This window comes from Rhodococcus mengyinensis, assembly GCF_048381435.1.
Classification (GTDB): Bacteria; Actinomycetota; Actinomycetes; order Mycobacteriales; family Mycobacteriaceae; genus Rhodococcus_F; species Rhodococcus_F opacus_D.
Map to the genome: position 1 here is coordinate 1 of NZ_JBLWIT010000095.1, position 51,405 is coordinate 51,405.

Genomic DNA, 51,405 nt, shown 5'->3' on the forward strand with positions numbered 1-51,405 from the left:
CCGGACTTCCGCAGTTCGTAGGCATTTTCGTGCCTGCCGCGGAATGAAGGCGCAGGTCAGAGCGGTGCAGGGTGTCTGGAACGCGAAAATCTGTAGGCACACGACTTGCGGCGTGTCGGCTGGTGAAGCCGCATGCGATGTGGTGTTGTGTAGGTATGTACCTGCGGGAGACGCGGCGGAAGAACAAGGACGGCTCGGTGGTGTCGTATCTGCAGCTCGCGCACAACGAGCGGCACCCGGACACCGGCTCGCCGACCGCGAAGGTGATCCACAACTTCGGCCGCGCCGAGACCGTGGACCGGGACGGGTTGGCCCGGCTGGTGTCGTCGATCTCGCGGTTCCTCGCCCCCGACCAGTCCGCCGCGGCGTCGACCGCGGGCGGGGAGGTGGAGATCCTCGACTGCCGGCGCCTCGGCGGGGCGTGGACGCTGGACCGGCTCTGGGACCGGCTGGGGATCTCGGCGGCGATCCGCCGCGCCGCCGAGGGGCGGCGGCTCGCCGCCGACGCGGTGGAGCGGGTGATCTTCACCCTCGTCGCCCAGCGCGCGCTCGAACCCGGCTCGAAGCTCGCGGCGACCGGCTGGGTGACCGAACGCGTCGCCATCGAGCACATGACCGCGTTGTCCGACGATCAGGCCTACCGGGGCATGGACTTCCTCCTCGACGCCCTCGAGGAGATCGCCGCCGATGTGTTCAATTCCGTTGCGCACCTGTTAAACCTGGATTTGGACATCGTTTTCGTCGATACGACGAGCACCTACTTCGAGACCGAGGGCCCGGAGCGGGCCGATCCGCCCAGCGACGACGGGGCCGGTAACCCGGCCGAGTCCGGGGCGCGGGAGTTCGGCCACTCCAAGGACTTCCGCACCGACCTGCCGCAGGTGGTGATCGCGATGGCCGTCACCCGCGACGGGATCCCGGTGCGCTGCTGGACCTTCCCCGGCAACACCGCCGACACCGCGATCATCCGCACCGTCAAAGACGACCTGGACGGGTGGAACCTGCGCCGGTTGGTCTGGGTCGCCGACCGTGGTTTCGCCTCCGCCGCGAACCGAGCGTATTTGACCCGCGGCGGCGGGCATTACATCCACGCCGAGAAGCTGCGCCACACCAACACCGAGGCCGCCGCCGCGCTCGCCAGGCCGGGCCGCTACCACACCGTGGCCGGCAACCTGCGGGTCAAGGAGGTGCACGTCGCGCCCGGCGGTGACGGGGACGGCGACGGCGGCGCCCGGACCAGGCGATTCGTCGTCTGCCACAACCCGGACCAGGCGGACCGCGACGCGGCCGTACGGGAGAACCTCGTCGCGCACCTCGAAGAGCTGATCGACGGTTCCGACACCTGGACATCGCGCCGCCGCGACGAGCTGGTCGGCTCGCTCAAATCCAAGCCGGGACTGCGACGGTATCTGCGGCGCACCAACACCGGGCTGCTGCGCATCGACCACACGGCGATCAAGACCGAGGCCGGCCTGGACGGCAAGTGGCTGCTACGCACGTCCGACACCACCCTCACCCCGGAGGACCTGGCCGCCGCCTACAAGCAGCTGCTCGCCGTCGAAGCCGGGTGGCGCGACATGAAGGGCTCGCTCGGGCTGCGGCCGGTCTTCCACCACCGCGAGGACCGCATCCGCGCCCACGTCCAGTTGTGCTGGCTGGCGCTGCTGCTGATCCGGGTCGCCGAGACCGCCACCGGTGACACCTGGCGCAGCATCCGTCACGAGCTCGACCGGATGCACCTGGTCACCCTCGCCACCGACCACGGCCAGGTGGCGCAACGCTCCGCCGTCACCGCCGGGCAGCGAAAGATCCTTACCGCGCTCGAGCTGCCCGAACCGCCCCGGTTCTTCGACTTCGCCCCCACCGACGCGTAAGCGAGATCCCGCCAAAGCAAGGCCTGTAGTAACACGACCCCAACGCGGCCGCGCGGCGTCCCCGCACGTCAACACGCCTTTTCGCGGAATCGTGTGCCCATCAGCTGCGGAAGTCCGGTCAGAAGGCGGCGAACTCGCCGTGCTGGCCTATCAGGGACCCGAGCCCTCACCGACGACGTTCGCCCCGGGAAGGGGTTCGCAACCCGGGTATGCCGCTGCCAGCGGGTCGGTCATCGTGTGCGCCGATCGGGTCCACGAGACCCGATTCTCCACGGCCGGGATGACCGGGCGCGGGCTGCACAGCGGGGTGTGCGTTCCGATCGGCTCCGAAGCGGTGCGGGATGTGTTGACCGCGCACAGTCGTCGTCCTCGCGAATACACCGACCGTGACCTGACCTTTCTGCGCTCGGTGACGGCGGTGCTGTCCGCGGCGATCCGCCGCATCGAGGCCGAAGCCGCGTTGGTGCACCAGAGCTTGCACGATCCGCTGACCGGGTTACCGAACCGCGCGCCGGCCCGCCGTCAACTCGGCGAGGCCCTGGTCGCCGCGCCGCGCGGCGGCACGCGCGTTGCGCTGTTGTTGGTCGATCTAGACGACTTCAAGGTCGTCAACGACAGCCTCGGCCATGCCGGCGGCGACGACGCGCTGATCGTTCTGGCCAGGCATCTGCGGTCGGCGGTGCGCCCGGGCGATACCGTTGCCCCCCTCGGCGGTGACGAATTCGTGGTGGTGTGTGAGGACGTCACAGGTGCAACGGAGGGGGTGGCAATTGCCGCCCGGATCACCGGAAGCCTCGCCGACCTGACCCGGGCCGAATCTCCCGACTGGCCGATCAGTGCCAGTATCGGTGTCGCACTGTCCGATCCGGAGTGCACCCGCGAAGAACTCGTCCGCCGGGCGGACTAGGATGTATCGGGCGAAAGCTGCGGGGCCGGGCGGTTACGCGCTCTACGACGGCACCTTCTAGGGCGGCAGCAGAGCCCGATCGGTGCACTGCGGCCGACGTGGCAGGAAGTCGCGGCCGCCGATAGGCACCCTAGGGAGGGGAAATTGTCATCTTGACGCGGCTCCCGACCCGTCGAATACTTTCTGGACAGGGCGGATCCCGTCGACCTACGACGAAAAGACTCCGCGCTTCGCCCTTGTGACAGAAAGATATTCGCGTCGTCGACTCTCGTGAACGCATCGGCGTGTCAGGTCGACCTGCATCAGAGGTGAAAGCGATGAACACGAGTGTGCACGTCGGCACGAAGCCTGCCCAGCTCGGCGTGCGTCCCCGCGACGTCGTGGACGTCGGACGGAATTGAGGCGCCCGATGGCCGATTTCGACCCAGATGCGACCCAGGCGGCGTCGGTTCGTGCCGTCGGCCGCGGGATCGTGGCCGAATTGGACGCTGCCGGGTTCGCAGGTGCCGAGGAGGTCGGCCGGGGCGGGTTCGGTGTCGTGTACCGCTGCCTGCAGCGTTCGCTGGGGCGAATCGTGGCGATCAAGGTGCTGACATCGGACCTGGACCCCGAGAACCGCGAACGCTTCCTGCGGGAGGGGTACGCGATGGGTGGGCTCTCCGGTCACCCGAACATCGTCAACATACTGCAGGTCGGCGTGACCGACGCCGGTCGACCGTACATCGTCATGCACTATCACCCCCGCGATTCACTGGCGGTCCAGATACGCCGGGAAGGTCCGCTGCCCTGGCCGGAGGCGATCAGCATCGGGGTGAAGCTGGCGGGAGCCTTGGAGACGGCGCACCGCACCGGCACGCTGCATCGCGACATCAAACCCGCGAACATCCTTCTCACCGCCTACGGCGAGCCGCAGCTCACCGATTTCGGCATCGCGCACATCGCCGGCGGGTACGAAACGGCCACCGGCGGGTTTACCGGGTCACTGGCATTCACCGCACCAGAGGTGCTGAACGGGGAATCGCCGACCGCGAGGTCCGACGTCTACGGACTGGGCGCGACGATATTTTCACTGATCGCGGGGAGGGCGGCGTTCGAGCGGAAGACCGGTGAGGAACTCGTTGCGCAATTCGTGAGAATCAGCAGCCAACCGGTGCCGGACCTGCGCGCCCAGGGCATCCCGGACGGCGTGTGCGCCGTGATCGAGAGGGCGATGGCGACGAATCCCGCTGCTCGGCCGGGGTCCGCCGAGGAGTTCGGACACGAACTCCAAGCCGCGCAGCGACACATCGGACTGCGTTCGGACGCGATGGCGCTGGCACCCCGGGAGGCCCCGCAGGCGACCGAGGAGCGCCCGTCGGATTCTGGTGCCGATGGATACCGTCGAATCCGCTACGACGGTTCGGACAGCGGTCAGCGTCCGTGGGGCGAACCGACCCAGCAGCTCCAGCCGGATTCTCATCCGTCGGGACCGCCGTTCTGGCCGCCGAATGGCCCGCCGCCCTGGCCGCCGACCGGAGAATCGGGCAGCATCGGAGAGTCCCGCACAGGTCGGCGCGCGGTCCTGACCGTCCTGGCACTGGTCGTCGCGCTGGTGCTGGCCGGCGGCGGGTACCTCATGCTTCGAGAAACCACCGGCCCAGGCACCGCACGACCTACCGTCCAGGACGCCGGCGCTTCTCCTGCCGTCGACCCGACTGCGGCGTGGCGACCGGTCGAGGATGCCCGTGTTGCCCGCCAGCAGACGGCAACGACAGTCGCGGACGGGACGATCTGGGTCTTCGGAGGGTTGGACGACAACGGCGTCTCCGCCCAGCAGGAGGGCTATGACCCGGCCATCGACACCTGGAAGGCCGGCCCCGACCTTCCGGTCCCGCTCAACCATGCGATGGCTGTCACCTACAACGACGAACCCGTACTGATCGGCGGTTGGAAAGCGGAAGGTCAGAACCTGACCGCGGTCGACTCCGATCGGGTGATGGCCATGCGCGACGGCGGGTGGGTGGACCTGCCGCCGCTGAACGCGCCGCGGGCGGCTGGGGCCGCGGCCGTGGTCGGCGACAAGATCGTGGTCACCGGGGGACAGGCGAACGGTCAACTGGTGGCGACGACCGAGGTGTTCGACGGTACGAAGTGGATGACGGTCGCGCCTGTCCCCACGCCACGGGAGCATCTGGCCGGGGTGTCGGACGGGACGTACTTCTATGCAATCGGTGGGCGGGATCTGGCGTCGGATCAGAATACCGCCTCGGTGGAACGGTTCGATCCCGCCGCGGGAACGTGGACGACGTTGCCGGCCATGCCCACTCCTCGCGGCGGGCTCGGTGCGGTGTTCATCGACGGCCGCATCGTCACGGTCGGTGGCGAAGAACCGACTCGCGTGCTGTCGACGGTCGAGGCCTACGACGTGGTGGCCGGAACGTGGTCGCAATTGCCGGCCCTGCGCACACCGCGGCACGGGATGGCGGTCGGCGCGGTCGGCAACACGGTGTATGCCGTCGGCGGCGGTATCAAACCGACACACGCCGAATCGACTGCTGTGTCCGAGGCCCTCCAGCTCGCGCCACGCAAGACTCAGTGGGCGCCGGCGTGGCGTCCGCTGAAGGATGCACCGATCGCCCGTCAGCAGACGGCGACGGCCGTCGCGGACGGCACGATCTGGGTGCTCGGCGGACTCGACAATGCGGGGTCGACCCCGAAGGTCGAGGGGAACGACCCCGCCATCGACACCTGGAAGGCGGGCCCCGACCTTCCGGTTCCCCTCAATCACGCGATGGCCGTCGAGTACGGGGGCGAGTTGGTGGTCCTCGGAGGCTGGGTGCCGGAAGGTCCGAACCTCACCGGGATCACGTCGGACCGGGTGCTCGCGCTGCGGAACGGAAAGTGGGTGGATTTGGCGCCGATGAACGAGCCGCGGTCGGCTGGGGCCGCGGCCGTGGTCGGCGACAAGATCGTGGTCGCCGGGGGACAGGCGGACGGCGCGTTGGTGCCGACGACCGAGGTGTTCGACGGCACGAAGTGGACGACCGTCTCGGATATCCCGACCACTCGGGAGCATCTGGCCGGGGTGTCGGACGGGACGTACTTCTATGCGATCGGTGGGCGAGATCTGGCGTCGGACCAGAACACGGCGGCGGTGGAACGGTTCGATCCCGCCGCGGGAACGTGGACGACGTTGACCGCCATGCCCACTCCTCGCGGTGGGCTCGGTGCGGCGTTCATCGACGGCCGCATCGTCGCGGTCGGTGGTGAACAGCCGACCAAGGTGCTGTCGACCGTCGAGGCCTACGACGTCGACTCCGGCACCTGGTCACCGTTACCACCCATGCCCACGGGAGCTCACGGGATGTCCGTTGCGACGGTCGGTCACACCGTCTACGCCATCGGCGGTGCGTTGCGGCCCACCCATGCGGAGTCCACCGCGACTGCACAGGCACTGGATTTCTGGTGAGAGTGCCTGCGCGGACGGGTCGATCTTTACCGGTCACGCACGCTGAATGTCTTCTGTCCGTGTAGTTGTGCTCAGTAGAGGGGGACTAGACTTGTCGTGGGAGGGGCGAGTTTCGCAGGATGCGGGCCGGGTAGGAAGTGGTTCGTGATGAAGGTGACGGCGAAGGCCACCCGTTGTGGCGACTGGTGGGTGGTGGAGGTCCCGGGAGTCGAGGCCTCTCTCACCCAGGTGCGGCGGCTCGATCAGGTTTCTGCCATGGTGGCGGATGCTGTGCATCTGGTCGAGGATGTGCCGGCCGAGGACATCGAGGTGGTCCTCGACTACGAGATCGGGGATTCGGCGGCGCTCATGGAGGCCCGAGCGGCCCACTTGCAGGTCGAGTCCGCCGCCCACGCGCAGGAATGTGCAGCGCGGGCCTCGCGGGCCGCGGTGGTGCATCTGCGCCGATCGGGGCTTTCGGTGCGTGATATCGGCGTCATCCTCGAGCTGAGCCCTCAACGGGTCTCTCAGCTCGACCGCGCCGGCGCTCGTACCCGATGACAGTGCGAGCGACGGGTGCATGCTCTGGGCCGTGAAGTCGGTCTCCGAGTGGGGTCCCGGTACTCGTACTGTCGCTGAGGATTTCGATGTCCGACACCCTCACGATGTTCCTCGCCGGCGACGTGATGACCGGTAGGGGCGTCGACCAGATCCTCCCCTTTCCCGGCGACCCGGAGTTGAGGGAGCGTTGCGTCCGCGATGCCCGCGAGTACGTTGCGTTGGCGGAGAAGCGAAATGGTCGGATCCCCGGCCCCGTCGGGTTCGGGTGGCCGTGGGGTGAGGCGTTGCCGATCCTCGACGCGGCGGCACCCGACGCCCGCGTCGTCAATCTCGAAACGACCGTCACCACGTGTGCTCGATTCGCTTCCAAGGGAATCAACTACAGAATGCATCCGTCGAACCTGGGGGTGCTCACCGCTGCACGGATCGACGTCTGCGTACTGGCGAACAATCACCTACTCGACTTCGGCGCCGATGGTCTCGTGGAGACCCTCGACGTGCTGACCCACAACGGCGTGCGGACCGTCGGAGCGGGGCGCACCGTGGCGCAGGCGTGGTGTCCCGTGGTCGTGGGGGGCGGAACGGGTCGTCGGCTGTTGATCTGGGCGGCAGGTATGTCGTCGAGCGGGGTCTCGCCGCACGGGGCGGCCCGCCGGGACCGGCCGGGTGTCGCGTACCTTTCCGAACCCACCGCCGCCGAGGCAGACCGTGTCCTCGACCGGACGCGGCTGATACGGAAGAACACGGACGTGGTGGTGGTCTCTCTGCACTGGGGTTCGAACTGGGGATACGACGTGCCGGATGCGCATGTCGAATTCGCGCATCGGCTCGTCGACGGTGGTGTCGACGTGGTCTTCGGGCACTCGTCTCACCACCCGCGGCCGGTCGAGATCTACCGCGGCCACCCGATCCTGTACGGCTGCGGCGACCTGATCAACGACTACGAGGGTATCGGGGGGCACGAAGGCTACCGCGACGATCTGCGGCTGCTCTACCTGGTGACGCTGGACGCGCGCACGCACGAACTGCTCGAGCTACGAATGGTGCCGATGAGATCCCGGCGGATGCAACTGCAACGCGCGTCGACACGTGACACCGAATGGCTGCGGCGGGTCCTCGACGGGATCAGCCGCGGCTTCGGCACCGGCATCGATGCAGGCGACGACGTCCTCGTCGCCCGCGCGAGGCACGCGAAGTAGAGACCGTCGGGGTACCTTCCGCGGCGCCCGAGTCGAAATCGGACGCCGCCGAAGAGTGGAATCAGGTTACCGATCAGCGTCGACGCCGCCGCGAATCCAGTGCTGGATCCGCCAGATCACGTTGTACAGATTCCACGGTGCGACGTCGTAGGTGTCCCACGGCTGACCGACGTGTGCGGTCCATTCGGGAATCCGCCCACAACAGATCCGGTGATCGAACACGGAATAGAGTGCATTGCAGAATGCAGTACGCATCAGGCTTCTCCTGAGTCGGGGCGGTCCCGGACCGGGACTAGCCTAGGTGCGTTCTGCGCATACGAGCACACTACCGGGCTCCAACGAGAACCTATGGCCCCCACCGCCTAGAATTTCGGGTGCACGGACCCGCAGACGCGGCAATTTCGATCGGCGGAGAGTGGCAATGCAAGTTGGAGCGCTATTCGGGAGATACCGGCTGGACCGTTCGCTGACGGTGGATGTGAGCGGCGAGGTCTGGGCGGCGTTCGACACCGTCACGTCCCGGCAGGTCGTGGTGCGGGTGCTGCCGCCGGATGCTACCGAGGACGACGAATTCTGCGGACGATTCGAACGGGATGTCGGGATCGCGGCGCAGATCCGGAACCCGCACATAGTGCCGATCCACGATTTCGGGCAGATCGGAAACCGACTCTTTCTCGCAACGCCGACGACGCAGGGAACGAACCTGCGGACGATCCTCCAGACCACCGGGCCGATGGAGGTATCACGGGCGGTCGGCGTTGTCGAGCAACTGGCGTCGGCGCTGGAAGCCGTGGGCGCGGCCGGGTTGGTCGAGCAGGAAGTGTCGCCGGCGAATGTGATCGTGCAGGACGGCGGACTGATCCAGCTCACCGACGTAGGGCTCCCCACGATTCTCGGGGCCGCATCGGGCGTCTACGGCCTGACCTGTGTGTTATACGAGTGCCTCACCGGCGAGGCGTTCCCGACCTCGGCGGTCCCGACGCCGCCCGTCGGCATGGCCGCCGTGATCGCACGCGGGACGGCGGTCGACCCCGCGCGCCGCTATCGGTCGGCGGGCGAACTCGCCGCCGCCGCCCGCGTCGCGGCGCCACCGCAACAGCCTGCCGTCGAGCCCGCTCCCGCGACCCCTCCGATCGACCGGAACCGTCGCCTGATCGTCGCCGGACTTGCGCTCGCCGCGATCATCGCTGTCGCTATTGTCGGTGGCCTGATCATCGGGTCGGGAACATCATCCCCCCACGTTGCAGTGCCTACGCCGTCGTCGAGCGCGGCCGGGCCGGTATCGCCGTCGTCGTCACCGACCGCCATGGCGAACCCGACCGCTGCCGAGCAGGTGCCGCCGGTGCAAGCACCAGCACCGACGGAAACACCGGTCGCGGAGGCTCCCATTCAGGAGGAGGCCATACCGACACCGACACCGCAATCACCACCGGTGGTGCCGGCACCCGCACCCCCTCCGGGAGCGTCCGCTCCGCAGGTGCTGCCGTGCTACCCGGGTTACGAGCACACTCCGCCCCCGGACGGCCCGTGCCTCCCGCCCGGCTCGCCACCGGCGAATGCACCGGCACCCGTGCCTGCCCCTGCACCCGCGCCGGCCCCTGCCCCGCAGGTGCTGCCGTGCTACCCGGGATACGAGCACACCCCGCCCCCGGACGGGCCGTGCTGGGCTCCCGCGGGCCCGTGAAGTCTCACCGACGATTGTCGGTGGCGATCCAGGTGTCGTAGACCTCGCTGACCGCTGCGGCGATCGCCGGACCGTGCAGTGTCCGCGCGGCTCGTGATTGTTCGATTTGGATTCCGCCGGCAGCGTCGATGGTCAGGCGGTTGACGAGGTTGGATGGGGATTCACCGCTATGTCGTTCTCCGGGTTCGGCTACGCGAACACAGACACCGCTTCCGTCGAGTGCCTTCGCGATCGCGTTCCGGACGTCCGCCTTGAGCCGCGCGGGAGCGAGGCCGCCGATGAGGACGTCGTTTCCTCGGTAGCCGTGAAACGACAGCGCCCACCGGAATCGTCTCGCCGACAGGGAGCGTAGAAGCGGAAAGCTGTGCACGCTGAGATCAGTCGAGGAAATGTGCCATGCCCGGTAGGCATTGCCTACCGGTCGCCACCCTTTACACACCCACAGCGTCGAATCGCGTGATCCCAGCGAAGCGACGACCTGTTCAGCCTGCTGATCCGTTCGGGTTTCGATCGCGCCACCGTGCGGTGCCAGGACCACGAGACGGTGATGTCGCCCGTCGTCTTCGAGCCGCTCGATGAACTCACCCCCGATTTCGGCCTCTTCCTCGGTCATCGCGGAGGCGGTGCACCGACGGTCGAGAATCACCGTCTGTCCCGGCGCCGCGCCGAGCCGACGACAGCCACCCTCCGTTATCCCGATGGTGTCGATCTCTTCCACATCGGTATCCGGGATCAAAGTGAACAGTGCGGTCGTTTCCCCGTGGCTCACGCGAGCCTGTTGACGCGGCTCCGCTCCCATCCGAGTCAACATCCGCGGGTGAATCCCGATACGTTCGCCGGCGGATGCCCTGGTGGAGTGATCGTGACGGACTGCGAGGCGCAAAGGCATCGAAACCTGCTGAAACGAACGATGTTCGAACACCCTTTCAGGTTAGGCTCGAATCTGTTGTGGGTGCGGTCGAAACAACTGAACCGCCATCGATCTCGACGGGCGAATCCGGTGACTCGATGAAGCCCCCTTGTCGGCAGTCCTCGTGCGGCGAAGACTCGAATCCATGAGTAATAAAGCAGTGGTCAGTCTCACCACCGGTCTCGAGGACGCCGAGAAGGTGACGGTTGCGTTTCTGGTCGCGGTCGGCGCGGCAGAACAACAGCGCGAGACGCTGATGTTTCTCACGAAAGAAGCGGTACGGCTCGCGCTCGACGGCACGATTCAGGGCGTGGCCTGCGAAGGTTGTCCGCCGCTTCCCGATCTGGCGGCACGATTCGCGACCGCGGGCGGCATCTACATGGTGTGTCCGATCTGCTTCGAGGCCAAGCACCTCGACAAAGACGCGCTGGTATCCAATGCCGAACTCGCCGGGACGGTACCGATGTGGAAGTGGATCGGCGACGAAGGGGCGGTGACCTTCAGCTATTGACCGACGGAACGGGCGGGAGCCGGGTCCAGTTACACTGCGCGCGAGGGTGATCGAGTCGATTCGATCAGGGATCACGGGGGACAGGACCGGCAGTGACCGACCGTTACGTACTCGTCGACACCGACGCCGGCGTCGACGACGCGCTTGCATTGCTCACCATTGCACAGCACGCCGGAACCGAAATCGTCGGTGTCGGAACCGTGTTCGGGAACTGCACCGAAATGCAGTCCGCGCGGAACGCCCTCACCGTTCTGTCCGTCGCCGGCATGCGTGGCGTTCCGGTGTGCGTCGGACAACCACGCCCCGGGCCACCACCTGCCACCAGCTCCCCACACGGACTCGACGGACTCGGGGACCGTGGATATCGGCCACCACCGGGCGTGGGCCCGGCGTCCGAGTCCGCCGTCGACCAACTGCTCCGCGTCGCGCAGGACCGGCCCGGTGCGGTGGACCTGCTGTGCCTGGGTCCGCTGGCCAACATCGCCGCCGCTGTCACATGCGACCCACGGATCCTGACCCGCTTCCGTTCGGTCACCATCATGGGCGGCATGGGACCCGTCTCCCGTAGAGACGTCGTGGCCGCAGAACAACCACAATTCCTCGAAAAAGGCGACACCAATACCAACCACGATCCAGTCGCGGCCACAGTGGTTGCTGCAGCGCCTGGGCAGATTACGTGGGTGGGAATGAATGTCACCGGCCGACTCCGATTGGCCTGGGCGGATCTCGTCGCTCGTTCCGCGGTGGGAAAGACGGCGACGTTCGTCCGCGACATCACCGAGGACTATCACCGGTACTGCACGGGCACATATCGCTCCGAGGACCCGATCTACACCGCGCACGATTCCGTCGCGGCCGCCGTGATGCTCGACCCCACGGTGGTGCTGTCCGCCGTCGGCGCCCAACCCCAGGTGCTCCACGAGGACGGCCGGGCCGCGGTGTGGGGCATCGCTCCAGCGCAGGGCCCGGCACACCGATTCGTGACCGACCTCGATTTCCGTTCGATCGGTGAGCGGATCACCGCCGCGCTCGACGCAGATCTTCCCCAGCCGGGCACGACCGGCTAGCAGTGCCCGTGTTCGACGGCGTCGACGCCCTCATGCGGAGGCGTCGAGCAGATGCAGTTCCTCCGCCACGATCAGATCGACCTCCTCGCTGGTCGGTCCGGACAACAGATGTGCCGCCAACATCGCTCTCACCTCCTCATGTGCTCCTACTTATTCGTCGAATCGGCGATCGCGATATCGACAGTCGGGCAAATTTTCGGTAGGTGAATTTCGGCGTCGAACGCGGGAACCCGATCTCGACCGAAGTGGAGTGGGAACGTCTGCGGACGCGGCTACTCGCCGGCGACCGGAACGGCGTCCGCACCCGGTGCGGAGGGATCGAACGGTGGCGGATCGGCCGGGTCGAATCCACCCCGCACCGTCGAGCAGGTTGCCCCCGGTTCCGGGTAGGTGTTCGGATTCTGTCGCAACGCGGTGAGGAAGTCGGAGATCCGCGGATCGGTTACGTCGTCGAGTTTCAGTTGGTGACCCCACGACTGCAGGGACACCGCCGAGTCGAGACCGGGGTACGGCGACACCAGGGTGTACGGTTCGCCGTCGACGTTCGCTGCCAGAGCCGCGATGTCGTCGTCGTCCAGCCGGTCCGGATCATAGGTCACCCACACGGCGCCGTGCTCGAGGGAGTGCACGGCGTTCTCGCTGCGGATCGCTTCGGGATAGACAATGCCGGTGCAGGTTGCCCAGTACTGGTCGTGTGCACCGCCGAACGGGGGACTCTGGTCGTAGGCCACCCGCTGCGGTGCCTGCACATGGGCGGCGGGCGGATAGTCGACGGTGACGACCCCTTCGATTCCCAGTGACGGGTCAGGATTGTCCGCGCTCGGCGAGAAGTCGCGGGCTTCGTCGTCGGCTCCGGAAGTCAGCACGTAGGCGACGACGGCGACCGCTGCCACGACGACCACCACGACCGCCAGTAGCAGCCAGGGCAGGCGCCGCCGCCCTGCGGACGGTTGAGATTTCGGGTCCACACTGCGGTCGTTCGTCATTGCCGATCCTTCGTCTCACCGGGCGCCCTGACCGCGCATCCCCATCTGCGAAGCATGGTAGTAGACGGTGAGGCAACGCCCGGTTCCGCGATGACGCGGCGATCTACCGGCGGGCCATTGCTGCGATACGCAGATCGCGGGTCCGCGCCTGGTGGGCGATCATCAGGATCCGCGCCTTCTCGGCGTCGCCGCTCTGCACGGCGGTCAGGGTCTCGCGGTGTTCCGTTTCGATTTGCTGCAGATTGGAGGAGGCCTGGGCTTCCTCCGCGTCATAGACCCGCAACCGAGCAACGTCTCCGGTAGCGGTGTACGGGACCGTCCGAGTCCGCGCCGATGGTCTCCGGTGTAGACGTCGCGGAAGTGTCTCGGGCACAACGTATTCGGTGCGCCGGGACGATTCATCCGCGATGCCCGCGAGAACCACCTCGTTTCGGATTCGAGGACATCCGCGTGAAGCACATCGAGATTCACGGGGTGGAACAGCCGACGGCCGACTCATTGGCTGCGAAATTCGAGGCGTCCTGCCCGATCTACAACACCATCAGGCGGGGAAGTGGAATCGAGTTGACCGTCACTGCCCACTCCTAGCTGGAGTCCTTCGTTCGGACGTGGGTGCCGCAGGAGGTTCAGAGTGACGGGCGCGGGCGGGAGATCGCGGTGTCGATCACGGCGAAGATGTCGCGCTGTTGAACCGTGCCGCCTGCGCCGGCCGTCTGGGCCGCCTCGATCAGATCATCGATGAGGCTGTCGAACAGTAGCGCCGTACGAGGGTCGGTTCGGTGGCCGGGATCGTCGAAGGCATGCAGCGCATCGACCGCGTCGCGGTACCGGCCCAGCCCGTCGGGCGCCGCGCTCACCTGCATCGTTTGCACGTTCATCGTGCTCAGCTCCGAACCATGCTGTTGGACAGCCGGGCTTCGTTCACTGCTCGACTGGCGGGATCGCAGCGGTACTGACCGGTCGTGGTGTGCCGGTAGCCCGGGCCATCCTTGACGACGGCGTGCCCGCAGTAGCGGCATTCGTGACCGGACTGCCCGATGCGGATGGTTTCGATGGTTGGGTACGTGTTGGTGCTCATTGTTCTCGTTCGTCGGTGTGGTGGGTGGTCTGTGACAGTGGGGTTGAACGATTCGGGTGGACTTCGCGGCGCCACTGCCGTAGGCGGCCGCGTCATGCGTATTCGGCGAGGGGTGCGGCCGAACCGACGTGGGCGCGCTCCAGTGCCTCCCAGACGAGGTCGTAGCGCTTGAGGGTCATCTCGTCCGCGTTCGCCAGAAGGGCGTCGAGGAGGGAGTGTGGGTCGTCCTGCCAGGAGTTCAGCGCGGCCGCGACGGTTCTGTTGGTGAACAGACCCGATTGAGCAAGGGCGTGACTCCACTCGTCGAACAGACCGCTGTAGATGCGTTCGACGGCGTCGTGGTCGAATCCCTCGGCGACGAAATCACGCGCGAAGGTTGCCGTGACGTAATCACCGCAGGTAATCGGTTCTGCATTCATCGGTGCGAGCACCCTCCGTCAGTGGCGGCGTCGGACCAGCGGGCGACCCCGGTTTCGTGAGTATGAGACAGGTCACATCGTCGCGCACTGCAGGGAGATGGCGCATCGGCCGTTTCACCGGGGGGTATACCTATCTTCTGGTCCTCGCGGCCCTCGTCGGGCGGGGATACGGACCATTCTGCCTGGTCACGGCCTCTCGGCACCGTGCACCAGATCTCACCCCCGAGGCCATCGAGGGTGTTCCAGCCCGCTGGGGCACTCACCCAGGCGGCATGTATGCGCGGCTGCGGGCGCACGGTGCCACCCACGATCCGACCCTGGACCGCGCTTTTCGCCGGGTGACCGACGGGCCGGGGCGCTACGCCGTTCGTCCGCGGAGATTCAGCGACTCGCGGCGACTCTGGTCCGGTCGTCGTGCAACGCATCGGTGATCCTGCTGCACCCGCCCTCGCGCCTGAGCACCGTCCTGCCCAGCAGCACCAAACCCCACGGGCCTATCACCCATATCGGCCAGGGGTAGATCATCACGCCGGTAGCGAGCGAGACGACGCCCCAGATCGCGATGTTGATTCCTCCGGCGGCGAGCCAGGCGAGCCACTCGATCCGCTGGTGACCCGGGATGCGACGACGCGAGGGGTGGGCCGCCGGTGCCACGGGCCGCGCGAGGGCAACTGGCGGGGGTGCCGACGGAAGATCACGCAACACCTGATGCGCCTGCTGCTGGGTCGTCGACTGGTACACCTGTGCCACCCGCTGGTCGAACTCGCCGATGGTCAGTCGCCCCTCGGTGAGATGCCGCCCGAGCTCACCGACGACCTGCTCACGTTCGGAATCGGATATCCGGATGTTGTCCGCGTACTGCATCGGACCCTCCTCAGCGATGACATTCCACTGTGGAATGTCGCTTCTCACTATGATCGATATGCCACAGTGGAATGTCAACCCCCCGACTGCGCGAAGGACCGTGCCATGGCAGAACGTCCCCTCAACGCCACTGCGGCATCGCTCCTCGGGTTCCTGCACGAGGGATCGAAAACCGGGTGGGACCTGGTCGTCACCGCGCAGGAACGCATCGGCAAGTTCTGGTCGATCACGACCAGCCAGGTGTATCGGGAGCTCGCCGCGATGGAGCGTGCCGGGTTGATCGAGGCGGGGGAACGGGGCGCCCGCGAGCGCAAGCCCTACACGCTCACCGAGGACGGTCGCCGGGCGTTTTCGGAGTGGATCGAGCGCGACCCCGGCCCGGAGAACATCCGTTATCCGATGCTGCTCACCGTCGCGTTCGGCGCGCACCTTCCGCCCAAACGGTTGGCCGCGATGCTGGACTCGCACCGGGCAGCGCACGAGCGTCAGCTCGCCGAGTACGAGCGTGACGCCGCGGTCCACGGTTCCAACCGATTCGCCATGGCCACGCTCGACTTCGGCATCGTGTACGAACGTGCGGTACTCGAATGGTTCGATCGCGTCGGGAACCGTCTGGGCAAGGAAAGTCGCTGATAGCCGCGCTGCTCGCCAGTTGCGGGTCTCGGCAGTTCAGCCGATCACGCCGTCCTCGGTAACGACAGCAGTCGGCAGGTCCACCCGTTGCGGAACGCCGGCTTCGTCGCAGATCACGGTGACGAATGCCGGAAACACTATTCGCCACGAGCCGCCGACGGGCGACAACGCGCTCGCGGCGAATTCGGCCCACTCCTTCGGCAGCAACGTCACTTGTTCGTCCTGCAGCCATTGCGGCGTGGGAATCCGGCGGTTCTGCTCCTCGACGGGATCGACGACGAACCGCACGTCGGTGGCGGTCCCCGTTCCGACGTTGCGGAGCCGGAACCGGTCGACGGGGCCCCGAATGCGGTGGACTTCGAACTCGACGTGCTGCGGTTGTGGGAATGCTCGCTGCGCGGCGTCGGCGATCCGGGTCAACGCGGTGACCTGTTCGAGCGCCACGTCCAGTGCAGCCTCGGCCTCGCGCCTGGCCTGATCGGCGAGGGTTGCCTTCCGCCACGCTGCGGCAGCGGTGGCACCGAACAGCACCGCAGCCGCCGCGCCGACCCACGATGCGGTTTCCATGCGCGGAAACTTACCCGAACGCATTTCGGGGAGACTCGCTGGTGATGTCTCCACGAACGGTGAGGCGCAGGCCGACGGACCTTGCCAATCCCACGACTCCGCACAGCGCCAGCACCAGCAGCGCGAGGCTCACACCCGCCACCCTGCCCGTCGGCGGTGCCGCGTTCCGGTCCTCGACGCTCACAGGTTCGTCGGGGATGACGGGCAGGAAGAAGTGTCGATGCGGCCCGGTTTGGGTGAGGACGAACATCCCGTACAGAACCAGCGAGGCCACGGCCGCGAATATCAACTGAGCCGAGGAGAATTCGGGACCCGGCCGGCTCGTCGTGAAGGTCGGCAGCACCAGGCTCAGGGTAGCCAGTGACGCCACGGTCGCCAGTGCCGCGCCCGTACCCTCCGCATTGAACAGCGCGACCCCGTATCTTCGCGCGCCGACGAACAGAGACAACCCCATGATGCCGTTGACGGTGAGTATCACCGCCGCGAATACGGTGTCGCGGGCCAACGAGGCCGTCGCCGGACCACCCGAGATCATCAGTGTCACGATCAATCCGACCTCGATGACAGTGACGGCGACATTGAGAATCAGCGATCCGAACGGCTCGCCGACCTTGTGTGCAACCACCTCGGCGTGATGAACAGCGGCGAGCACTGCGCCGACCAGCACCACCGCCACGACGAGCACCAGCACCGTGCCGATGTCCCGGCCCCAGGTCACGCCCAACACCGCAACGGAGACCGGTGGAATCACCAGCGGCCACTCTGCAGTGACCGAACGCCACCCGAACGCCTGATTAGACCTTGCCAGCTCCATCCGCTCGGGTGGACCGCAATGCGGAACCCGCATCACCCATCCGCGGCGAGCCTGCGGTGAGTTGGGTCCGGGCCGACTGGGTTCGGGTGAGTGCGGCTCGCGTGGCGGCCTCAACCGTCATCACGATGAAATCGCGTCGGCGCGAGTCCCGGTCGCGGCCACGCGGAAGAGGTGTCGAAAACAGCCGGTCTGCGGTCTGGAGAGCTACCCAGCCGTCGACGAGGGTGATCACGGTGATGAGCAGTTCCTGGGCGTCGCTCTCGGAAAGTTCGGGGACAGCTTCCCGTGCGCTGGCGACTATCGCCTGAGCGTGCTTCTGTCGCGATGCTTCCGCGACAGGTGCCTCGAGTTCGAGTCCTTCCCAGAACAGCAGACGGGTGAAAGTGGGGTGCTCGCGTTGGTAGTCGAATCGGCGACCGGCGTAGTCGGCGATGGCGACGACCCCGTGACCGGACAGTTCGACAGCGGCCAGTGTGGTTGCGAGTTCATGTTCGAGGACCGCGCTGAAGAACGCTTCCTTCCTGCCGAAGTACTGGTAGATGCGCTCTTTGTTCACGCCTGCTTTCTCGGCGATCCGATCGACACGAGCACCGGCCAGACCGAACGAACTGAACTCTGCAACTCCGGCCTCGATGAGAAGTCTCTTGGTTCGTTCGGTATCCCATGCCACGGCTGCATCCTACGACAACTCCAACTGTCTGGTTGCAATCTGTAAGTCCAGCCCCTACGGTCGAAAGGCAACTGAATAGTTGGAGTTACGAGAAGGGCTACCTCAGGATGGAATCTCTTGCTCTCGCATCTACGGTGGTCGAACATTTCGCTCCGACGACCACGAAGCGCCGGCCTCCACGAACGGAACGTGCCGACGGGCATGCTCGGGATCTCGTGCCGGCGAGGGCCCCGTCCATCCACTTGCGGGTGGTCGTCACCTGGGTGTCCATCTTCCCGCTCGTCACGGTGGGCATGACCGTCATGACCCTGTCGGGCCCGATCACGGCCACCTGGCCGACCTGGTTGCGGGCTTTGTCGCTCACCGGTGTCGTCGTTCCCACGGCGGTGTATTTCGTCGTGCCACGTGTGCTTGCCCTGTCCGTCCGGTGGACGATCTGGCGGCGCCGGCGCTCTGCCGCCGCAGAGTCCTGTGAGAGCCTGCAGGCGGCACGCGCGAAGGGCTCGTACTCGCATCAGTAGTGAGCCGACCAGGTGGAGATTGTGCGGTGCACTTCCTGGGTCGAATATCTGGCAGGAGGCGATCGAGCGTGCGTCGCAAGGCCGCCGCCCTGAACGGGTGCCGATTGCGGGCCGGTCCCACTGCAATCAGTGGGGCGTGGCACGTCCCGGCGCATCTGCGTGAGCAGGTACGCGGCAGTCTGAACCCAAGCGTCGGACCGATGCGTTTGCCGGTATTTCCGCGTGCTGACCAGGAACGATCGCTACGATGAGGCAAGTACTTGCGTCGGAGAGGATGCCGAGTTGTAGTTTCACGGACGAGAGGCTCGTGTGAATGAACCGTCGTCGATGGTCTCTGCGTAGGGCCGTTCTCGTAGTGGGTCTCGCCGCAACTCCAGTGGTCTGGTGTCCTGGTGCGGCCACAGCGGCACCGGTGTCGACGCCTTTTCAGATACCCCGCGTGTGGGCTTCAGGGACTTTCGGCTATTGCTTCCCCGCCTGTATCGACGTCCCGTTTGCGGTTACGGGTGATGCGCCGGGGGTCGTGACGTTTCACGACCCCGCACTCATGGAAACCGTCGTGCTGTGGGTTGCCTGGACCAACCTGTCCAACGGAACATCTGGTGTTGCTTCCGTGGCCAAGGACAAGCCTGGGCTTGCCCACACCGGTACCGGGGTTGTTGCCGCCTCCGCCATGGGGAACCTGGTCGAGTACGTGGGAGCAAGAGGCATCTTCAACGTGCCGTAGGGGAGTTGACCAACTGCTTGTCCCTCCTTTCTCGCCGCGGCCGGCCACCACTGGAATTCATGTCGGAGGGGCGAGGTACGTTCTCGTTGCGACGAAAGAGGTCGCCACTCACACTCACGTATCCGAGGCAGTCCGGCTCGGGTGGATACGAGGTGCAACCGCGCCTCGTATCTCGAGGGAGTGGCGACCTCTCTCGGTTTCGCCACCAGCTGCTCGTGGCTCTGACGTGCCGAATCAGGCCGGCTCGGCGGCGATCCGCCCCGCTTTCACCGCGGCGACCAGTGTTGCGTGGTCGGCTTCGGTCTGATCGGCGTAGCTGACGGCATACCGCCCGATCACCTCGTCCAGTTCCGTGTCGCTGGCGAAGTAGCCGGCGAGAACCCGCGGATCGAGCGAGCGGGTATGTGCACGCGCGAGCAGGGCGCCGGCGAGCCGGCCGTAGTCGTCGAGATGGTCTTGCTCGAGACCGGTTGGATCGATGTCCCCTTTGAGGTTTCGGAACTGCCGCACGATGTAGGGGAGGCCGTCGATGGTCGTCCAGCCCAGCAGAATGTCCGATTCCGCCTGCACCAGCCGGGCGCCGTGCACTATCCGCTTGCCCTCGTGTTTCGGCTCGTCGACCGGTAGGTACGCCGACAGCGCGGACGGCCGGGCCTGTTTCAGTTGAAGTACGAGCACCTCGTCCCGATTACCGTGTAGCAGGGCGATATAGCTGCGCAGACCGACGCTGCCCGTTCCGACGATCCGGAACGCGACGTCGGACACGGCGAATCGGGTGATCAGGTTCCTGCGGGACTCGCGCAGTGAGTCGACATAAAGTTCCAGACCGTCGGTCACGGCATCGGCGGTTGCGCGATCGGCGTGGGTGAGTACCGGCGGATCGTCGATGAACCGTCGTCGGCGGATCCCGGTCTCGTGATCTTCGATGTGAGCGGTCCACTTCGCCGCCACCTTCTCGCTGGTATTGCGCCGCGCCTTCTGTGCGGCCTTGTCGAAGTCGTCGAGCAGAGCCTCGGCCTTGGCCCGCTCGAGCACCGACTTGTCCGGGAGCGCATTCCAGGACTGAAGGAATGGCAGTTCGGCGAGATCGCGAATGGTGCGCCGATACGATTTGACGGCGTCCTCGGCGGCCTCGATGCAGCCGTTCTCGGACACACCGCCTTCACGTCCGGCGAGGACCAGGCTCGCGGCGAGGCGTTTGAGATCCCACTCCCACGGACCAGGGAGGGTTTCGTCGAAATCGTTGATATCCATGACGATTTGACCGTCCGGTGTCCCGTACAGGCCGAAGTTGGCCGCATGCGCGTCACCACACAACTGCGCTGTCAATCCGGTAACCCGAGAGTCGGCGAGGTCGGCCGCCATCAGGCCCGCGGCGCCGCGGAAGAAAGCGAACGGGGAGGCGATCATCCGACCGATTCGCAGCGGGATCAGATTCGCCAGCCTTCCTCGATTGCTGGCCTCGACGAAATCGAGCACATCCGGCCGTCCCGCGCCGACCGCGGCGCTCCCGTGCGCACTCGACGGCACAGTGGCACGCAACGCGTCGCCCCGCGCGAAGACGTCGTCCGCCTCGATCTGGGTTCGCAGGTCGACGGCTCGCGCTCGATTCTTCGTCACCTCGGCGACACTATCCCAGGCCCAGTCACCGTGTACCTCGTCAGCATTCGCTCGTCGCCGTCTTCGCCACACGACATTGTGGTGAAAGAGTGGTTATGCTTCGGTTTCCGGTGGTCGGCAGCATCCGGCGCCGGAGACACGTTCCGGCGGCATGCCGTGCCGTCGGGCCTTCCTTAACGGAGGAACGTCATGTCCGCTGAATCCGTCGCCGCCACCCCCGAGCCCGCCGGTGGGCACATCCGGTTGACCTCACACAGCGGCGGTGTCGGCGCCCTGCCGATCCACTGGGGAGCACCCACGCCGTCCGAGCGCGGACCGGTGGTCGGTACCACCACCAACCGCGCCCACCGCAACGTGATCGGAACGCACAGCGGCTCGTACAGCATCTACCGGGCACTGGCGGTGGCGTCGGGCGCGCTGTCGCGCCATCACAAGGCCGACCTCACCGATACCGCGCCCACGAACATCATCGGCCCGTACCCGCAGTGGAGCGAGCCCGGCAAGATCGTGAGCCTGGACCCGTGGGGTGCCACGGTGGCCGAGGTCTTCGCCGCCGAGTTGGCGGCGGGTCACGACATCCGCCCGAGCATCGCTGTCACCAAGGCGCATGTGATCCTGCCGGAGGTCATGGAGGCCATCCAGAAAGGTCGCCTGCACCCGGACGGCCGCTTCCTGCTGCCCAGTGGTGCTGCGCTGGTAACCAAGGCGGCGATCGAGCCCGTCTGGCACCTGCCGGGTGTGGCGGAGCGCTTTCACTGCAGCGAGACGGACCTGCGCCGCGTGCTGTTCGAGGAGACCGGCGGCATGTACCCCGAGCTCGTGACGCGCTCGGACCTCGAGGTGTTCCTGCCCCCGATCGGGGGTCAGACCGTGTACATCTTCGGCGATGCTCGTGACCTGGCCGATCCCGGGGTGGAGCTGACCGCACGCGTACACGACGAGTGCAACGGCTCGGACGTATTCGGTTCCGACATCTGTACCTGCCGCCCGTACCTCACGCATGCGATCGAGGAGTGCATCCAGGGTGCGCAGCGCGGTGGCGTGGGCCTGGTGGCGTACTCCCGCAAGGAGGGCCGGGCGCTCGGCGAGGTGACCAAGTTCCTGGTCTACAACGCGCGCAAGCGCCAGGTGGGCGGCGACACGGCCGACCAGTACTTCGCCCGCACCGAATGCGTGGCCGGCGTGCAGGACATGCGCTTCCAGGAGATGATGCCCGACGTGCTGCACTGGCTGGGCGTCAGAAAGATCCACCGCCTGGTCTCCATGAGCAACATGAAATACGACGCCATCACCGGCTCGGGTATCGAGGTCGCGGAGCGGGTGGACCTTCCCGCGGACCTGATCCCGGCCGACGCGCGCGTGGAGATCGACGCCAAGATGGCGGCCGGCTACTTCACGCCCGGCGCTGTGCCGGACGCTGACGAATTGGCGAAGGTCAAGGGCCGGGAGTTGGACGGATGAGCGTGACCGGCGTCGGTCCCGTCCTGGACACCGGGCGGGCCGAGGGTGCGGCCGCCGCTCTACGTACCACGTCGGCGGTACGGGAGCGAGCGCGACAACTGCTGTCCCGTGCGCGCGAGGGCGATTCACTCTGGTTCGGCGTCGACGACGACGCATTGGAGGCGGCCGCGGCGGAGGTCGCCGCCGTCACGCGTGCCCGCTATCCAGACCTGACAATTCCGTACCACAGCCGCTGGCGCCATTTCGAAGCCGGCGGCGTGGACCGCAAGACCGAGCTGGATGCACGACTGACCGCGCTGGACGCGCCGGGCCGCGCCCGCGCCATGATCGACCTGGCGGTGGTCAGCGTCCTGCTCGACGCAGGAGCCGGTCCCGACTGGCACTACCACGAGGTGGACGGCGGGCAGCGCTTCGCGCGTTCCGAGGGACTGGGCGTCGCGAGCTGGCACGCATTCCTCGGTGGCCTGTTTTCGAGCGACGCGGCGCACCCGCTGCAGGTCGATGCGGCCGGACTACGCGGGCTGGATACCGACCGGCTGGCCGAGGTGTTCCAGGCCGGCCCGTCCAATCCGTTGGTGGGTCTCGAAGGTCGCGTGCTGCTGCTGCGACGGCTGGGCGAGGCGCTCGCCGCGCAGCCCGAAGTGTTCGGCCCGCACGGCCGGCCGGGTGGCCTGTTCGATGTGCTGGTCGCCCCACAGGGTGCCGCCGCGGCGACGGTCGCCGCCCACGACATCCTGTCGCAGCTTCTGACGTCGCTCTCGGGCATCTGGCCTACGGGCAACGCCATCGGCGCCGAACCGTTGGGCGACGTCTGGCGCCACGACGCGGTGGCCGGTCCGGGCTTGACCCGGGGCTGGATGCCGTTTCACAAACTGTCGCAATGGCTGAGCTATTCGTTGCTGGAGCCCTTCCAATGGGCGGGGGTTCGGGTGGTCGGGTTGGACGAGCTGACCGGCCTACCCGAATACCGCAACGGCGGTCTGCTTCTCGACACCGGTGTGCTCCGTCTGCACGATCCGGTCTGGGCTGCACATAACTGGACGGCCGGAGACGAATTGGTGGTCGAGTGGCGCGCGTTGACGGTAGCCCTCCTGGACGAACTGGCCCCGCTGGTGCGCGCACGTCTGGGCGTGGATTCCCGAGAGATGCCGCTGGCCTGCGTCCTGGAGGGCGGCACCTGGGCGGCGGGCCGCGCGCTGGCACAGCGCTCGCGGGGTGGGCTGCCGCCGCTGAACGTCGTCAGCGACGGCACGGTCTTCTAGAAGAAACGAGGACGACTACATGGGCACGGTACACGTGATCGAGCACCCGCTGGTGCAGCACAAGCTCACGATGATGCGCCGTAAGGATGCCTCCACCAACAGCTTTCGTCGACTGGCGAACGAGATCTCCGCGCTGATGACGTACGAGGTCCTCCGCGACATCCCGATGCAGGAAATCGACGTCGAGACACCGCTGGAATCCACCACCGGAAAGGTCATCGACGGTAAGAAGCTGGTCTTCGTCTCCATTCTGCGCGCGGGCACCGGCATCCTGGACGGCATGCTGACAATTGTGCCGGGCGCGCGCGTCGGCCATATCGGTCTCTACCGCGATCCCAAGACCCTCGGAGCTGTGGAGTACTACTTCAAGATGCCCGGCGATCTGCAGGAGCGCGACGTGGTGGTGATCGACCCGATGCTTGCCACCGGCAACTCGGCCGTGGCGGCGGTGGAGCGGCTGAAGGAATGCGGCCCCAAGTCCATCAAGTTCGTCTGCCTGCTGACCTGCCCCGAAGGCGTTGCCGCCCTGCACAAGGCGCATCCCGACGTCCCGATATACACCGCCGCCGTCGACCGCCAACTCGACGAGCACGGCTACATCCTGCCCGGCATCGGGGACGCAGGAGACCGTCTCTTCGGCACCAAGTAGCGGCCCGGTCTTCACGGGGCAGTGGTTTCCGGCGCTTCGAGTTCGGTGTCCGGGGGTGTGGGGAATCGCAGCGCAAGCGCTGTCTTGATTTCGATGTGACGCAACAGGAAGGCGCGCTCGTCGAGCCGCTTGCGCCGCAGCCAGCCGGTGACTTCGTCGTTGCACTTACTGGCGTTGCACGAGCCGCAGGCCGGGGCGATGTTGTCGAGGGTGTAACGCCCGCCGCGGGACAGCGCCTGCACGCAGTCGCGTTGCAACGGCTTGTCGGTCGCGCCGCAGTATGCGCAGCCACCCCACGCCTCGGTGAGCGCACTCCACTGCTCGGCGGTGAGGTCGTGCTCGACACTCTCCATCCGACGCTTACGTTTACGGGCGCCCCTGGCCCTGCGACTCCGGTTGACCGCCATCGCCCCAGCGTAGGACTCGGGATGGGTCAACCGGCGACAGGGGGCACGCTCTGTTCGAAGCTGAACACGTTCTCCGGGTCGTAGGTGGCCTTGACCTCGCGCAGCCGCTCGCGGTGCGATCCGTAGTACTCGCGTTCCCAGTCCGACGCGGCGGCGTTGGGCACGTTGACGTAGGCACCGTCGCCGTAGGGGCGCAGCGCCCGCCAGAAGTCGGCCGCCCAGCCCAGTGCCGTGGAGTTCAGGGCGGGGTCGTTCCAGGCGGCGCCCGGCTCGCAGTAGAACAGCGCGTCGCGGTGCGGGAACGCGGACCCACCAGGCGGAGCGTGCCGGACGGCACCGCCGAAGCTCGAGCAGAAGAAATTGCTCGGCGGGCTGGGCGTGTTGGCCATGTAGTGGACGATCAGATCGATCGCCTCATCGGGGAAAGGTTGGGTGACGAACTGCGAGTAGAACTTCCAGAGGAAGACGTCGTTCGGCCCCCTGTCGACGTCGCCGTACACGGACGGCCAGGGGCCCTCCGTCACGGTCACGTCGGGATTGCCGATCGCCAGCAGCGACCGAAGTTGGTCCTCGAGGTCCCGCCGCGCACCGCCGTACATCAGTGCAGACAGCTCGACCGCGGTGGAATCGACCTCCAGCGCGCTGGTCAGCCGGTCGTCGGCGACCGGCGCGTCGCGCTGCCACCCGCGAAGCAGGGCGCCCAGGTGGTCGTGACCGGTCCACCTCGCGACGAGGAATGTGACGTTCGAGAGCTCGTGCAGCCTCAACGTGTAGGACGTCGCAATCCCGAAGTTGCCGCCGCCCCCGCCACGGCACGCCCACAGCAGGTCGGAGTTGTTGTGCTCGGTGGCCTCCACGACCTTCGCCGAGCGCGCGCCGTCGGCCACCACCACCTCCGCGGCAAGCAGGTTGTCGCACGCCATACCCATACTGCGGGTCAGTAGTCCGAAGCCACCCCCGAGAATCACGCCACCGAGACCGACGCCGCCCTCGGAGCCGGTCGGAACGACGAAGCCGTGTTGCCCGAGGGCCGCGACCGTCTCCTGCTGCGTCAGCCCCGTCCCGACCGTCGCCGTGCGCGCCGCGTCGTCGATCACGATGCTCTTCATCCGACTGACGTCGACGACCAGCCCGCCGTCGATCGACGACCAGCCCTCGAGGCTGTGGCGACCGCTGCGGGCACGCAGGGCGATGCCTTCCTCTCGAGCCCAGCGGACCGCGTTGACCACGTCCTGCGTGTCACAGCAGAACACGATCGCCTCGGGATAGCGGGAATACAGGCGGTTCCAGCCCACCCGCGCCGCCTCGTAGCCGGAATCGCCGGCACGCACGACATCACCGGTGAGCATGGTGGTGGTAGTCAGGGGGTTCATCTCTCGGTCAGTGCGAGAAGACATCGGCGTCTCCCGGCTCGGTGTCCAGTACCTCGCGTTTGAAAATCAACAGGTACGCGAAGTACAACCCGCCCGCGAGGAGCAAGCCGACCGCAATCAGGATCGAGGTCAAAGCACTCGAGGGCGAGACGATCACGAACAGCACGACAGCCGACCACACCAGCGCGCTGATCGCGACCGGCAACTCGAAGCGCCCGAGATCGAACGCACCCGCCTTCCGATCCAGTCGCCTCCGCACCGCAAGGTAGAGGACGATTATCGCGCCGTAGAGAACTGCCGAGATGACCGTCCCCACCGTGAGCAACTCCAGAAGGGCGCCACCCGGCAGCACGGCCATGAGGACGACCCCCACGACGACGATCAGGATGGTCGCCGGAATGGGTGTCTGCGTGCGCGGGTTGACCCGACGCATCAGTCGGTAAGCAGGAAAACGTGCGTCGCGCGACATCGCGAACACCATCCGCGAGCAGGTGGCCAGGGTCACCATCCCGGCGCCGAAGAATGCGAACGCGATCGCGACCAGCAGCGACCTCTCCATGACCGGACCCAGCTGATCGCGCAGGATCGCCGCCACCGGCGTGTCACTATCGCTCACCCGGGGGATATCTTTGATCGCGATCGTGAGCGCGATCAGGAACACCAGTCCCAGCACAGCCGCCGCCACGACCGATCCCACGATCGCGCGCGGGACGCTGCGAAACGGATCCTTGGCCTCCTCAGCCATATTCGCCGCGGAGTCGAAGCCGACGAGCGTGGCGAGCCCCATGATCATCGCAGCCATCAACCCGCCGCCGACAGCGAAATAGTTGGGGGCGCCCTCGGTGATACCGCGCGAGGTGAGATTGCCAACCGAGCCCTCGCCCGAGATTGCGACAGCGACGAAAAGCCCGATCGCCAGCACCACCACGATCACCAGTTCGAGCCCCACCGCGCCCGACGTGATCAAGCCGACGAGGCGCGTGGAGAACACGACGAGCACGGCCTGAACAAGCACCACGACGAGCGTGATCATGCGCGCCGTGCCCTCGTCCGGCTGCATGCCGAACAGTGGCATGAGGGCGCTGCTTGCCATCGCATTGTCGACCGTCACCACGCCCAGCGCCAGGTAACAGAAGGTCAGCCAACCGAACAACCAGCCGACTTTCGGGTTGGCCAGCCGCGAGGCCCATTGGTAGGAGGAGCCGCTGAGTGGGATGCGGGCCGCGAACTGGGCGATCACGAGCGCCACCAGGGTCTGCCCCAGCGCCACGATGACCCAGAGCCAGATCCCCACCGGCCCCGCGTCTCGAAGCACGTCGTCGTAGGTGCCGAAAATCCCGACCGCCACCGAGATGAATGCGAACGAGACAGCGAACACCTGAAAGGAGCCCAGAGTTCGCTTCAGCTCCGGTTTGTAGCCGCAGTCTTCACATTCTTGATCGGCGCTCTGTGCGCCCATCACGTTTTCTGCCGTCATCTCGGCCGCCTCACGTTCAGTCGGGAACTGCGGAGAAGTCGATTCGCTTGAAGCGACCCGTCACAACGAGACCCGTTCCACGATCAGAGCGAGACCGGTCTGTTTCATCCTCCACCTCATGGATTCGGATGTCATCGATGGTTCGTCTTTCTAAATACTCCGAGATGCGCGCGGGGCGCGTCAGCGCACACGTCTCGGCCGCCGAGGCCAATGGCCCCGGCGGCCGCGAGAGAGTGCTATCGATCCAGAGTGAGTCGGTGTCGACCGGATGTCACATCCAGGGCATATCGGGATCGAGCGAGTGGGAGATTACCCCGTCGTCGGGCTCGAGGGGGTAGTAGACCTGGTGGATGGTGGCACCCTGCTGGGAGTTCACGGTCGCGGCGGCGGGGCCGTAAAGGGTTGTGCCGCCAGGCTCGACCAGAGTGGTGCCGGGCTCGACGAGGGTCACCTGCGGGGGCACGTCTTCGTCGGGGGCGTCGCAGGCGACCATGGGCCACGCGTTTGCGCAGCCGATTCGGTCCCTGACCTCGACCTTGTACGGCGAGAGTCCGGATTCGGGGGAGACGACTTGCGGGAACGTCGACTGGGCGGGTGCGGCGGCGGCAGTGGCGCTCTGGGCCATGAACATTCCCAATCCGAGGGCGGCGCCCGTTGCGGCTGCTGCGGCGATGCGTGTCTTCGTCGAGTTCATTGCGTTGCTCCTGAGTGTGGTGTGTGAATTTCCGTGTCCCTTGTGGACGAACACCAGTCTTCGCCGGAAGGGGGGTCCGACAACGCCCCCTGAAGGGGTGGTCGGACATCCATCCAGGGGTGGATGTTTTCACCCCTGGGGGTGTTTCGCATTCACGAAAGAACAGTGCTCTGCCGCGGTCGGCGACGTCAGAGGTAGAGGTCGACGAGGGTACTGATCACCGACCAGTGCGTCGTCCGTGCCCGCACGGTCCTCAACTCGGGGTAGACGATGCGGAAGGTGCGCGCGAGGGCGACGCTGAGTCCGCCGGTGATGTCTGGAAGCCCCGATCGGGTTTCGGTTGCGAGGACGCCGTCGAGGGGCGGGTAGTCGGACAGTCGTTCGACGATCGGATCTACCCGGAGGCCGGGTCCGAGTTCGCGGAACAATCCGATGTTCTCCTGCAGGCCTCGGGTGATCGGCAGGTCGGTGGGTTCGACGATGTGCCGGTGCTGGGCGGCCGCGCTCTCCTGCGCGACGAGGAGCAGGTCGTAGAGTTTCGCGGTGACGACGTCGTCGAATCGGTGAAAGTCGTCTCGGACGACGCCGAGACTGGCGACGTCCCGGAAGATGTCCGCGAACTGGTCGAAGGTCATGAGCGTCCCATGGCTTCCGGCCTCCGCACGTTTCATGAGGTGATCATCCTCCGTGATGCGGTCACGCATCCGACGAACCGCGCGCAAATGATGCCCGGTCCGGAATCCCGTTGTCCGCCACGGCGTCCAGCGTCCGCTGCGAGTGCTTCCCTGGCCGGGCCCCGTGGAGAGAACCTGCCCTACCTGGTCGGCCCATGGGTTGTGCAGGACCACGACCAGCGAGTACAGCGAAAGGTATGACGTCGACGAAATGGACGCGGTGGTTGCCGTTGGCCGCCGTCGCGGTGCTCGTCGTCGTGCTCGCGGCGAGCGGGATGGTTCCCGTCTGGCCGGGACTGCTGCACCTGGTCGCGCTGCCGCCGCTGGATCAGTTCGCGGACCTGCGACTTCTGCTGGTGCGTACCGACTCGTGGCCGCAGTTCCTGGTGCTGCTGGGCCTGGTGTCGGCCGTGCGGGTCCTGCTGATGGCCTGGCTTCTCGGTGGACTCGATGCCCGACGCCTCCGTTTCGCCGCGATGTTCTACGCGGCGGCGTTCGGCCCCGTCCTTCCTTCGGCGCTCGGCGACGCGACCGCCTACGCGACGCTGTACTCGCGGGCGTTCTGGCCGGCGGTGGCGTTGGTCGGATTGCTGGTCGTGATCCTCGGCCCGGTCCCGTGGCAGGGCGGGGTCACCCTGCGCGAGGCGATGGCGCGGGCGTGGCGCCGCGGCCTGCGGATCGAGGTGATGGTGCCGTACTGCGCCGCGGTCCTCGGGCTCGGCGCTCTGGCCGACCGGGCCCCGGCCCTCACCGTGCTGCTAGTGCCGGTCTCGGCTGTGGCGACGGGACTGACGGTGTGGGCGATGGACCGTGCGCCGGTTACCCGGCCCGTCGCGGCGCTTGCTGCCGTGCTCGTCGTGGTGACGGCGGCGTCGGTGATCTTTGTTCGGACACGAGGATATGACGATCCGGAACCCGGATCCCGACAGGCCGGTTCGCTGTTCCTCATGTCCGGAATCAATTCGCGATCGGGGCAGGGGAGCATCCCCCGGGCCGACGTGCACCGGCTGGGTTACGAATGCGATCAGGTCTACTACTTCTCCTACGCCGGTCCCGGCGACGGGCAGCCGCAGCGCGACTCGACGTGTCCGATCAGGTCGGGGGCCCCGTACGAATCTGCCGACACGCAGCGCCCCGTCGAGGAACAGGTCGCGTTGTTTGCCGAACAGACCGCGAACCTGCAGCGGCCGTTGACCGTTGCCGCACATTCCCACGCCGCGTGGATTGCGTGGGACGCGGTTGCCACCGGGCGGGCGCAGGTCGATGTGCTGGTGCTGGTGGGCGTCTTTCCGCAGACCCCGCTCGGCTTTCCACCCCCGGATGGCGATCGACGGGGCAGGGTGTTCGGCGACCTGTTGCGGTGGGCGGCGCCGGTGACCGACGTCGTCTTCTTCCACTTCGACCCCCACACGCCCGCGGCGCGGCAACTGCTCGGCACGGCGGGCAGTGCGCAGGCCATTCTCGGCGAGCCGCTGCCTGGGGAGGTGCGTGTTCTGAGTATCACCTCGGCTGCCGATCTTCCCCTGATGCCGCACGGCTGGCGGCTGGACGTCGAACGCAATGGCTGCCCGGTCCGCGCCGCACACTCGTCGCTGCCCACCTCTCCTACCTTCGACGACGAGGTGATCCGGTTCCTGGACCACCGGGATTCTCCACCGTGCCCGATGTGGCGGGACTGGGGTGCGGTCGTGATGCACGCGTTCGGGGTGCCGCCGAGTGGGAGCTGACAGACAGCGGTGCGACTCAGCTGTCCCGACGACACCGAATTGTGTCGAAGCGGACGAGGCGATTTCTCGGACGCCGGAGCACGCCGCGGAGTTAAATGGAATGACGCAGGCGTAATGGATTTCGGCAGCGAGTAAGCCCAACTCAAGGTCCGCCGCCGCCCGCTCCGGTCGCGTCTCAACCGTGCGGGAGGCATAGCGTCGGGGTGCGCGATGATCGAAGCAGTGACAGGGATCCTTGCGAGGAGAACCGAACCCGCCGATGCCCGACCTGATCCGCCCGAGCACATCGATCACGATGAAGGTGTCCGCGGTGTCGCACTCGGAAGACTCCTGGCGGTCGCGATGTTGACACGAGCGCAGGCTGCACTACTCGTCGCGGATGCGCTCCATCAGCTCGAACTGGCGCGCGGCGAGGGGCCCTACCCATTCCGCCTCCGGAACGTGACGGTGTCCGACGCCGGGCATCTCACGATCGAGTGCGCGGGCAGTGCGTCCCGGCGAGACATGAACGAGGCGGTGGTCGAACTTCTCCGCAGCATTGCCACGAACTGTCGCGGTACGGCCCTGGCCGACCGATTGCACGAATCGCTCGCCGAAACAACAGATCTGGATGCGTTGGTCCACCGGGTTCGTCAGGCGATCGCACCCGACGTCGACCCGGCCGAGGAGAGAAGGAAACGCTGCCAACTTGCCGGGCTCGTCGCGGCCACCACAGGACGGCCGCGTCCGGACACCGGGGTGGTGGAGGAGCGGACGGATGTCCGGGACTGGCCGTATGTGGCGGCGGGTTCCACGCTCGCACCGTCAGGCTGGTTCCCGCCGGTCCGGAATCCGTGGCATCGCAAAAGGAGACGGCCGTCGCGGCGACAGGGAGCACTCGGCCTGATCGCGATCCTGATACTCGTCGCTGCAGCGTGGATGGCTCCACGGGTGTGGTCGGAGCTGCGCCGGGGATGGGACGCCGTCCTGAATCCCGTGAATCCCTCGGAGCAGAATCAGATTCGGCCCGTGTCGCCGCCTCCACCGGAACCCCGGGCTGATCAGCCACCGCCGGTGACGAACGATGTCGGCCGGCCGCCGCCGCCCGTCGACATCGGTGCCCCCGGGAGTGCGGGGCCGATCACCCTCGTCACGGTCACGCGCGCCAACGGGGAGTGCCTGCCCGGGCAGGCGTGCGCGATCCGAGTCGACATTCGCCTCGATCCGGCAGCAGCTGTCGGCAGTGTGACCTGGCGGGTGAACGTGTACGACCGCTGTACCGGCGAGGTGCGGCCCGCCAGCGACGTGACGCTGCCCGTTCAGCCCGGGTCACAACAGGTCTACGGCATCGTCCGGACCGATCTGCCGCCGGGCGCTGCACTCGCCCTCGCGGCCGTCACCAGCGCCCCGGCGACGGCCGCGTCCGAGCCGCTGCTGGTGCCCGCCGAAAACGCTCGCTGCTGAGCGCCGGGGGAGGGGTGGGATGCACGACGACAAGCACGACGACAAGCAAGACGACAAGCACGAATCCGACCCGTGGATCGTCGGTGCGGCGATCGTTCTCGTCGTGCTCGGCCTTCTGAATTTGCTCTCGACAGGGAAGACGGCAGACGCTGTTCGCCACACGCTCTTCGCCGTTGCCGGTCTCGGCATCATGTATGTGGTGTCCCGCCTGCGGATGAGTGATCTCCGCGCCTTCGGCTGGGCAGTGTTCACCGTGGCGACCGTGTTGCTGGCGGTCGTGCCGCTCGCGGGGGTCGCGACCAAGGGTGCTCAACGCTGGCTGGACTTCGGCGTATTCACCGTCCAGCCGTCCGAACTGGCCAAGCTCGCCCTGGTTCTCGTGCCCGCGAGCATGCTCGCCGGTGGGTTCACGCTGGCACGATTCATCGCGACCTTGGCGATCGGGGGCGTACCCATTGCACTCGTCGCACTCCAACCCGACCTGTCGACTGCCGTCGTTCTCGTTGCGACGGCAGGATTCATGCTCATCCTCGCCCGCGTCCCGCTGCTGCCCCTGGTTCCGTTGTTCGTGCTGGGTCTCGCGTCGCTTCCGCTGGCCGTGCTCTTCCTCCGCCCCTACCAGCTCGAACGGGTCCACGTGTTCCTGTCGAGCAACGCCGACCCCGCCGGCGCGGGATGGGCCGAGTTGCAAGCGAACATCGCGATCGGCAGCGGTGGCCTGTGGGGGCTGGCGCGCGACCCGATGTACGCGGTGCGGGCCGAGTATCTTCCCGAATCGGAGCACGATCTCGCGTTCGCCAGCCTGGTGTACGGGTGGGGTTTGATCGCCGGGTTGGCTGTCGTGGTGGCAACGTCGGTCATCGTGTGGCGGGCTGCACTCTCCGCGCGCACGGCGCGCACGCGCGAGGCCGCACTCGTCGCGGCCGGAATCGGCGCGTTGTTCGGCATCCACGCGCTGGTGTCGATCGGTCAGAGTCTGTCGCTTCTGCCCCATACCGGCATGCCGATTCCCCTCTTCAGTTACGGGGGCACCGCCGCCATCGTCGGTTTCGTCGCCATCGGACTGGTGCTCGCGGTGCGCCGAGACGGCGTCGCGCGACCGCTGTGGACCCCGGATCCCCGACGGCGACGCCGCCCGCGTGGAATGTCGGCGGGCACCCTGACGATGACCGCGGCACTCGTCGCGATGTCGGTGTTCGCCTGGCAGTTGCAACACGACCGGGGTGCGGAATTCCGGGCGATGAGCGACCAGCAGATGATGCGGTGCATCCGCCTGCCCGCAGAGCGCGGACTGATCCTCGACCGCAACGGTATTCCGCTCGCAGTCAATGTCGCCGAGTACGCCGTGGCGGTGGTCGCTCGGATGTTCGAGGAGAACGACGACGACACCCGCAACCGGTTGGCCGCTCTGCTCGCCACGTCTCCCGACGAGTTGGCGGGCCTCATCGAGGCCGGTGGCGAGGGGGAGTCTCAGGTGGCCGTGGGCAGGGTCGCGCCCGACCAGGCGCGGCGCATCGTGGATGCGCGACTGCCCGGTGTGCTCGTGGTGCCGTCCGGTCGCAGGCAGTACCCGTACGGTGCCGTGCTCGCCTCCGTCCTCGGACACGTCGGCGTCGCCGACGCCGACGACATGGAACGCTGGCCGCATCTCGCACTCGGGTCACGCGTCGGCAAGGCGGGACTCGAGAAGCAGTACGACGCTCTGCTCCGCGGCAGCGACGGCAAACAGTGCATGTATGTCGATCCGTCCGGGCATCCGGTGGCGGCCGGCGAACGCGTGGACCCGGTACGGGGCCACGATCTGCGCCTGCACCTCGACATCGGGGTCCAGAACCTGGCCACCGACGCGCTCGTGGAGGCGATGCGCACCAGTAAGGGCGACCTCGGTGCCGCCGTCGTGATGGACGCGCGGAACGGAGCCGTGCTGGCCCTCGCCAGTGTCCCGGGGGCCGACAACAACGTCTACGGACCTCCGGCCGACCTCGTCGCCCTCGCGGCGCAGAGTCAGACGCCGGGGCCGAGCCCGTTGCTCAACAACGCCACCCAGACCGCGGTCCCACCCGGCTCCACCTTCAAGATCGTCGTCGCGGCGGCGAATACCCAGTACCCGGTGCTGTCGCCGGACACGGTGATCGACACCGGCGCCGCCTACACCTACGGCGGCCACACGTTCCGGAACTGGCAACCGATGGGCCCGCACAATCTGCTCCAGGCGATTCAGTGGTCCGACAACGTCTACTTCTACAAGCTCGGTGAACTCCTGGGCCCGGAGAAGATGGCGGACGTCGCGGGGCAACTCGGCGTCGGCCGGCGGTCCGGGATCGACCTGCCCGGCGAGGCCGAGGGGTTCCTCGGCACCCCGGAGAACGTCGGAAGCATCGGGGCCACCTGGTATCCCGGGTCGACCCTGTTGATGGGTATCGGACAGGGCACCGTCAGCGCGACCCCGATACAGGTGGCGCGCTGGACGTCGGGGATCGCCACCGGCGCGATGGTGACGCCCCAGCTCGCCGCGGCGTACGGGTCGGACTCGGTGCCCATACCGACAGCGGCGCCGCGGCGTCTACCCTTCGCCGACCTGCTCGGTCCCGTCCGGGCAGGCATGCGGGCGTCCGCGTCGGCGGGGACCGCCGGGCAACTCGCGGACCTCCCGGTCCCGGCAGGCGCGAAGACCGGCACGGCGGAGGACCCGTCGGCGCCCGGAGAAGGGCTGAACGCCTGGTTCTCCGCGGTCGCGCCTTTCGACGCACCCCAGATCCAGGTGTCGGTGCTGATCCGCGGTGGTGGCTTCGGGTCGGCGACGGCGGGCCCCGTGGTCAAGAAACTCCTCGAGCACTACTTTCCGCGACCACCCGCGCCGGCGCCGATTCGGTGATCAGGCGCTGTAGGCGGCAACCACCTCAGGGTGCACCAGACAGGCAGTAGCGCCCTCGGCGACGCAGGTGAGCGGGCGCTCGGCGGTCTTCACCGGGAATCCGAAAGCCTCTTCGAGCAGCTGGGACAGCCCGCGGAGCAACGCCCCGCCACCGATGACGAGCAGCCCCTCCGACATCACGTCACCGATCGCCTGCGCGGGGAGGTCGTCCAGGCATTCCGTCAATGTCTGCACGATTCCGGTTGTCGTCGGCCGCAACGCGTCCACGATCTCTTCGGTCTCGAGTGTCACCAGGCGTGCGCGGCCGGTCACGGCGTCGCGGCCCTCGACGACGAGCGACTGCCCCTCGGCGCTGTCGGGTTCACCCAATTTGGCACGCTCGGCGGTGAGTTCGCCGACGACAATCTTGTGCTCTGCCCTCAGGTACTGGTACAGCGCGTTCGTCAATTCGTCGCCCGCGACGCGGCAACTACGGTGAGAGAGAATGCCACCGAAACAGATGGCGGTGACTTCCGAAGTGCCGCCGCCGATATCGACGACGAGGTGTGCGCGTGGTTCCATCGGGTTGATTCCGCAACCGAGCGCACCCGCCACCGGCTCCGGTACCAACCCCACTTTCCGCAAACCGGACTCGTGGCCGACCTCGAGCAGGGCCCGACGCTCGAGCGGGGTGGCACCCGCGGGGACCGAGATGACTCCCTTGGGCCGCAGCCCGTATCGCCTTGCAGAGGAGACCCGTTTGATGACGGCCGTGACGAATGCCCGCGCCGACTCCAGGTCCACGATCACCCCGTCGCGCATCGGTCGAACCGGCGTGATTCCGATAGGAGTGCGGCCGACGAGACTTCGCGCCTCCGTGCCGATTGCGAGAGCACGGTGCGGATCCTTCGTTCGAACGAGCATGAAGGACGGCTCGTTCAGTACGATGCCGTCGTCGGGAGTTCCGACGACAGTGTTGGCAGTTCCGAGATCGATACCAAGTCCACCCACGTCGGCCTCCAGAGGGATTCCAGCGAGATGATGTTGATGTTACGCAGCCGCAGCGTCGTTCGGAAGGTATTGCGTGACACCGAAGACTCCCGGCAGCGATCAGGAGGGCCGCGGGATGTCCTCGGTGCGTCGTCGTGTCCGCTCCCACGGCCACGTCATCAGGGCCCACACGGCGAGAATCAGTGTCGTCGCGCTCAGTAGGTACAGCGGCCAGGGACCCAGAACGTCCAGAAGGGTCGCGGTGGCGGGCTTTCTGTTGAGGAAGCCGTAGTTGGTTCCGGCGACGCGGTTGAACGTGAAGGTCACTGCCGCCCAGACGACGGTGACCAGGACCGTGAACCGGTAGCTGCGCCACCGGGGCCGCATCCTTCGACCCCACGTCAGATAGATGGCCGCCCAGACCACGAGCAGGTGAATCGCCCAGAACGCGAGGAACTGGTAGTGGGGGAAGTCCGGGCCGGTCAGAACAGGTGAGATCAACGCCTGGGTGCTCAGCACGAGTCCCCAGTAATACGTGAGTGCGTAGGCCCACTGCGCCCGGGACCACAGGGCACAGGCCGCCGCCACGGTCGCGAGATCGGTCAGGCGCAGCGGTACCGAGCCGCCGATCGTGGGCGGAATCGAGAAATGAACCAGCGTCGCGCCGTATATGGCGGCCGTCAGCACCGCAAGGACTCGGCCCAGGCGCCGGGCTTGCGATTCGGTCTGCCTTCGTCCGAGCCAGACCAGAACCGCGGCCCCCACGACGAACAGCGCGATCATCGCCCAGTACGACGGGCCGTACGCCGTGAATTCCCTGTCCGATGAGAACACTCTCGATCAGCTCCGCACTGTCGTCACACGAAGTCGAAAACCGGTGGGAGAACGCCGACCATCAACGCCGCCCACACGCCGAAGACGGGAAGGTAACGGGTCTGCCAGCGTTCGGTGGAGCTGAATCCGCGGCGGCCGCGCAGGAACCCGAGGATGAGATGAGCCGACCACGTCAGGTTGACGAGGAGGACCAGGTTCATTCCGAGTGCCGCCACCTTGTTCGGGGTGAAGCCGAATTCCGCGATGCGAGTCAGCATGGCGAACAGCATCAGCAGGTCGACCGCGAGGGCACTGACGACGAGGACGAGTTGGAGGCGGTCGAACAGGTCGGGCGGCAGGTAGGGGTCACGGGCCGAAATTGCGTACAACAGCAATCCCAGGACGACGACGAGGATGAGATCCATCAGGATCAACAGGTTTCGGTCGACGTCGACGACGCTGCCGGTCGTCGCGAATGCCGTCAGCAGCACCAGCAGCATGAGTGTCGTCAGCGGGGTGAACACGCGGGTGAGGACAGGGGCGATGTTCTCGACCACATTTTGCTTCGCCTCCACGAGCCATGCGGCGACGACGACCGCGCCGGCCGCTCCGAACGGCAGCACCCAGTCCTCGATGAACCACTCGACGCTCAGGCCGAGCGCGTCGAACGCACCGATCGTCAGGCCGATGAGGACGCCGCCGCCGAGGGCGAGGAGGGTCAGGTAGACGACCCATTCGCCGGTGAAGCGGATGAAGTCCATTCGCCGCCGGTCCGATCGCCACTGACCGCCGACATATGCGAGACCGACGGCGAACCACAGCGCAATCGGTGCGTGGATCGCCGCGATCACCTCGGTGGAGCCGTTCGATGCGAACGGGAAGACGTTCAGCAGTACCGCCGCCAGCGCGAACGGCATCAGCAGTACCGCGGCGAGGCGGGGTGTCATCTGTCGCTTCCAGGCGAAGTATCCGGCGAGGAACGGAAGAACGAACAGGCTGAGATTGCGCGCGAGGTCCTGCTCGTCGAGTGTCGCCACGCCTGCCTTGACCGACAGTGCCGCGCCGACGGCGAGCCCGAGAACGACGAACAGCTCACGTGTGGGGCGAGTGCCGTCGCCATCCGACGCGGCGGGCATGAGGACGAGTTGCTTCCACAGCCGATCGGAGTGCTCGCGAGCGAACTGGCGGGAGATGTCGTCGACGTTGCCCATGCGTTTGACCGCGACCAGGAATGCCTCGTCGGTCCTCAGCCCGGCGGCGGACAGGTCCGAAATCTGATCACGGAGATGGTCTTCCATCTCGTCGGTGTCGGCCGCGGATATCGCGTGACGGCGCTCGACGTAACCCCGCCACTGACCGATCTGCGATTCCAGCTCCTTGTCGGTATCCATCACGACCATCCTTCGACGGTGGCGGGGGGTAGTTGGACGGAGCGCCACACCTGGCTCAGCGCGTCCGCGACGACGTCCCATTGGGCGCGTCGTTCCGCGAGCATCTCCCGGCCCGCAGCGGTGATCGTGTAGTGCTTGCGCCTTCGCCCGCTGTCGGAGGCCCCCCACGACGCCGACACGTACCCCAATCTTTCCAGGCGATGCAGGAGGGGGTACAGCATTCCGTCGGTCCACTGAATCCGCCCGCCGGACAGGTCGTTGACTCGTTTCAAGATGGCGTACCCGTAGGACTCGCCTTCCGCGAGAATTCCGAGCACGAGGGGAGTGGCCGAAGCCGCCACCAGATCCTTCTCGATATGCATAGAACCCCTATCCCTAGATCTGCTAGTCATCAAACTAGCAGACCGGATCGCGGGTCGGTGCGCAGCTCGCGGAAGTCGAAAGCGACAACCTCGGGTTGACGCTCACGGTGCGTCAACCTAGAGTTGACGCATGGAGAATTCGGATCGCACAACCCCACCCATCCGACTCGACGAGCTCATCGACGCGATCAAGAAGGTGCACGCCGAGGCCCCGCTCGAGCAACTCACCGACGCGGTCCTCGCCGCCGAACACCTCGGTGAACTGGCCGACCATCTCATCGGCCACTTCGTCGACCAGGCCCGCCGCTCGGGGGCATCGTGGACCGAAATCGGAAAGAGCATGGGCGTCACGAAGCAGGCCGCGCAGAAGCGGTTCGTCCCCAAGGATCCCGGGCAGGCCTCCGACCTCGACCCGAATCAGGGATTCAGCCGGTTCACTCCGCGCGCACGACAGGTGGTGGTGATCGCGCAGAACGAGGCCAGGGCGGCACGCAACGCCGAGATCCTGCCTCAGCATCTCGTCCTCGGACTCCTGGCCGATCCCGAAGGACTCGGCGCCCGGGCGATCGCCGCGCAGGGCGTGGAACTGGATTCGGTCCGGCACGCCGCGACCGCGACGCTGCCCCCCGCCGCCGAGGAGGTGCCCGCACTCGTTCCCTTCGATGCTCAGTCACGCAAGGCGCTCGAACTGACGTTCCGTGAGGCACTACGTTTGGGGCACAACTACATCGGCACCGAGCACATCCTGCTGGCCCTGCTCGAGGTCGAGGACGGGGTCGGTGTGCTCACCGGACTGGGTGTCGACAAGGCTGCCGCCGAGGAGAACATCGCCGCCAACCTCGACGCCATCGTCGCCGCCCGCGAAAAGGAGTGACCTCGCAGGGGCTCCCTCACCGCCGCGGTGCTCAGGTGAAGGGCGTCCCGCCGGTGACGCCGAGCACTTCTCCGGTCACGTAGCTGGATTCGTTCGATGCGAGGAATACGTACGCCGGTGCCAGTTCGGCCGGCTGGCCGGGTCTGCCCAGAGGCACGTCGTCCCCGAACTGCCGATAACCGTCGGCGGGCATCGTCGCGGGGATCAACGGCGTCCAGATGGGCCCCGGTGCAACGGCATTGACCCGGATTCCCCGCTTCGCCACGTCGGCCGCCAATCCCTTGGTGAAATCGATGATCCCTGCCTTCGTGGTGGCGTAGTCGAGAAGCCCGGGTGACGGATTCATCCCCTGGATCGACGACGTGTTCACGATCGTCGATCCAGGATCCATGACCGCGACGGACTTCTTGCACAACCAGAACAGCGCGTAGAGGTTCGTGCGCAGGACACGGTCGAACTGCTCGGTGGTGATATCGGCGATACCACCCGTCTGCACCATCTGAAAGGCCGCGTTGTTCACGAGAATGTCGAGACCGCCGAGTTCACGGACCGTCAGGTCCACGAGAGTCTGACAGTGGTCCTCCGACGTGATGTCGCCAGTCGCGACGACGCCTCGTCGTCCGGCCTCTTCCACCAGTCGCACGGTCTCCCGTGCATCCGACTCCTCGTCGTCCAGACAACTGACCACGACATCCGCACCCTCGCGAGCAAACGCGATCGCCACCGCTCGCCCGATGCCCGAATCCGCGCCGGTGATCAGGGCGCGGCGACCGTCGAGGCGACCGCTTCCCCGATAGGACTTCTCGCCGTGATCCGGGGCGGTCACCATGTCGGAGGTCAGTCCCGGGTGCGGCAGCTCCGGTTGGTGTTCGCGATCGGGGGCGGGGTACTGCGTAGTGGGATCCTGCCGGGCGTACTGGTCGGTCATTCTCGTACCCTTCTTCGTCTTCTGTCGAATCGGCAAGCAGGACTGATAAGTTCGCCGAATCAGAGGCGCTTCCCGCCACGCTTACCCCTTCCTGAGCACCCGGAAACCGGCTGCATCCGCGACCGGAAGCCGTGCGTCGACAGATCAGGGCAGGGGGCCGGTTTCCGACAGTGCGGTGTTTCCGCGTAGGCCGTGAGCGTCTTTGCCGGGGGAGGCGCCGAACAGACGGCGGTATTCGCGATTGAACTGTGAGGGGCTGTCGTAGCCGACGTGATGCCCGACGCCGGCGACGTCACCGGGGTGACCGGGGGAGTATCAACGGGATGTCACCCCTCAATTCGCCGGCAATATCCGCCGAACCGCGCGAATCGTGGCCGCCGGGATCGCCGGATGCCACACCTCGCGATCAGAGTAGGACCAGGCGTACGTCGGACTGCCGTCGCAAATGCAGTCGAGTAGTCCCGGCTCGTCGAGTTCATCGGCCGACCATTCGTACAAATGCTGCAGCCGCGGCCCGATCAGACCGTAGTCCAGCATCTCACCGACGTTGTGCTCAGCGGCGACATACGCCGCGACGTCGTCTCCGAGGGGATATCGGTCGGGAAGGACCCGAGAAAGGGACAGGAAGATCCCGGTCATCGAGAGGCGAGGATCTCCCAGAAGGGGGCCGGCCGGCGCGAGCCGCCCCAGCGCCAGACGCGGCGCCGCGACCAGGGCATGGGCGTAGAGAACACGGAGCAGTACCACGTTGAGAAAGAAGCGCTCCGGACGGCTCTCGGTACAGGCAAGGTCGCGATGGTCCAGGTAGGCGGAGGCAATGCTCGCATTGTGGGCCCGGTACCACGTACGTGCGGTCGGATCGGCAACGAACAGCATCCACAGATCGACCGTGTGCGAGGACGGCGTCCCTCCCATTCCGCCGCTCCGGGCGACGGCCTCGCAGCCGTCGCGCATCAGCCGTTCGTTGACCGCTCGCCACCACGGACTGCCGGGCGGCATCGCACCGAGCGGCGCCAGCACGCCGCGACCGATCTGCCAGCGCATGAACGACAGTGCCGCCCGGCGGAACGGCAAGTGCCGGGGTGCGTTGCCGATCGGACCGTGATAAGTACGGGCGATCAGCGCGAGTCGAGCTGCAGGATCGTCACGCACAGCGTGGACCTGATCGACTGCCCACTCTGCGGCGGAACGTCGCGAACTCACGCTCCCTATTGTCGGACCCGCCGGTCCGAGGAGGAAGGGTGCGATTTCTACTCGGCCGCCTCGCCGGTCGGCCGCTGATCGGTTGCCGACACGGAGAGAGGTAACCGGCCAGGCCTGCCGAGGCGCCGAAGCCATCGTGCCGAGACACGCGCGGGACTACGGTAGCTCCTCGACGGTCACCCATCTCGGGTCTATCCCGGCCCGAAATCCCTTCCACGACGGATGGCGGAGCCGCCGGTCCAGGGTGAACTCGCGGTACTCGACGGTGCCGACGAGAATCGGTTCCACCCAGCGCGCGTGAGTGGCAAGCTCATCGGGAACATGATTGTCGAAGGGGCTGGTAGGGCGCTCGAGTGGGCGGAGCAGCATGAGCGTTCGGCGCCGGTGGGATTCGGTGAAGCCGGAGCCGACGTGCCCGACGAATATCAAGCCGACCTGGTCCGCGTGGGCACCGACGATCAGCGACCGCAGACCGCCGCGGCTGGTCGCTTCCCACCCGCCGACGACCACTTCGGCGCTGTTGCGTAGCGGAGTTTTGATCCAGTCCGGTGAGCGGCGTCCGGGGCGATAGGGCGAGGTCATTCTCTTGGCGACAATTCCTTCATGGCCGTGCGCGTCGGCCAACCGGAGCATGTCCTCGCCGTCGACGTCGACCCAGTGTGGCGGGACCTGCAGAGCCTCACCCTCCAGACCGAGGTTCAGGTCGGCCAGGAGTTGTCGGCGCTCGAGGTACGGCCACCGCAGGATCGGCGCCCCGCGGTGCACCAGCAGATCGAAGATATTAAAGGCGACCGGTACGGCGCGCTGCAGCGCGGCCGGTGGATTCTGGATGGGGGTCCGCTGTCGGAGCAGGTCGAAGCGCGGTCGGCCGCTGCCGGCAGCGGGCGCGACGATCTCACCATCGACTGTTACGCCTCGGCCTGGGTTGATCTCGGAGAGTCCGGCGGCGATCTCCGGGTATGCGGCGGTGATGTCGGCGCCGTCGCGGCTGAACAGGTGCACCGCGGCCGGGGTGACGGTGGCGACGGCGCGTACACCGTCGAATTTCATCTCCACCGCCCAGTCGTCTCCACCCGGCGGTGAGCCGAGCGTCGCGAGCATCGGTTTCACCGGGCGGAGAGGTAGTGCGGGCTGATGGGCGGGCACAATGCTGATTCTCCCCCCTCGTTCTGCCCCGGCGCGGCATCGCCCGGATCGACGTCAGGTGGATGCCGATCACCCTCGCCACACTCCACATCCCGCCAGAACTGCCGACCCCAGCTATCTCAGCGATACGGTCGTCGGAGCACGCGACAAAAAGCCGCCCACCGACGCTAATCAGTGTTTCTGGCGTGCTGGCGGTGCCGCTCGCGGAAACGAGCGCGGTGCCGCTCGAGGACGACGACGTCGGTATCGCGGAGAGCCTGCCGTTGTCCGCGGGCGATGGCGTATCGCACGGCGGCACTGCGCCGCCGCAACATCTGTGCGTGGGTGGCTGCGAAGTCGTCGTCGAACAGAATCGCTGCGGCCTCGTCGCATTCGATCAGCACCCACTCGTACGCCAGCCGGGCCGGGGCAGCGTCGTCGAAGAACAACGGCATCACCGTGTCGTCGACCAGGTGGAAGGGAATGCGCGCGATTCGGTACTGGAGGCGGCCGAGCGCTCGTGCCGCGGCTGCGACTCCCATGCATTCGATAGTAAGTGGTACGACGTGCACGCGGTGTCAATTCCGCTGCCTCACAGTCGGACCGGGTTCCTTGTGAGCGGCCCGCCGCTGAGCCCGCCGACAATTCCGCTGCTGAGGATCGACACGCAACCAGGTGTGCCGACAATCGACCGGATGGTGTAGCAGACAGTGGACACACTATGCGACCACGTCGAGTTCCCTCGGTCCTGACACCCAGCACGTGTCGCTGGCCGTGTGCGTGCCGTGCCCCGTCACCTGCATGTCATCAGGCTGCTCGACGACGGCACGTCGAGCACACTGGGCAGCTCGCATGCTCCGCGGAAGTGCTGGCGGCTCTGCGCGGGCGAATTCCCACACCGGAGGGGAGCGCGGCCTAGGGTCGGAAGCATCCGGTCTTCGTCGGCGTCGTAGAAGGAGGTGACAATGTCACCTGCGACTCTGGTGTGTCTGCCGTACGCGGGGGTGGGCGCGTCCTTCTTCCGCGATTGGCAGAGTTGTGCGCCGCGAGGACTCGACATCCTCCCCGTGCAGCTACCCGGCCGCGAGGAACGCTTTGGTGAGGACCTGCTCACCTCGGTCGACGCCGCCGTCCACGACATTGCGCCGCGCGTGCTGCCGGTCCTCCGGGAGTCTTCCGAGGTGGCCGTGTTCGGGCACAGCCTCGGTGCGGTCCTGGCCTATGAGCTGGCGCATCGCCTGACCGCCGACGGAGGCGTCGCGCTGACCCGCCTGTTCGTGAGTGGATCGCCAGGTCCGGCGACCGTGCGGGAGATCCGGGCGTCGTCGTTGGCGGATGAGGAATTCCTCGACCAGGTGGGTGAGCTGGCCGGGTACTCCCACCCTGCGCTGGCGAACGCGGAACTGCGCGAGCTGCTGTTGCCCGTCGTCCGGGCCGACGTCGAGATGCACGAAAACTATCGGCCACCACCACATCCACCGCTGGACGTCCCGATCACCGCCCTCCGAGGGCGGGGTGATCACCTCGTCGGTGCCGCTCAGTTGGCGGAGTGGGCGGCGACGACGACCGCGGGGACGTCGGTGATCGAGGTCGACGGCGGACACATGTACCTGACCGAGCACCCGCACGCGCTGGTACGGCTGCTTGCCGCGCAGCTCGCCGAGGACGCTCGGTGAGCGCCGACCTCGCCGGAAAGACGGCCTTCGTGACCGGCGCAGCGCGGGGTATCGGCCGTGCCTGTGCCGTCGAGTTCGCGGCGGCTGGGGCCGATCTCATGCTCGTCGACATCACCCGGAATCTGGCCGGGGTGCCGTACCCACTCGGTTCGCAGAGTCAGCTCGACTACACCGCGGAGTTATGCCGCGAGCACGGTGCGACGGTTCTGACCCAGGCGGTGGATGTCCGCGAGCTCGCAGAGATCACGGCAGCAGTGCAGGTCGCACACGAACGATTCGGTCGCCTCGACGTGCTGCTCAACAATGCGGGAATCGCCGCACCGTCCGGAAAGGTCGCACACGACATCACCGAATCCGAGTGGCGTCTGATGATCGACGTCGACCTCTCCGGGGCGTGGCGGACCATCGCGACGGCCGGACGGATCATGGTCACCCAGCGCAGCGGAAGCATCATCAATGTCGCCTCGACGGCAGGGCTCGTCGGGTACCGCCACTTCGCCGGGTACGTTGCGGCGAAGCACGGCCTGGTCGGCCTCACCAAGGCCGTCGCCCTCGACTATGCGCCGAGCGGGGTCCGGGTGAATGCGCTGTGCCCGGGGTCGGTGCGGGACAGCAGTGAGTACGAAGGGCGGATGCTGGCGGAGATCGCGCGCTCCCTGGGTGTCGGCGTCGATGAGCACGAGTCGGTTTTCGTGCAGGCCCAGCCGACCAACAAGCTCGTCGAACCCGGCGAGGTCGCGGCAGCGGCGCGGTGGCTCGCGTCCGACGATGCGCGTGGAGTCACGGGTGCCGTGGTGACGGTGGACGGCGGTTTCACGGCCCGGTGAGAACGATGAGTCCGTGTCCGCAGGCCCCAGTCGCCGCGCGTCTGTCGACTACGATTGCTTCATGCACCAATCTCCTTGGGGGAGGTCTGGACCGGTGCGCACGGCGTTCGGCCATGCGATGACGGTGCGGGTGCCCCGCGGAGTGAGCTCGGACATGCTTGCGGTGCGGTGGGGTACGGCGTCCCGTCGCTGGTGGGAGCGCGCGACCAGGCCGACGCGGCTATGGGTGGTGGATGTCCCGGCCGGTTCGGCGTCGGAGGAGGCACGACGCCGGCTTGCCGCCGAGTGCCGGCGGCCCGTCGCTGTCGATGGTCCGGCGGTGCGCGCCGTCGTGATGCAGTACCTCGACCAGGTGGCCGATCTGGTCGTGGTCGCCGACCGCCGTGATCTCGACACTGCCTCGCTCACGCTCGTGTGTGACGTGCTCGTCGGCGTGCGCGACGCCGACACGGTGACCGCGAATCCGGTTGGTCGACATCGGCACGGTCGGGCACTGGGTGGATGGAGCGCGGAGGTACTGCGTTCCTCCCACCCGCTGGTCGCGGCCCGTGAGGATATGACGGCGACGGTGGCCGCTGCCGCCGCGGTGGTGACCGGTAGGCGTGACGACCTCTCCGCGGTGACGGTTCCGGTGTGGCGGGTCGACCGGACGCGGCCGCCACGAACGCTCGGCGGATTCGAGAGCTGGGTCGACCTGGCCTTCCACACTTCCCTGGACCACACTCTGGCCGAGCTGGTCGAGGAAGTGAAAAGCTCACGGCAACAGGAGGTCTCGTGGGACTTCGCGAAGATTGGAGAAATGGGCAGTACGGCAACCGGGGTGCTGGGGACGGTTACGCGTGACTCCGGACGTGAGTACCTCCCCTGCCAGACGGCACCGTTTCCACTGACACTCGTACCGGTGGTCGACACCGGCGGGCGCGCCACACTGGAGGTCTACGCCGACCCGGTGACTGTGGACGCCGACACAGCGGCGAGGTTCGGGCAATGGGTCACCCGGGTGGTGGACGGACTTCGCGCCCCGTCACCGGGACGACGTCGTGTGTTCGGCGCGGCGGTGGCACCGGTGGGTGCCGGTGTGCGAGCGCCCGTCTCCGGCGGGAGGATCGAGGATCTCGTCGTCCGGCACGCTCACGAGCGTCCCGACGCGGTCGCGGTGACCCATGGCCGACGCACATTGACTTACCGTGCACTCGAGGAGCAGTCGGCCTGGATGGCGCGAGGTCTTCACGATCGGGGAGTCGGCCCAGGGGACCGGGTCGGAATCTGTGTGGATCGGTCGGTCGACCTCGTCGTGACGATGCTTGCGGTGTTGCGCAGCGGTGCGGCGTTTGTTCCGATGGACGTGCGGCATCCTCCGGATCGGCTCGCATACACGGCGCGTGATGCCGGTGTCCGATTGGTCGTGACCGAGTTGGAGGGCGAAGTCCGGTGGGCCGGAGTACCGGCGGTGACGCCGGCGGAGTTGCCGGGATCGGTATCGGGCCCGGGTGAGGTGGATTGGGCTGTGGGAGGCGACGGCGCCCCCGCCTACGTGGTCTACACGTCGGGGTCGACGGGTCGGCCGAAAGGCGTGGTGATTCCGCATCGTGCCGTGCCGGCGCTGATGTCGGCCACCGCAACCGAATTCGCGCCGACTCCCGGGGACACCTGGTCAATGTTCCATTCGCCCGCCTTCGATTTCTCGGTGTGGGAGATCTGGGGCTCGTTGTCGACCGGTGGCCGACTCGTGATCGTGCCGTACTGGATCTCGCGGTCCCCAGTGGAGTTCCACACATTGCTCGCCGACGAACGCGTCTCCGTCCTCAGTCAGACACCGTCCGCATTCGTCCTCCTGGCCGCGGCCGACCGGGATCTCGAGCCGCTGTCCGCGCTCCGCCTCGTCATGTTCGGCGGTGAGACTCTCGACCCCCGGGTGGTACTGCCGTGGCTCGACCGGTATCCGGAATCACGATGCCGGTTGGTGAACATGTTCGGGACGACGGAAACCACCGTGCACGTCACCGCGCACACCGTGACGCGGCGCGACGCCCTGACCGGGTCGCGCACGGTGGGGAAACCACTACCCGGCTGGGAGACGGCGGTCGCGGACGAGTTCGGCGATCCTCTGCCGAACGGTCTGACCGGTGAGATCTACGTCGGCGGGGCCGGTGTCGCGCTCGGGTACCTCGACCGCGCCGGACTGACGGCCTGCCGCTTTGTCGCTGCACCCGGCGGGTCCCGCTGGTATCGCACGGGCGATCGCGGAAGAATCTGTGGCGACGGCAATCTCGAGCATCTCGGTCGCGTCGACGCCCAGGTCCAGATTCGCGGGTTCCGTGTGGAACTCGACGAGGTGCGTTCCGTGCTCCTCGACGATCCCGTCGTCACGGCAGCGGCCGTGGTGCCCTCGGGAAGGTCGGAAGTCCCGGCCGGAATCGCGCTCGACGCCTACGTCGTTCCGGGCGGGTCCGCTGCGGCCGGGGAGACGGAGACGGTTGCAGTGATACGCGAACGCGCGGCCCGATTCCTACCGGAGCACATGGTGCCCCGTTCGATCACCCTGGTCGACGCTTTGCCGCTCACCATCAACGGAAAGCTCGACGTGGCAAGGCTTCCCGATCCGGTCCTGCGGTCCGTGTCGCACACTGCTGTCGAACCGCAGGGCGGCCCGCTCGCCGAGGCGGGAACGGCGCAGACGCTCACCGACATCTGGGAGTCGGTGCTGGGAGTCCCGGTGTCGCTGGACGACAACCTCTTCGAGCTCGGAGGGAACTCACTGTGCGCGATCAAGGCCGACGGCATGATGCGGCGGCTCGGCCTTCCGGCCCTCCCGATGCGGGAGCTGTACCGGCATCCGAGCATCCGCGGAATCTGCGGCACTCTGGCGCGGCTCTACCCGCCCCGCCCGGATACGTAGGTTTCGACGAGCATGCCGATCGCACGTGCTGGTTTCGGTTGCATCATGTCGTTGTGTCCGCACTCGACGTGTTCTTCCTGCACGGTGCCGGTGATCGAGTCGCCCCATCCGTCGTCGACGGACGGCGCGCTGCCGGCGCGGGGACCGACGACCGCGGTGATCAGAAGCGCGTCCCCGCGAAAGACTCTCGGGGCGAATCGCGTCGACAGCCGGGTCGACCGGTCATATCCCTCGGCGATGCGCCGCAGCTGGTCTGCCGTCACGGCGGCTGCGGGACCGTAGGCCTCGCCGAGGCGGTCGTGGGCGTCGGAGTACGTGAGCGGTCGGGCGTCGTCGCCGGGTCCGACGTCGACCCCCAGCCCACGCAGAAGGTCGCCGACGTCCAACGGGTCGGGTTCCGCAGTCGGTTCGCCCACGTAGCTGTCCAGGAGCACGAGGGACGCGACCTCCTCACCCCGGTCCTGCAGCTCGGTGGCCATGGCATGCGCGATCAGACCGCCGAGCGACCAGCCGAGCAGATGATACGGTCCCGCCGGCTGGACGGCACGGACCTCGTCGAGGTATCGGTGCGCCAGGTCCTCGATCGAGTCGTAATCGGGGCCGCCGCCGAGGGAGGGCAACTGCAGTCCCCACACGGGCCGGTCCGGTGAGAGATGGCGCACCATGCCGGTGTACGCCCACGCCAGGCCCATCCCGGCGTGGACGCAGAATAGAGGTGCGAGCCGGTCACCACGGCGCAGCGGCACGACAACCCGGAGAGCTTCGTCGGTGGTGCCGGGCACTTCTGTGGCGAGGCGGGCCGCGAGCCCCGCGGGAGTGGGGTCCAGGAAGAGGGCCGGAAGCGGCACCGGCCGGCCCAAACGGAGCTGCAGGCCCGCGGCGACGCGGACCGCGGACAGTGACGTGCCGCCGAGCGCGAAGAAGTCGTCCTCCACTCCGATCGGGCGGTCCTCGCCGGTGTCGACGACTTCCGCGAAAGCCTCGACGACGGCCCGCTCCACGGCCGTGGACGGGGCACGGAATCGTTCGGGCCGGGGACCGAACTCGGGTTCGGGGAGGGCCGAGCGGTCGAGCTTGCCGGCCGGGGTGAGCGGCACCTCGCCGAGTACGACGACCGCGGCGGGAACCAGATACGGCGGAAGCTGCGCGGACAACGCCGTGCGCACCACACTCGCGTCGACGTCCGCGCCGTTCGCACCGCGGACGTAGGTGACGAGTATCGGTTGCCCGTCCGGACCGGTTCGCCCGACGGTGGCCGCGAAACCGATGTCCGCGCGCGCCGTGAGGATCGAATCGACCTCGCCTGGTTCGACCCGGAATCCGCGCACCTTGATCTGGAAGTCGGTGCGGCCGAGGTGTTCGAGCGTGAGGTCGGGCCGGGTGCGTACCAGGTCACCGGTGCGGTACATCCGCGACCCGGGGGCAGCGAACGGGCAGGCGACGAAATGGGTCGCCGTCGTGGCGGGGCGAGCGTGGTAGCCGCGGGCTAGGCCGGGCCCTGCCAGGTACAGCTCACCCGGGGTTCCCGGGGGAACGGGATGGAGCCGGGCGTCGAGGACGGCGGCGGTGAACCCGCGGACGGGGCGCCCGATGGTGACGGGTTCCGCCGGTGCCAGTGGTTCACTGACATGCGACCAGATCGTCGTCTCGGTCGGACCGTACAGGTCGAGCATGCGTCGGCGGGGCGCCCATCGCCGGACCAGGTCGGTCGGGCACGGTTCACCAGCGACGGCGAGGACCCGCAGCGAGTCGAGTCCCGCCGGTTCGAGCGTGGCGAGCACGGTCGGGGTAATGAACGCGTGGGTGATCCGCTCAACGGCGAGGATGTCCGCCAAGGCCGCCCCGCCGAAGGTCAGCGGGGGTACGAGCACGACCTGGGCACCCGCACAGAACGCCATCGTCAACTCGAACAGCGACGCGTCGAAACTGGGGGACGCGAGGTGCGAGACCCGCGCATCGGGCGTGACGTGGAGGTGGTGACGTTCTTGCTCGAACAGGTTTGCCAGACCCCGGTGCGACACAACCACGCCCTTCGGGGCGCCGGTGGACCCGGACGTGTAGATGAGATAGGCGGGGTTGTTCGTGCGCAGCGGAGCTGTGCGGTCGAGGTCGGTCACCGGCGTGGCAGGAAGGTGCCGCATCTGCGTCTCGAAGTCGGGATCATCGAGCACCAGCCACTCGACCGTGTCGGGCAACTGTGCGCGATACCCAGCGACGGTGAGGCCGAGCACAGCGCCGGCGTCGGCGAGCATATGGGCGATCCGGGTGGGCGGATACGTCGGGTCGACGGGTACCGACGCCGCACCCGAGCCGGCGACCGCCCACACGGCACGGACCCACGCGATCGACCGCGGCAATGCCAGGGCGACGAACCTTTCCGGTGCGGCACCCCGAGCGATGAGCAGCCGGGCGAATTGCGCGGAGTCGGCGCCGAGTTGGCGATAGGTGAGCGTGCGACCGGCATCGGACACGGCCACCCGGTCGGAGTGCCGCTCCGCCGCCCCGGCCAGCAGGTCGGGCCACACCCGCGCCGGGAGGCCGGGCGGTCCGGATACAGGTGTGTCCTCGTCGCCGAGCGTGAGGTCTCCGACCGGGTCGTCCGGGTCGGCGACGACCGCCGCGACGAGACGGGTCAGACGATCGGCGAAGCCCTGCACGGTCGCGGCGTCGAAGATGTCGGTGGCATAGGTGAATCCGGCGGCGATCCCGTCCGGTGCACCGGACTCGTCGAACGTCTCGGCGACCACCAGTTCGAGATCGACCTTGACGACGGGCGGCGTGTACTCCGCGACCGTGACCGTCAGGTCCGGCAGCGTGATCTCTGGTCGCTGGACGCCCTCGAACTCGAGGGACACCTGGAACAGCGGTGAGCGGGAGGTCGACCGCGCCGGATCCACGGCCTCGACGACGCGCTCGAAGGGCAGGTCGGCGTGGAGGAAGGCGCCGAGATCGACGTCCCTGGTGCGGTCGAGTACCTCGGTGAACGACCGGGAGCCGTCGACAGGCGTGCGCAGGGCGAGTGTGTTGACGAACATGCCGACCAATGGGTCCAGCCGGGGATCGGGGCGGCCGGCGACGGGGGTGCCGATCACGATGTCGGAACTGCCGCTGAGGCGGGCGAGGAGGACGGCGAATACCGCGTGGATCGCCATGAAGAGCGTCGAGTTGTTCTGCCGCGCGAGCGCCACTAGTGACCGGTGCAGGTCCCGTCCGATGTGGAACACGACCCGATCCCCGTGGTGGGTGCGGTGGGTGGG

At 67.2% G+C, this 51,405-nt stretch carries 47 protein-coding genes and 2 pseudogenes; 22 read left to right on the top strand and 27 right to left on the bottom strand.

The features are described from left to right. Positions 1-155 precede the first annotated feature (155 nt). The 5 genes from ACNJ7E_RS18335 to ACNJ7E_RS18355 all read left to right on the top strand — a co-directional run bounded on the left by ACNJ7E_RS18335 (position 156) and on the right by ACNJ7E_RS18355 (position 7,968). On the top strand, positions 156-1,874 hold the full coding sequence (locus tag ACNJ7E_RS18335) for an IS1634 family transposase (RefSeq protein ID WP_418340312.1): 1,719 nt from the start codon (positions 156-158) through the stop codon (positions 1,872-1,874). Positions 1,875-2,013: 139 nt separating this feature from the next. Then, the gene (locus tag ACNJ7E_RS18340; protein WP_418340648.1) at positions 2,014-2,781 is read left to right on the top strand and encodes a diguanylate cyclase domain-containing protein; all 768 of its coding nucleotides are present in this window, start codon (positions 2,014-2,016) and stop codon (positions 2,779-2,781) included. Between the two features lie 409 nt (positions 2,782-3,190). Then, complete coding sequence (locus ACNJ7E_RS18345; protein WP_418340649.1) at positions 3,191-6,229, top strand: Kelch repeat-containing protein; 3,039 nt, start codon at positions 3,191-3,193, stop codon at positions 6,227-6,229. Positions 6,230-6,376: 147 nt separating this feature from the next. Beyond that, positions 6,377-6,769 (top strand): hypothetical protein, encoded by a 393-nt coding sequence (locus tag ACNJ7E_RS18350; RefSeq protein WP_280784273.1) that lies wholly within the window; start codon positions 6,377-6,379, stop codon positions 6,767-6,769. An 86-nt stretch (positions 6,770-6,855) separates the two neighbouring features. Continuing rightward, the gene (locus tag ACNJ7E_RS18355; protein ID WP_418340650.1) at positions 6,856-7,968 is read left to right on the top strand and encodes a CapA family protein; all 1,113 of its coding nucleotides are present in this window, start codon (positions 6,856-6,858) and stop codon (positions 7,966-7,968) included. 66 nt (positions 7,969-8,034) lie between these two features. Here the strand turns inward: ACNJ7E_RS18355 and ACNJ7E_RS18360 are convergent, their stop codons facing one another. Continuing rightward, positions 8,035-8,223, bottom strand: coding sequence for a hypothetical protein (locus tag ACNJ7E_RS18360; protein ID WP_009472838.1), 189 nt, complete (start codon positions 8,221-8,223; stop codon positions 8,035-8,037). A 166-nt stretch (positions 8,224-8,389) separates the two neighbouring features. Between ACNJ7E_RS18360 and ACNJ7E_RS18365 the strand changes: the two genes are divergently transcribed. Further along, positions 8,390-9,652: a serine/threonine-protein kinase gene (locus ACNJ7E_RS18365; RefSeq protein WP_418340651.1), complete on the top strand. Its 1,263-nt coding sequence runs from the start codon at positions 8,390-8,392 to the stop codon at positions 9,650-9,652. Between the two features lie 4 nt (positions 9,653-9,656). On the opposite strand, the gene ACNJ7E_RS18370 is transcribed toward ACNJ7E_RS18365, so the two are convergent. Then, positions 9,657-10,541, bottom strand: coding sequence for a poly-gamma-glutamate hydrolase family protein (locus ACNJ7E_RS18370; RefSeq protein ID WP_418340652.1), 885 nt, complete (start codon positions 10,539-10,541; stop codon positions 9,657-9,659). Positions 10,542-10,707: 166 nt separating this feature from the next. On the opposite strand from ACNJ7E_RS18370, the gene ACNJ7E_RS18375 reads away from it, so the two are divergent. Both ACNJ7E_RS18375 and ACNJ7E_RS18380 read left to right on the top strand, forming a co-directional pair. Next, complete coding sequence (locus ACNJ7E_RS18375; protein ID WP_011593566.1) at positions 10,708-11,073, top strand: DsrE family protein; 366 nt, start codon at positions 10,708-10,710, stop codon at positions 11,071-11,073. A 92-nt stretch (positions 11,074-11,165) separates the two neighbouring features. Further along, a complete protein-coding gene (locus ACNJ7E_RS18380; RefSeq protein ID WP_280784234.1) occupies positions 11,166-12,140 on the top strand; it encodes a nucleoside hydrolase in 975 nt (324 codons plus the stop codon). Between the two features lie 272 nt (positions 12,141-12,412). Here ACNJ7E_RS18380 and ACNJ7E_RS18385 read toward each other — a convergent pair whose 3' ends face one another. Both ACNJ7E_RS18385 and ACNJ7E_RS18390 read right to left on the bottom strand, forming a co-directional pair. After that, entirely contained in the window at positions 12,413-13,126 is a 714-nt protein-coding gene (locus ACNJ7E_RS18385) for a thioredoxin-like domain-containing protein (protein ID WP_418340653.1), read from the bottom strand. Positions 13,127-13,229: 103 nt separating this feature from the next. Then, the gene (locus tag ACNJ7E_RS18390) at positions 13,230-13,409 is read right to left on the bottom strand and encodes a hypothetical protein (protein ID WP_418340654.1); all 180 of its coding nucleotides are present in this window, start codon (positions 13,407-13,409) and stop codon (positions 13,230-13,232) included. A 167-nt stretch (positions 13,410-13,576) separates the two neighbouring features. Here ACNJ7E_RS18390 and ACNJ7E_RS18395 point away from each other — a divergent pair, with 167 nt between their 5' ends. After that, entirely contained in the window at positions 13,577-13,714 is a 138-nt protein-coding gene (locus tag ACNJ7E_RS18395; protein ID WP_280784237.1) for a hypothetical protein, read from the top strand. A 38-nt stretch (positions 13,715-13,752) separates the two neighbouring features. On the opposite strand, the gene ACNJ7E_RS18400 is transcribed toward ACNJ7E_RS18395, so the two are convergent. The 4 genes from ACNJ7E_RS18400 to ACNJ7E_RS18415 form a co-directional block, all read right to left on the bottom strand. Then, entirely contained in the window at positions 13,753-14,004 is a 252-nt protein-coding gene (locus ACNJ7E_RS18400; protein ID WP_280784238.1) for a hypothetical protein, read from the bottom strand. 5 nt (positions 14,005-14,009) lie between these two features. Beyond that, positions 14,010-14,204 carry a hypothetical protein gene (locus tag ACNJ7E_RS18405; RefSeq protein ID WP_105413888.1) on the bottom strand — a complete coding sequence of 65 codons (195 nt, stop codon included), beginning with the start codon at positions 14,202-14,204 and terminating at the stop codon, positions 14,010-14,012. 92 nt (positions 14,205-14,296) lie between these two features. Beyond that, positions 14,297-14,623 (bottom strand): hypothetical protein, encoded by a 327-nt coding sequence (locus tag ACNJ7E_RS18410; RefSeq protein ID WP_280784239.1) that lies wholly within the window; start codon positions 14,621-14,623, stop codon positions 14,297-14,299. 381 nt (positions 14,624-15,004) lie between these two features. Then, positions 15,005-15,487, bottom strand: coding sequence for a DUF1707 SHOCT-like domain-containing protein (locus ACNJ7E_RS18415; protein WP_280784240.1), 483 nt, complete (start codon positions 15,485-15,487; stop codon positions 15,005-15,007). Between the two features lie 105 nt (positions 15,488-15,592). Here ACNJ7E_RS18415 and ACNJ7E_RS18420 point away from each other — a divergent pair, with 105 nt between their 5' ends. Beyond that, positions 15,593-16,120 carry a PadR family transcriptional regulator gene (locus ACNJ7E_RS18420; RefSeq protein WP_418340655.1) on the top strand — a complete coding sequence of 176 codons (528 nt, stop codon included), beginning with the start codon at positions 15,593-15,595 and terminating at the stop codon, positions 16,118-16,120. A 36-nt stretch (positions 16,121-16,156) separates the two neighbouring features. Here the strand turns inward: ACNJ7E_RS18420 and ACNJ7E_RS18425 are convergent, their stop codons facing one another. The 3 genes and pseudogenes from ACNJ7E_RS18425 to ACNJ7E_RS18435 all read right to left on the bottom strand — a co-directional run bounded on the left by ACNJ7E_RS18425 (position 16,157) and on the right by ACNJ7E_RS18435 (position 18,171). After that, positions 16,157-16,687 (bottom strand): hypothetical protein, encoded by a 531-nt coding sequence (locus ACNJ7E_RS18425; RefSeq protein WP_280784242.1) that lies wholly within the window; start codon positions 16,685-16,687, stop codon positions 16,157-16,159. A gap of 79 nt (positions 16,688-16,766) precedes the next feature. Further along, positions 16,767-17,501 (bottom strand): annotated as a pseudogene (locus ACNJ7E_RS18430) (calcium:cation antiporter); the annotation flags it as partial. Further along, the gene (locus ACNJ7E_RS18435; protein ID WP_418340656.1) at positions 17,482-18,171 is read right to left on the bottom strand and encodes a TetR/AcrR family transcriptional regulator; all 690 of its coding nucleotides are present in this window, start codon (positions 18,169-18,171) and stop codon (positions 17,482-17,484) included. The pseudogene ACNJ7E_RS18430 and the gene ACNJ7E_RS18435, both read right to left, overlap by 20 nt. A gap of 215 nt (positions 18,172-18,386) precedes the next feature. Here ACNJ7E_RS18435 and ACNJ7E_RS18440 point away from each other — a divergent pair, with 215 nt between their 5' ends. Then, complete coding sequence (locus ACNJ7E_RS18440; RefSeq protein WP_280784245.1) at positions 18,387-18,692, top strand: putative antibiotic biosynthesis monooxygenase; 306 nt, start codon at positions 18,387-18,389, stop codon at positions 18,690-18,692. 547 nt (positions 18,693-19,239) lie between these two features. Next, the gene (locus ACNJ7E_RS18445; RefSeq protein ID WP_280784247.1) at positions 19,240-19,419 is read left to right on the top strand and encodes a hypothetical protein; all 180 of its coding nucleotides are present in this window, start codon (positions 19,240-19,242) and stop codon (positions 19,417-19,419) included. Between the two features lie 234 nt (positions 19,420-19,653). On the opposite strand, the gene ACNJ7E_RS18450 is transcribed toward ACNJ7E_RS18445, so the two are convergent. Then, positions 19,654-21,039: a DUF2252 domain-containing protein gene (locus tag ACNJ7E_RS18450; RefSeq protein WP_418340657.1), complete on the bottom strand. Its 1,386-nt coding sequence runs from the start codon at positions 21,037-21,039 to the stop codon at positions 19,654-19,656. Positions 21,040-21,228: 189 nt separating this feature from the next. On the opposite strand from ACNJ7E_RS18450, the gene ACNJ7E_RS18455 reads away from it, so the two are divergent. The 3 genes from ACNJ7E_RS18455 to upp are packed head-to-tail and all read left to right on the top strand — an operon-like array spanning position 21,229 to position 24,411. Continuing rightward, complete coding sequence (locus ACNJ7E_RS18455; RefSeq protein ID WP_283353176.1) at positions 21,229-22,500, top strand: GTP cyclohydrolase II; 1,272 nt, start codon at positions 21,229-21,231, stop codon at positions 22,498-22,500. Further along, positions 22,497-23,762 carry a URC4/urg3 family protein gene (locus ACNJ7E_RS18460; protein WP_418340658.1) on the top strand — a complete coding sequence of 422 codons (1,266 nt, stop codon included), beginning with the start codon at positions 22,497-22,499 and terminating at the stop codon, positions 23,760-23,762. The genes ACNJ7E_RS18455 and ACNJ7E_RS18460 overlap by 4 nt, the downstream gene beginning before the upstream one ends. Before the next feature lie 19 nt (positions 23,763-23,781). Continuing rightward, a complete protein-coding gene (upp, locus tag ACNJ7E_RS18465) occupies positions 23,782-24,411 on the top strand; it encodes a uracil phosphoribosyltransferase (RefSeq protein WP_105413894.1) in 630 nt (209 codons plus the stop codon). Positions 24,412-24,422: 11 nt separating this feature from the next. Here upp and ACNJ7E_RS18470 read toward each other — a convergent pair whose 3' ends face one another. From ACNJ7E_RS18470 to ACNJ7E_RS18490, 5 genes are all read right to left on the bottom strand, one after another. Beyond that, a complete protein-coding gene (locus ACNJ7E_RS18470; protein WP_280784274.1) occupies positions 24,423-24,764 on the bottom strand; it encodes an HNH endonuclease in 342 nt (113 codons plus the stop codon). A gap of 80 nt (positions 24,765-24,844) precedes the next feature. Beyond that, complete coding sequence (locus ACNJ7E_RS18475; RefSeq protein WP_418340659.1) at positions 24,845-26,191, bottom strand: FAD-binding oxidoreductase; 1,347 nt, start codon at positions 26,189-26,191, stop codon at positions 24,845-24,847. Between the two features lie 7 nt (positions 26,192-26,198). Beyond that, the gene (locus tag ACNJ7E_RS18480; protein ID WP_280784255.1) at positions 26,199-27,668 is read right to left on the bottom strand and encodes an APC family permease; all 1,470 of its coding nucleotides are present in this window, start codon (positions 27,666-27,668) and stop codon (positions 26,199-26,201) included. Positions 27,669-27,939: 271 nt separating this feature from the next. Next, positions 27,940-28,362: a hypothetical protein gene (locus ACNJ7E_RS18485; protein WP_105413897.1), complete on the bottom strand. Its 423-nt coding sequence runs from the start codon at positions 28,360-28,362 to the stop codon at positions 27,940-27,942. 188 nt (positions 28,363-28,550) lie between these two features. Next, the gene (locus tag ACNJ7E_RS18490; RefSeq protein ID WP_280784256.1) at positions 28,551-29,033 is read right to left on the bottom strand and encodes a DUF1931 family protein; all 483 of its coding nucleotides are present in this window, start codon (positions 29,031-29,033) and stop codon (positions 28,551-28,553) included. A gap of 200 nt (positions 29,034-29,233) precedes the next feature. On the opposite strand from ACNJ7E_RS18490, the gene ACNJ7E_RS18495 reads away from it, so the two are divergent. From ACNJ7E_RS18495 to ACNJ7E_RS18505, 3 genes are all read left to right on the top strand, one after another. Then, a complete protein-coding gene (locus ACNJ7E_RS18495) occupies positions 29,234-30,763 on the top strand; it encodes a hypothetical protein (RefSeq protein ID WP_418340660.1) in 1,530 nt (509 codons plus the stop codon). A 210-nt stretch (positions 30,764-30,973) separates the two neighbouring features. Further along, positions 30,974-32,206, top strand: coding sequence for a hypothetical protein (locus tag ACNJ7E_RS18500; RefSeq protein WP_348539672.1), 1,233 nt, complete (start codon positions 30,974-30,976; stop codon positions 32,204-32,206). Between the two features lie 19 nt (positions 32,207-32,225). Next, entirely contained in the window at positions 32,226-35,081 is a 2,856-nt protein-coding gene (locus tag ACNJ7E_RS18505) for an FtsW/RodA/SpoVE family cell cycle protein (protein WP_280784259.1), read from the top strand. Here ACNJ7E_RS18505 and ACNJ7E_RS18510 read toward each other — a convergent pair whose 3' ends face one another. The 4 genes from ACNJ7E_RS18510 to ACNJ7E_RS18525 all read right to left on the bottom strand — a co-directional run bounded on the left by ACNJ7E_RS18510 (position 35,082) and on the right by ACNJ7E_RS18525 (position 38,616). Continuing rightward, complete coding sequence (locus ACNJ7E_RS18510) at positions 35,082-36,071, bottom strand: rod shape-determining protein (protein WP_280784260.1); 990 nt, start codon at positions 36,069-36,071, stop codon at positions 35,082-35,084. A 99-nt stretch (positions 36,072-36,170) separates the two neighbouring features. Beyond that, positions 36,171-36,884, bottom strand: coding sequence for a YwaF family protein (locus tag ACNJ7E_RS18515; RefSeq protein WP_280784261.1), 714 nt, complete (start codon positions 36,882-36,884; stop codon positions 36,171-36,173). 23 nt (positions 36,885-36,907) lie between these two features. Next, positions 36,908-38,254 (bottom strand): permease prefix domain 1-containing protein, encoded by a 1,347-nt coding sequence (locus tag ACNJ7E_RS18520; RefSeq protein ID WP_418340661.1) that lies wholly within the window; start codon positions 38,252-38,254, stop codon positions 36,908-36,910. Beyond that, complete coding sequence (locus ACNJ7E_RS18525) at positions 38,254-38,616, bottom strand: PadR family transcriptional regulator (protein ID WP_105413904.1); 363 nt, start codon at positions 38,614-38,616, stop codon at positions 38,254-38,256. Before ACNJ7E_RS18525 ends, ACNJ7E_RS18520 begins: the two co-directional genes overlap by 1 nt. A gap of 130 nt (positions 38,617-38,746) precedes the next feature. Between ACNJ7E_RS18525 and ACNJ7E_RS18530 the strand changes: the two genes are divergently transcribed. Beyond that, positions 38,747-39,490 (top strand): Clp protease N-terminal domain-containing protein, encoded by a 744-nt coding sequence (locus tag ACNJ7E_RS18530; RefSeq protein ID WP_280784263.1) that lies wholly within the window; start codon positions 38,747-38,749, stop codon positions 39,488-39,490. Positions 39,491-39,521: 31 nt separating this feature from the next. Here the strand turns inward: ACNJ7E_RS18530 and ACNJ7E_RS18535 are convergent, their stop codons facing one another. The 5 genes and pseudogenes from ACNJ7E_RS18535 to ACNJ7E_RS18555 all read right to left on the bottom strand — a co-directional run bounded on the left by ACNJ7E_RS18535 (position 39,522) and on the right by ACNJ7E_RS18555 (position 43,288). Beyond that, entirely contained in the window at positions 39,522-40,418 is an 897-nt protein-coding gene (locus ACNJ7E_RS18535) for an SDR family oxidoreductase (RefSeq protein ID WP_280784264.1), read from the bottom strand. 144 nt (positions 40,419-40,562) lie between these two features. Beyond that, positions 40,563-40,721, bottom strand: a pseudogene (locus ACNJ7E_RS18540) (helix-turn-helix transcriptional regulator); the annotation flags it as partial. A gap of 30 nt (positions 40,722-40,751) precedes the next feature. After that, positions 40,752-41,462, bottom strand: coding sequence for a hypothetical protein (locus ACNJ7E_RS18545; RefSeq protein ID WP_418340662.1), 711 nt, complete (start codon positions 41,460-41,462; stop codon positions 40,752-40,754). Between the two features lie 315 nt (positions 41,463-41,777). Further along, positions 41,778-42,767, bottom strand: a complete 990-nt coding sequence (locus ACNJ7E_RS18550; RefSeq protein WP_280784266.1) for an ATP-dependent DNA ligase — start codon at positions 42,765-42,767, stop codon at positions 41,778-41,780. A 167-nt stretch (positions 42,768-42,934) separates the two neighbouring features. Next, positions 42,935-43,288 carry a hypothetical protein gene (locus ACNJ7E_RS18555; protein ID WP_280784267.1) on the bottom strand — a complete coding sequence of 118 codons (354 nt, stop codon included), beginning with the start codon at positions 43,286-43,288 and terminating at the stop codon, positions 42,935-42,937. A gap of 423 nt (positions 43,289-43,711) precedes the next feature. On the opposite strand from ACNJ7E_RS18555, the gene ACNJ7E_RS18560 reads away from it, so the two are divergent. The 3 genes from ACNJ7E_RS18560 to ACNJ7E_RS18570 all read left to right on the top strand — a co-directional run bounded on the left by ACNJ7E_RS18560 (position 43,712) and on the right by ACNJ7E_RS18570 (position 48,148). Next, complete coding sequence (locus ACNJ7E_RS18560) at positions 43,712-44,422, top strand: thioesterase II family protein (RefSeq protein ID WP_280784268.1); 711 nt, start codon at positions 43,712-43,714, stop codon at positions 44,420-44,422. Beyond that, positions 44,419-45,249 (top strand): SDR family oxidoreductase, encoded by an 831-nt coding sequence (locus ACNJ7E_RS18565; RefSeq protein ID WP_283334217.1) that lies wholly within the window; start codon positions 44,419-44,421, stop codon positions 45,247-45,249. The genes ACNJ7E_RS18560 and ACNJ7E_RS18565 overlap by 4 nt, the downstream gene beginning before the upstream one ends. Before the next feature lie 94 nt (positions 45,250-45,343). Next, positions 45,344-48,148, top strand: a complete 2,805-nt coding sequence (locus ACNJ7E_RS18570) for a non-ribosomal peptide synthetase (protein ID WP_418340663.1) — start codon at positions 45,344-45,346, stop codon at positions 48,146-48,148. Here ACNJ7E_RS18570 and ACNJ7E_RS18575 read toward each other — a convergent pair. Next, the coding region (locus tag ACNJ7E_RS18575) for a non-ribosomal peptide synthetase (RefSeq protein WP_418340664.1) at positions 48,124-51,405 on the bottom strand (3,282 nt) is incomplete at its 5' end. The genes ACNJ7E_RS18570 and ACNJ7E_RS18575 overlap by 25 nt on opposite strands.

Bases quoted from the DNA above. Each gene is read 5' to 3' on its own strand.
- ACNJ7E_RS18345 (WP_418340649.1), top strand. From the start codon at position 3,191: ATGGCCGATTTCGACCCAGATGCGACCCAGGCGGCGTCGGTTCGTGCC.
- ACNJ7E_RS18500 (WP_348539672.1), top strand. From the start codon at position 30,974: ATGATCGAAGCAGTGACAGGGATCCTTGCGAGGAGAACCGAACCCGCC.
- ACNJ7E_RS18460 (WP_418340658.1), top strand. From the start codon at position 22,497: ATGAGCGTGACCGGCGTCGGTCCCGTCCTGGACACCGGGCGGGCCGAG.
- ACNJ7E_RS18410 (WP_280784239.1), bottom strand. From the start codon at position 14,623: ATGAATGCAGAACCGATTACCTGCGGTGATTACGTCACGGCAACCTTC.
- ACNJ7E_RS18475 (WP_418340659.1), bottom strand. From the start codon at position 26,191: ATGAACCCCCTGACTACCACCACCATGCTCACCGGTGATGTCGTGCGT.
- ACNJ7E_RS18505 (WP_280784259.1), top strand. From the start codon at position 32,226: ATGCACGACGACAAGCACGACGACAAGCAAGACGACAAGCACGAATCC.
- ACNJ7E_RS18400 (WP_280784238.1), bottom strand. From the start codon at position 14,004: ATGAACGTGCAAACGATGCAGGTGAGCGCGGCGCCCGACGGGCTGGGC.
- ACNJ7E_RS18420 (WP_418340655.1), top strand. From the start codon at position 15,593: ATGGCAGAACGTCCCCTCAACGCCACTGCGGCATCGCTCCTCGGGTTC.
- ACNJ7E_RS18375 (WP_011593566.1), top strand. From the start codon at position 10,708: ATGAGTAATAAAGCAGTGGTCAGTCTCACCACCGGTCTCGAGGACGCC.
- ACNJ7E_RS18560 (WP_280784268.1), top strand. From the start codon at position 43,712: ATGTCACCTGCGACTCTGGTGTGTCTGCCGTACGCGGGGGTGGGCGCG.
- ACNJ7E_RS18350 (WP_280784273.1), top strand. From the start codon at position 6,377: ATGAAGGTGACGGCGAAGGCCACCCGTTGTGGCGACTGGTGGGTGGTG.
- ACNJ7E_RS18485 (WP_105413897.1), bottom strand. From the start codon at position 28,362: ATGAACTCGACGAAGACACGCATCGCCGCAGCAGCCGCAACGGGCGCC.
- ACNJ7E_RS18385 (WP_418340653.1), bottom strand. From the start codon at position 13,126: ATGACGAACGACCGCAGTGTGGACCCGAAATCTCAACCGTCCGCAGGG.
- ACNJ7E_RS18520 (WP_418340661.1), bottom strand. From the start codon at position 38,254: ATGGATACCGACAAGGAGCTGGAATCGCAGATCGGTCAGTGGCGGGGT.
- ACNJ7E_RS18370 (WP_418340652.1), bottom strand. From the start codon at position 10,541: ATGCCTTTGCGCCTCGCAGTCCGTCACGATCACTCCACCAGGGCATCC.
- ACNJ7E_RS18405 (WP_105413888.1), bottom strand. From the start codon at position 14,204: ATGAGCACCAACACGTACCCAACCATCGAAACCATCCGCATCGGGCAG.
- ACNJ7E_RS18470 (WP_280784274.1), bottom strand. From the start codon at position 24,764: ATGGAGAGTGTCGAGCACGACCTCACCGCCGAGCAGTGGAGTGCGCTC.
- upp (WP_105413894.1), top strand. From the start codon at position 23,782: ATGGGCACGGTACACGTGATCGAGCACCCGCTGGTGCAGCACAAGCTC.
- ACNJ7E_RS18360 (WP_009472838.1), bottom strand. From the start codon at position 8,223: ATGCGTACTGCATTCTGCAATGCACTCTATTCCGTGTTCGATCACCGG.
- ACNJ7E_RS18445 (WP_280784247.1), top strand. From the start codon at position 19,240: ATGGAAACCGTCGTGCTGTGGGTTGCCTGGACCAACCTGTCCAACGGA.
- ACNJ7E_RS18425 (WP_280784242.1), bottom strand. From the start codon at position 16,687: ATGGAAACCGCATCGTGGGTCGGCGCGGCGGCTGCGGTGCTGTTCGGT.
- ACNJ7E_RS18365 (WP_418340651.1), top strand. From the start codon at position 8,390: ATGCAAGTTGGAGCGCTATTCGGGAGATACCGGCTGGACCGTTCGCTG.
- ACNJ7E_RS18355 (WP_418340650.1), top strand. From the start codon at position 6,856: ATGTCCGACACCCTCACGATGTTCCTCGCCGGCGACGTGATGACCGGT.
- ACNJ7E_RS18455 (WP_283353176.1), top strand. From the start codon at position 21,229: ATGTCCGCTGAATCCGTCGCCGCCACCCCCGAGCCCGCCGGTGGGCAC.
- ACNJ7E_RS18530 (WP_280784263.1), top strand. From the start codon at position 38,747: ATGGAGAATTCGGATCGCACAACCCCACCCATCCGACTCGACGAGCTC.
- ACNJ7E_RS18415 (WP_280784240.1), bottom strand. From the start codon at position 15,487: ATGCAGTACGCGGACAACATCCGGATATCCGATTCCGAACGTGAGCAG.
- ACNJ7E_RS18525 (WP_105413904.1), bottom strand. From the start codon at position 38,616: ATGCATATCGAGAAGGATCTGGTGGCGGCTTCGGCCACTCCCCTCGTG.
- ACNJ7E_RS18495 (WP_418340660.1), top strand. From the start codon at position 29,234: ATGACGTCGACGAAATGGACGCGGTGGTTGCCGTTGGCCGCCGTCGCG.
- ACNJ7E_RS18490 (WP_280784256.1), bottom strand. From the start codon at position 29,033: ATGAAACGTGCGGAGGCCGGAAGCCATGGGACGCTCATGACCTTCGAC.
- ACNJ7E_RS18545 (WP_418340662.1), bottom strand. From the start codon at position 41,462: ATGCGCTGGCAGATCGGTCGCGGCGTGCTGGCGCCGCTCGGTGCGATG.
- ACNJ7E_RS18480 (WP_280784255.1), bottom strand. From the start codon at position 27,668: ATGACGGCAGAAAACGTGATGGGCGCACAGAGCGCCGATCAAGAATGT.
- ACNJ7E_RS18335 (WP_418340312.1), top strand. From the start codon at position 156: ATGTACCTGCGGGAGACGCGGCGGAAGAACAAGGACGGCTCGGTGGTG.
- ACNJ7E_RS18555 (WP_280784267.1), bottom strand. From the start codon at position 43,288: ATGGGAGTCGCAGCCGCGGCACGAGCGCTCGGCCGCCTCCAGTACCGA.
- ACNJ7E_RS18535 (WP_280784264.1), bottom strand. From the start codon at position 40,418: ATGACCGACCAGTACGCCCGGCAGGATCCCACTACGCAGTACCCCGCC.